Origin of the sequence: Flavihumibacter cheonanensis (assembly GCF_022352215.1) — a bacterium.
Lineage (GTDB): Bacteria > Bacteroidota > Bacteroidia > Chitinophagales > Chitinophagaceae > Flavihumibacter > Flavihumibacter cheonanensis.
The window spans coordinates 1671662-1729332 of the sequence record NZ_JAKRWF010000001.1 but is presented as its reverse complement, the minus strand read 5'-3'; the positions used below and the strand labels follow the sequence as shown (position 1 = coordinate 1729332).

Annotated in this window: 53 protein-coding genes and 1 pseudogene (2 of these 54 running past the window's edge); 27 read left to right on the top strand and 27 right to left on the bottom strand. The window is 43.4% G+C overall.

Annotation, left to right across the window (positions count from 1 at the left end; translation table 11 throughout):
- From MD536_RS07650 to MD536_RS07640, 3 genes are all read left to right on the top strand, one after another.
- Positions 1–564 carry the 3' portion of a hypothetical protein gene (locus MD536_RS07650; protein WP_239597377.1) on the top strand. 1437 nt of this gene lie to the left of the window's left edge, so 564 of the gene's 2001 nt are visible here — the last part of the coding sequence; its start codon lies off the left edge, out of view; it ends in the stop codon at positions 562–564.
- A complete protein-coding gene (locus MD536_RS07645) occupies positions 554–1171 on the top strand; it encodes a hypothetical protein (RefSeq protein ID WP_239597375.1) in 618 nt (205 codons plus the stop codon). The genes MD536_RS07650 and MD536_RS07645 overlap by 11 nt, the downstream gene beginning before the upstream one ends.
- Before the next feature lie 248 nt (positions 1172–1419).
- Complete coding sequence (locus MD536_RS07640; protein ID WP_239597373.1) at positions 1420–2037, top strand: hypothetical protein; 618 nt, start codon at positions 1420–1422, stop codon at positions 2035–2037.
- A 168-nt stretch (positions 2038–2205) separates the two neighbouring features.
- Here MD536_RS07640 and MD536_RS07635 read toward each other — a convergent pair whose 3' ends face one another.
- Complete coding sequence (locus MD536_RS07635) at positions 2206–2535, bottom strand: hypothetical protein (RefSeq protein WP_239597371.1); 330 nt, start codon at positions 2533–2535, stop codon at positions 2206–2208.
- A gap of 358 nt (positions 2536–2893) precedes the next feature.
- Here MD536_RS07635 and MD536_RS07630 point away from each other — a divergent pair, with 358 nt between their 5' ends.
- From MD536_RS07630 to MD536_RS07610, 5 genes are all read left to right on the top strand, one after another.
- Complete coding sequence (locus MD536_RS07630) at positions 2894–3502, top strand: RNA polymerase sigma factor (RefSeq protein ID WP_239597369.1); 609 nt, start codon at positions 2894–2896, stop codon at positions 3500–3502.
- Positions 3503–3767: 265 nt separating this feature from the next.
- The gene (locus tag MD536_RS07625; RefSeq protein ID WP_239597367.1) at positions 3768–4943 is read left to right on the top strand and encodes a FecR family protein; all 1176 of its coding nucleotides are present in this window, start codon (positions 3768–3770) and stop codon (positions 4941–4943) included.
- A 249-nt stretch (positions 4944–5192) separates the two neighbouring features.
- A complete protein-coding gene (locus MD536_RS07620; RefSeq protein WP_239597364.1) occupies positions 5193–8414 on the top strand; it encodes a SusC/RagA family TonB-linked outer membrane protein in 3222 nt (1073 codons plus the stop codon).
- Between the two features lie 12 nt (positions 8415–8426).
- Positions 8427–9824 (top strand): RagB/SusD family nutrient uptake outer membrane protein, encoded by a 1398-nt coding sequence (locus MD536_RS07615; protein WP_262915911.1) that lies wholly within the window; start codon positions 8427–8429, stop codon positions 9822–9824.
- A 53-nt stretch (positions 9825–9877) separates the two neighbouring features.
- The gene (locus tag MD536_RS07610; protein WP_239597360.1) at positions 9878–11158 is read left to right on the top strand and encodes a TlpA family protein disulfide reductase; all 1281 of its coding nucleotides are present in this window, start codon (positions 9878–9880) and stop codon (positions 11156–11158) included.
- 49 nt (positions 11159–11207) lie between these two features.
- Here the strand turns inward: MD536_RS07610 and MD536_RS07605 are convergent, their stop codons facing one another.
- Positions 11208–11507 (bottom strand): hypothetical protein, encoded by a 300-nt coding sequence (locus MD536_RS07605; protein ID WP_239597355.1) that lies wholly within the window; start codon positions 11505–11507, stop codon positions 11208–11210.
- A 195-nt stretch (positions 11508–11702) separates the two neighbouring features.
- Positions 11703–12602 carry a helix-turn-helix domain-containing protein gene (locus MD536_RS07600; RefSeq protein ID WP_239597352.1) on the bottom strand — a complete coding sequence of 300 codons (900 nt, stop codon included), beginning with the start codon at positions 12600–12602 and terminating at the stop codon, positions 11703–11705.
- 239 nt (positions 12603–12841) lie between these two features.
- Between MD536_RS07600 and MD536_RS07595 the strand changes: the two genes are divergently transcribed.
- Positions 12842–13747 carry a helix-turn-helix transcriptional regulator gene (locus MD536_RS07595; protein WP_239597349.1) on the top strand — a complete coding sequence of 302 codons (906 nt, stop codon included), beginning with the start codon at positions 12842–12844 and terminating at the stop codon, positions 13745–13747.
- Here the strand turns inward: MD536_RS07595 and MD536_RS07590 are convergent.
- Complete coding sequence (locus MD536_RS07590) at positions 13683–14561, bottom strand: helix-turn-helix domain-containing protein (protein WP_239597346.1); 879 nt, start codon at positions 14559–14561, stop codon at positions 13683–13685. The genes MD536_RS07595 and MD536_RS07590 overlap by 65 nt on opposite strands.
- A 115-nt stretch (positions 14562–14676) precedes the next feature.
- On the opposite strand from MD536_RS07590, the gene MD536_RS07585 reads away from it, so the two are divergent.
- From MD536_RS07585 to MD536_RS22145, 5 genes and pseudogenes are all read left to right on the top strand, one after another.
- On the top strand, positions 14677–15240 hold the full coding sequence (locus tag MD536_RS07585; protein ID WP_239597343.1) for a hypothetical protein: 564 nt from the start codon (positions 14677–14679) through the stop codon (positions 15238–15240).
- Between the two features lie 26 nt (positions 15241–15266).
- A complete protein-coding gene (locus tag MD536_RS07580; RefSeq protein WP_239597340.1) occupies positions 15267–16145 on the top strand; it encodes an RteC domain-containing protein in 879 nt (292 codons plus the stop codon).
- A 247-nt stretch (positions 16146–16392) separates the two neighbouring features.
- Positions 16393–16938, top strand: coding sequence for an outer membrane beta-barrel protein (locus MD536_RS07575; protein ID WP_239597338.1), 546 nt, complete (start codon positions 16393–16395; stop codon positions 16936–16938).
- A 25-nt stretch (positions 16939–16963) separates the two neighbouring features.
- On the top strand, positions 16964–18661 hold the full coding sequence (locus MD536_RS07570) for a T9SS type A sorting domain-containing protein (protein ID WP_239597336.1): 1698 nt from the start codon (positions 16964–16966) through the stop codon (positions 18659–18661).
- A 319-nt stretch (positions 18662–18980) separates the two neighbouring features.
- Positions 18981–19085: pseudogene (locus MD536_RS22145) on the top strand (hypothetical protein); the annotation flags it as partial.
- Positions 19086–19377: 292 nt separating this feature from the next.
- Here MD536_RS22145 and MD536_RS07560 read toward each other — a convergent pair.
- Positions 19378–19776, bottom strand: a complete 399-nt coding sequence (locus tag MD536_RS07560) for a hypothetical protein (protein ID WP_239597334.1) — start codon at positions 19774–19776, stop codon at positions 19378–19380.
- Between the two features lie 111 nt (positions 19777–19887).
- Here MD536_RS07560 and MD536_RS07555 point away from each other — a divergent pair, with 111 nt between their 5' ends.
- From MD536_RS07555 to MD536_RS07500, 12 genes are all read left to right on the top strand, one after another.
- A complete protein-coding gene (locus MD536_RS07555) occupies positions 19888–20298 on the top strand; it encodes a hypothetical protein (protein WP_239597331.1) in 411 nt (136 codons plus the stop codon).
- Between the two features lie 77 nt (positions 20299–20375).
- The gene (locus tag MD536_RS07550) at positions 20376–20699 is read left to right on the top strand and encodes a DUF4134 domain-containing protein (RefSeq protein WP_438839265.1); all 324 of its coding nucleotides are present in this window, start codon (positions 20376–20378) and stop codon (positions 20697–20699) included.
- 10 nt (positions 20700–20709) lie between these two features.
- Positions 20710–21051, top strand: a complete 342-nt coding sequence (locus tag MD536_RS07545) for a DUF4133 domain-containing protein (RefSeq protein WP_239597328.1) — start codon at positions 20710–20712, stop codon at positions 21049–21051.
- Entirely contained in the window at positions 21036–23507 is a 2472-nt protein-coding gene (locus tag MD536_RS07540; RefSeq protein WP_239597325.1) for a TraG family conjugative transposon ATPase, read from the top strand. Before MD536_RS07545 ends, MD536_RS07540 begins: the two co-directional genes overlap by 16 nt.
- An 18-nt stretch (positions 23508–23525) precedes the next feature.
- Positions 23526–24212, top strand: a complete 687-nt coding sequence (locus tag MD536_RS07535; protein ID WP_239597322.1) for a conjugal transfer protein TraI — start codon at positions 23526–23528, stop codon at positions 24210–24212.
- A gap of 11 nt (positions 24213–24223) precedes the next feature.
- The gene (locus tag MD536_RS07530) at positions 24224–24832 is read left to right on the top strand and encodes a hypothetical protein (protein ID WP_239597320.1); all 609 of its coding nucleotides are present in this window, start codon (positions 24224–24226) and stop codon (positions 24830–24832) included.
- A gap of 1 nt (position 24833) precedes the next feature.
- Positions 24834–25472 carry a TerB family tellurite resistance protein gene (locus MD536_RS07525; RefSeq protein ID WP_239597318.1) on the top strand — a complete coding sequence of 213 codons (639 nt, stop codon included), beginning with the start codon at positions 24834–24836 and terminating at the stop codon, positions 25470–25472.
- 11 nt (positions 25473–25483) lie between these two features.
- Entirely contained in the window at positions 25484–26665 is a 1182-nt protein-coding gene (gene traJ, locus MD536_RS07520; RefSeq protein ID WP_239597315.1) for a conjugative transposon protein TraJ, read from the top strand.
- Between the two features lie 23 nt (positions 26666–26688).
- The gene (gene traK / locus MD536_RS07515; RefSeq protein WP_239597313.1) at positions 26689–27327 is read left to right on the top strand and encodes a conjugative transposon protein TraK; all 639 of its coding nucleotides are present in this window, start codon (positions 26689–26691) and stop codon (positions 27325–27327) included.
- Positions 27328–27783: 456 nt separating this feature from the next.
- On the top strand, positions 27784–29037 hold the full coding sequence (gene traM / locus MD536_RS07510) for a conjugative transposon protein TraM (protein WP_239597311.1): 1254 nt from the start codon (positions 27784–27786) through the stop codon (positions 29035–29037).
- Between the two features lie 18 nt (positions 29038–29055).
- Positions 29056–29862, top strand: coding sequence for a DUF8473 domain-containing protein (locus MD536_RS07505; RefSeq protein ID WP_239597309.1), 807 nt, complete (start codon positions 29056–29058; stop codon positions 29860–29862).
- A 38-nt stretch (positions 29863–29900) separates the two neighbouring features.
- A complete protein-coding gene (locus MD536_RS07500) occupies positions 29901–30698 on the top strand; it encodes a hypothetical protein (RefSeq protein WP_239597306.1) in 798 nt (265 codons plus the stop codon).
- Between the two features lie 38 nt (positions 30699–30736).
- On the opposite strand, the gene MD536_RS07495 is transcribed toward MD536_RS07500, so the two are convergent.
- The 10 genes from MD536_RS07495 to MD536_RS07450 all read right to left on the bottom strand — a co-directional run bounded on the left by MD536_RS07495 (position 30737) and on the right by MD536_RS07450 (position 40661).
- A complete protein-coding gene (locus tag MD536_RS07495) occupies positions 30737–31273 on the bottom strand; it encodes a hypothetical protein (RefSeq protein WP_239597303.1) in 537 nt (178 codons plus the stop codon).
- Between the two features lie 421 nt (positions 31274–31694).
- On the bottom strand, positions 31695–33968 hold the full coding sequence (locus MD536_RS07490; protein WP_239597300.1) for a multicopper oxidase family protein: 2274 nt from the start codon (positions 33966–33968) through the stop codon (positions 31695–31697).
- 12 nt (positions 33969–33980) lie between these two features.
- Positions 33981–34406, bottom strand: coding sequence for a heme-binding domain-containing protein (locus MD536_RS07485; protein WP_239597296.1), 426 nt, complete (start codon positions 34404–34406; stop codon positions 33981–33983).
- A 57-nt stretch (positions 34407–34463) separates the two neighbouring features.
- Positions 34464–34883, bottom strand: coding sequence for a hypothetical protein (locus tag MD536_RS07480; protein ID WP_239597279.1), 420 nt, complete (start codon positions 34881–34883; stop codon positions 34464–34466).
- A 32-nt stretch (positions 34884–34915) separates the two neighbouring features.
- A complete protein-coding gene (locus MD536_RS07475; RefSeq protein WP_239597276.1) occupies positions 34916–35440 on the bottom strand; it encodes a DUF305 domain-containing protein in 525 nt (174 codons plus the stop codon).
- Between the two features lie 11 nt (positions 35441–35451).
- Positions 35452–36108 carry a DUF3347 domain-containing protein gene (locus tag MD536_RS07470; protein WP_239597275.1) on the bottom strand — a complete coding sequence of 219 codons (657 nt, stop codon included), beginning with the start codon at positions 36106–36108 and terminating at the stop codon, positions 35452–35454.
- A gap of 122 nt (positions 36109–36230) precedes the next feature.
- On the bottom strand, positions 36231–37289 hold the full coding sequence (locus tag MD536_RS07465) for a YncE family protein (protein WP_239597271.1): 1059 nt from the start codon (positions 37287–37289) through the stop codon (positions 36231–36233).
- A complete protein-coding gene (locus MD536_RS07460) occupies positions 37286–39418 on the bottom strand; it encodes a heavy metal translocating P-type ATPase (RefSeq protein ID WP_239597268.1) in 2133 nt (710 codons plus the stop codon). The genes MD536_RS07465 and MD536_RS07460 overlap by 4 nt, the downstream gene beginning before the upstream one ends.
- Before the next feature lie 11 nt (positions 39419–39429).
- Positions 39430–39741, bottom strand: coding sequence for a phosphoribosylpyrophosphate synthetase (locus MD536_RS07455; protein ID WP_141815672.1), 312 nt, complete (start codon positions 39739–39741; stop codon positions 39430–39432).
- Between the two features lie 14 nt (positions 39742–39755).
- Positions 39756–40661, bottom strand: a complete 906-nt coding sequence (locus MD536_RS07450; protein ID WP_239597264.1) for a DUF3347 domain-containing protein — start codon at positions 40659–40661, stop codon at positions 39756–39758.
- 195 nt (positions 40662–40856) lie between these two features.
- Here MD536_RS07450 and MD536_RS07445 point away from each other — a divergent pair, with 195 nt between their 5' ends.
- Positions 40857–41114, top strand: coding sequence for a hypothetical protein (locus MD536_RS07445; RefSeq protein WP_161987648.1), 258 nt, complete (start codon positions 40857–40859; stop codon positions 41112–41114).
- A gap of 253 nt (positions 41115–41367) precedes the next feature.
- Here MD536_RS07445 and MD536_RS07440 read toward each other — a convergent pair whose 3' ends face one another.
- The 12 genes from MD536_RS07440 to MD536_RS07385 form a co-directional block, all read right to left on the bottom strand.
- Positions 41368–41589: a heavy-metal-associated domain-containing protein gene (locus MD536_RS07440; protein WP_134092068.1), complete on the bottom strand. Its 222-nt coding sequence runs from the start codon at positions 41587–41589 to the stop codon at positions 41368–41370.
- A gap of 450 nt (positions 41590–42039) precedes the next feature.
- The gene (locus MD536_RS07435; RefSeq protein WP_239597263.1) at positions 42040–42648 is read right to left on the bottom strand and encodes a DUF305 domain-containing protein; all 609 of its coding nucleotides are present in this window, start codon (positions 42646–42648) and stop codon (positions 42040–42042) included.
- Between the two features lie 199 nt (positions 42649–42847).
- The gene (locus MD536_RS07430; RefSeq protein WP_239597259.1) at positions 42848–45268 is read right to left on the bottom strand and encodes a heavy metal translocating P-type ATPase; all 2421 of its coding nucleotides are present in this window, start codon (positions 45266–45268) and stop codon (positions 42848–42850) included.
- A 207-nt stretch (positions 45269–45475) separates the two neighbouring features.
- Complete coding sequence (locus MD536_RS07425; protein ID WP_239597256.1) at positions 45476–47680, bottom strand: SDR family NAD(P)-dependent oxidoreductase; 2205 nt, start codon at positions 47678–47680, stop codon at positions 45476–45478.
- Positions 47681–47950: 270 nt separating this feature from the next.
- Entirely contained in the window at positions 47951–49207 is a 1257-nt protein-coding gene (locus MD536_RS07420) for a type II restriction enzyme NmeDI-related protein (protein ID WP_239597253.1), read from the bottom strand.
- Positions 49208–49444: 237 nt separating this feature from the next.
- Complete coding sequence (locus MD536_RS07415; protein WP_239597250.1) at positions 49445–50008, bottom strand: helix-turn-helix transcriptional regulator; 564 nt, start codon at positions 50006–50008, stop codon at positions 49445–49447.
- A 53-nt stretch (positions 50009–50061) separates the two neighbouring features.
- A complete protein-coding gene (locus MD536_RS07410) occupies positions 50062–50952 on the bottom strand; it encodes a ribose-phosphate pyrophosphokinase (protein ID WP_239597247.1) in 891 nt (296 codons plus the stop codon).
- Positions 50953–51034: 82 nt separating this feature from the next.
- Entirely contained in the window at positions 51035–51790 is a 756-nt protein-coding gene (locus MD536_RS07405; RefSeq protein WP_239597244.1) for an SDR family oxidoreductase, read from the bottom strand.
- 13 nt (positions 51791–51803) lie between these two features.
- The gene (locus MD536_RS07400; protein WP_239597241.1) at positions 51804–53309 is read right to left on the bottom strand and encodes a thymidine phosphorylase family protein; all 1506 of its coding nucleotides are present in this window, start codon (positions 53307–53309) and stop codon (positions 51804–51806) included.
- Entirely contained in the window at positions 53310–54686 is a 1377-nt protein-coding gene (locus MD536_RS07395) for an MBL fold metallo-hydrolase RNA specificity domain-containing protein (RefSeq protein WP_239597239.1), read from the bottom strand.
- A gap of 10 nt (positions 54687–54696) precedes the next feature.
- Positions 54697–55566, bottom strand: a complete 870-nt coding sequence (locus MD536_RS07390; protein ID WP_239597236.1) for a restriction endonuclease — start codon at positions 55564–55566, stop codon at positions 54697–54699.
- Positions 55567–55627: 61 nt separating this feature from the next.
- On the bottom strand, positions 55628–57671 hold the 3' portion of the coding sequence (locus MD536_RS07385) for a cation-translocating P-type ATPase (RefSeq protein ID WP_239597233.1). The gene runs 656 nt beyond the window's last position; the window shows 2044 of its 2700 coding nt (coding positions 657–2700); its start codon lies off the right edge, out of view — the gene reads right to left on this strand; its stop codon occupies positions 55628–55630.

The window sequence follows — 57671 nt, the reverse complement described above, 5'->3', positions numbered from 1 at the left end:
CATGAATTAACACATGCGGCACATTATAAAAAAGCGGGAACTGCCTGGTATAACAATTTTGTGCAAGCTGAAATAAATCAAATTATTGCAAATTTTAATCAGAGTGATGCGCCATATGGGCCGAAGAATACTCCTGATGCTCCGATTATAGCTCTGGGTGAAAGCTGGGCATATCATACTGGTCATTACCTTACAAACCTAAAGTACGGGGCATTGAGTGGTTCATTTTTTGAGCAAGGTGAACCTTATTCAAATGATTCGCCTATTTCTGGATTAAGTAGTAATTTGAATTTGCTGGAAAATTTTAATCCCACAATATTAAGAGATCCATTTAATTGGATCCCACAAGGGTTGTACTATGATTTAATGGATAATAGAAATGATGATCAGGGGGATTATGTTCCATTATTTGATAATGTTGCTGGTTATACCTTTCAACAACTATTCAATTCATTGGACTCCGACGTTAGTAGCATTCAGAACTATAAAATTCGTTTGTTAAATGAGAATGGAAATAATCAGGCTACTGGGGTTAATACAATATTTACATTTTATGGGTACTAAATTCAGAATCTCATATATATTGGTCGTATTATTTGCTGGCTTCATTACCATCAATGCAACTTGTAATAAATCAGGTTTTGATTGTTCAATAGTCACCAATTATTTTGATTTACCGGCTAAAATCTATCCTGATCATGAAATGCTACCAATTTCTGATTCCTTGACCATATTAATTGATGAGTCAATTATATTCAGAGATGTGGTTACCGGACAATCCGTTAAGTTTGATAATGCAGGTAATTTGGGTAGTACTATATCATTTCAACGATATGATTCAACTAATAGCATGTGGGAACAGGCAGCTAATAATTTTCACTTTTCTTTGATCAAAGGGAAGAGTTCCGACCCTATAATTGTAGAATTAAATAGAGATTACTTATTTTATGAGAACAATAAACGTTACCAGTTTCATCTAATTATTAAGCCCCAAAGGACAGGTCTTTATAAATTGATTATGAGTAATTCAATTAATACATTTAGAAAAAGTGATCCTTGTGAAAAGGCAAATTTTAACATATATCTGAAAGAAACAAATCACAATAAACATTTAATTTCATCTACTGGCGAGGATCAACCCGGTGGATATTTCTATTTTGTGGTTAAGTAGTTGATCCAATTTCAGATACTTCGTTAGATTCGGAAGTTATTTTTGACTTTATGATTCCGGTTCACCATAAGCCTTTACTTATCGCATCCCGGTGAGTTATACCAATGATATTGTTTCCGGGTATACTTTTTAGCAACTTTTCAATGAATTGGATTCTGATTTTAGTGGTATGCAAAGTTTCAAACTCCGACTTCTAAAGGAAAATGGTAAAAATCAATCTACCGGTGTGAATACTATCTTTACCTTTTATGGCTACTAATTATCGATTCATTTATTGTACTATCGTAATTTTTATAGGAATTGCAACTATAAATGCTACATGTAATAAATCCGGATTAGATTGTACTCAGGTAAAGTATCGATTTGATTTGCCCGCAAAAGTTACCCCAGATAATGATTATCTTTCAACTGGCGACTCATTAGTGTTAGAGATAAATGAATCTATCAACTTCGTAGATTTAAACACAAGCCAAAACATAAATTTTAATAATGCTGGAAATTTAGGAAGTGCGATAGGTTTTCAGCGGTTTGATTCATTAGCTCAGTTTTGGTTTGATGCTGTTCAATCATTTAATTTTAAATTGATTGAAGGGAAAGCGACATCAAGTGTTAATGAATTGTTGTTTAAAGAATTTCTTTTTCCTGAGAAAAATAGCCGGTATTTGTTTAAGCTTATTCTAATTCCAAAAGAAAAAGGTTTATATAGGTTCGTATTTAGTAATTCTAGTAATACTTATAGAAAAAACGAACCTTGCATAAAAGCAAATTTTAATATCATCCTTAAAGAAACTTCTCACAATCGATACCTTGTTGGGCATGCTGATGAAGATATTCCAGGTGGTGATTTTTATTTCGTTGTAAAATAGGATTGTTTTTTATAGGCAATCCATTTAATCTTTACGAAGGGTATTAGGTGATTTGCAAGACCATAAAACAATTATCCCTTTACAGAGCCAATGCAATGAATATTCACAAAAAAAACAGGAATTGGAATTATATGGTAATTGATTAAGGACTTACGGATGTAAATGATCCTATTTCTGCTTTTTAGCTAGTAGTTTTTTGAATTTAACTAAATCGTCTTCGGTGATTCCATCCAGAAGTTCCCCAAATTCTTTATGTGTCTTACCCAAAGCGGAAATTATTTTGGATATCGTAATGGCTGAGGGATTTGATTTGCCCCAAAAAATATCAATTAAAGTTGCTTTTCTGAGTTCAGCTTCGAGATACAGTTTGTTATAACTGTTTATGACGGATGTACTCTGATCTCCTTCTATCCACTTCTTTCTATGCTCATTCATTAGTTTTCTGAATGCTATAGCATATTTCATTTGGATTTCAAGATCTTCCTTTGATTTTACCATCTCGAAAGGAACACCTTAAAAGAAATTTTATAGGTACGGAGTACCGTACCTATCTGAAAAATTATTATATTTACAAGTGCCTTTTTGTTGAATTAAGGCATTCAACTTAATTTGCGAATCTAGCTCATAAGTGGATTCGCTTGCGAGTCTCTCGTCCGCAGAAACGTAGGAAATTTCAAGGAGCGAGATGATAAGTATGGCGCCCAAACTCTATAGGCAATATAGGGTTGGGCCTACTTATTGTTTTTGCGTCCTTGGCTATCGAAAGATAGTAGGTCTCCTACGACCTCTGCGGGCAAAGCATGGTAGGTTCCAACCCTTTTTGCTTCTTAGGGAATCTCGCATTTCATTAATTCTAATGCGAAATGAGCTACCATACCACTCTCCCGAAGCCCTCGTCTCGGATTTCCGGAACGGAAAGGAGGCGGCATTGGAAGTCGTGTATGAACTTCATTCCCGCGCCATTCTTCTTTTTGCTTTTAAAATAGTACAGGACGAAGCCATCGCCGATGAAATCGTAGCAGAATCTTTTTTGCGTCTATGGAACAAACGCACCCAACTGGAAACCATGCAAGGGTTGATTGGCTACCTGTATACTATAGCTCGTAACCTATGTTTTCAATACCTCAATGAAGAAAAAAAGCGAAAAGAAGTACTTGTTGAATTCGGCTATTTAGAAAATCAGGCAGTGGATCCGATTTGTGAAGAAATGCGTTCGCGGTTACTGCAGGCGATCTATTTGGAAACCCAGCAAATGCCTGAACAAATGAAAAAGGTATTTACGCTGGCGTACCTGGAAGGGATGCTGGCACCCGCCATTGCTCAGGAATTAGCCGTTTCTGTGAATACGGTACAGACCCATAAAAAAGCAGCTTTAAAACGCATGCGAGCAGCACTGGCTAAAAAGGGCTTCACGAAATGGTCGTATCTAATTTGTTTGTTGGTCGGCTGGATAATACCCTACTAAATAGCATGCATGCAGTAAAATTTTTACTCTTCTCCATCATTTTTATTACTCCCTCGTTCCATAGTAGTGCAACCGAATAAACGGATTGCGACGCAAGGATGTTGCCACTAAAATTTATGGCTCGTATCACCTTTGCAGAATTGCTTTTTTTTGTTATATTTCTAAAGATGAATCAACTGAACGTCGAATAAATTTTTTCCTCCCAATTCACCAAGCAGGTACTTAATTCAATTAAAAGAGTATAAAACCGATCCAACTATCGCCCATGACTATGGATGCTACGATATTGCCTTTATTGTATAAATATTACCAACGTGCGGAACTGACGGCGGGTGAACTGGATCGCTTGCAAGCATGGCTAGCCAAATCTCCCGGGAACCAGCAGTTGTTTGATGACTTAAGTAATTCCGCGGCATGGGAAAAAGAAATGGAAAAGTATGCTGATATCAATACAGATCCAGCCCTTTTATTGCTTCGAGAGCGACTGCGAAAGCAGGAGCAACCGGTAGTACGACTGCGTTCCTGGCTACGTGTGGCAGCATTGGTAGGTGGCTTATTGGTGGTACTGAGCGGTTGGTATTGGTGGACCAATCGTACCACGGATGAACCACCACGTATGGCAGAAGCAAATCCAGTACTACCAATCACTCCGGGCCACCCGGACTCCTTGGTAACGGTGGAATCAAGTAATGGGGTACGGGTCGTACTGGTTGCTGGAAGGCAATCTACCCTTACAGAAGAGGGCCAGGTAGTAGCGCGCCAGCAGGCAGATCAGTTGACTTATATAACTACGGCCAAAAGCGAAAGTAATCAGTACAATATCCTGCGCATACCGATTGGAAAACAGTACAAGGTAGTATTGAGTGATGGTAGTCAGGTATGGTTAAATGCGGTATCACAATTGCGTTACCCAGTGTTTTTTTCCGGGGACAAACGCGAAGTGGAATTAAGTGGAGAGGGGTATTTCGAGGTGAAGGCGGATGCACAACATCCGTTTATTGTTCGTACGGAGCGAGGTGCTGTTACCGTAACGGGAACCCGTTTTGTGGTCAGTGCTTATGCTGCTGATCCTGTAATGCTAACTGGTCTGGAGGAAGGCAAGATTATGCTTCAGGCTAAGGAAGAAAATCATGTCATGCAACCTGGTCAGGTGCTTGCGATAGGGGAGAACCAGCGAATTCAGCCCAGTAAGGAAAAGCTGCAACAGGTACTGGCCTGGAAGGAACAAAAGATTTGGTTCCGGGAAGCAAGTTTTGAAACCATCTTTAAAACACTGGTACGCTGGTATGCGATTTCCGTACAATTTGAAGGCAATGTATCGACCCGTTTTACCGGTGTACTGCCTACCAACCTTCCACTCGAAGAGTTATTAAGCATTTTGGAAAAAGGTGGCGGGGTGCATTTTCGGTTGAAGGGAAGGGTGCTAACGATAACAGAATGAAAAACCAACATAGGCTCATCAACATACAGTAATCACTTGTAAAACAAATGTTCTATTCAAGTGTCCGAAATGGCGGACTCTTGAAAAAAGCCGGCTCCTGGTTGCAACAGGATCCGGCTACCGGATTAACATCCACTCACTTTGACGGAAAGCTATTGTTAACCCTTAATCAAATGTATGCAATTAACTGCTATTGGGAAATCTATGTCCGTTGGTAGGCGGACAGCCGAACTGCATCAAACCTTTCTTATGATCAAACTAACCATCCTACTATTGGTGGCAGCTTGTCTGCATGTGTCTGCTCATAGCTTCGGGCAGACAGTTACCTATTCAAAAAAACAGGCTTCCCTGGAAGAAATATTTGAAGCCATTCACCAACAAACAGGCCTTTTTTTCTATTACAAAAGCGAGGATGTAAAGCAAGCAAAACCGGTAGATCTAGCTGTTCGCAACCAACCCGTTCGTGAAGTATTAGACTTATGTTTTGCGAACCAGCCACTTATCTATTTATTACAGGAAGAGGTGATTTACGTGCGGAAACGAGAAGGTGTCATTCCAGTCGTCGATACGCTTCCTACTCTTATTAGGGGTCGTATTGTGGATGCTACTGGTCGTCCAATTGCTGGTGCCACCATTGGTATAAAAGGAGGACCGCGCCTGATGGCGAGTAGTAGCTCCGGAGATTTTAGTTTAGAAGATATATCCATACCGGTACGGCTACAGATTTCTTCGATTGGTTATACAGCAGCAGAAGTGTTGGTTCGATCCTATGACCCATTGCTTATTACGTTATCCATTGCGCAAAGTGACTTAGATGAATCCATTGTTATTGGATATGGAAAAACAACGCGTCGATTTTCCACTGGATCGATCAGTAAGGTGAGTGGTCAGGTTATTGAAAAACAGCCCGTTTCTAATCCGCTAGCAGCGTTGCAGGGCAGAGCACCTGGTCTTTTTATTACCCAGCGAAATGGCCTACCGGGGTCAGCATTTAATATACTCATAAGAGGACGCAATTCTATCCAGCAGGGGAATGAACCGTTAGTTGTCATTGATGGAGTTCCCTTTCCTATTAATCAATTGAATCAACGCAATTTTATCAACGCCAACCATCCCTTGAATACCCTCAATCCGTTAGATATTGAAAGCATTGAGATTCTAAAAGACGCAGATGCCACGGCAATTTATGGTTCTCGGGGAGCCAATGGCGTTATTTTAATAACTACCAAAAAGGGGACTTCAGGAACTACACAAGTGGACGTTCAAATAAATACCAATTGGGGACGTGTAACACGGGTACCTACTTTTTTATCAATGCAGCAATACCTTTCTATGCGAAAGGAAGCATTCGCAAATGACAATGTGGTTCCCACGCTGGCTAATGCGCCTGATTTACTGCTTTGGGATTCTACCGCGTATACCGACTGGAGCAAAGTTTTAGTTGGCAATACAGCATCTACCTGGCAAGGCCAGTTGGGGTTGTCAGGTGGCAGTCAATGGACACGATTTTCCTTTAGTACGAATTACTATAAAGAAACGACCGTTTTTCCAACGGAGTTAGGTACTTCCCGCTATTCGGGTCGGTTTCAGGTAGATCATCAAAGTAAAGACAACCGTCTGCATTTTTCACTTACCTCTTCCTACAGTGCGGAGGATAGCCGATTGGTCAACACCGATCTGACGAATTCCTTGAGTTTGCCTCCTAATTTACCTGATTTATTCGATGAGAACGGTAACCTTGTATGGGAAAAAGGGGGCATTGGATTTCCAAATCCGTTCCGTTTTTTAAAGGAGCAGTTCAGGGGACGGATGGATAGATTCACTACCAACAGTGTATTGTCTTATAGAGTATTCAAAGGCTTTGAGTTGAAACTCTCTTCCGGATTTAATACGCTTCAATTATCGGAAAATAGTCGTTATCCGAAAGCAGCGCAGAACCCGCAATTTGCAAACGCCCGCTCTAACTTTGCCAATAACCGAACGCAAACCTGGATTATTGAACCTCAGGCGGAATATCGAACAACTTGGGGTAATCATCGCATTGGAATCCTAGTCGGCGGCAGTTATCAAGACAGTAGAAATCAATTACAGACCATTGATGCTTCTGGTTATCCGAATGATAATGTATTAGAAGGTACTGCCGGAGCCACCAATATTGTAACACAGGTTGGAGGTAGCACTTACCGGTATGGTGGACATTTTGCCCGGATCAATTATGATTATCGGAAGTCTCTTTTATTGACGCTGTCAGGTAGGAGGGATGGTTCATCCCGATTCGGTCCTGCGAATCGAATGGCTAATTTTGGTGCCATAGGAGGGGGCTGGTTGTTTCACCAGCTTAAAGGCATGGAAAAGGTAGTGCCGTTCTTATCCTTCGGAAAGATTCGATCCAGCTGGGGAACTACCGGTAATGACCAAATTGGTAATTACCAATACCTGGACACCTGGGTGCCAACTACCTTTCCTTATGGTGGGGTAGCTGGTTTTCGTCCCACTCGATTGTTTAACCCTGATTATCGGTGGGAGCAGATCCGCAAATTGGATGTTGGGCTTGAACTACGCTTTTGGCAGGATCGGCTGCAGTTTAACACTACTTGGTTTCATAGCAAAAGCAGCAACCAGATCGTCTTTTATAATTTGCCTTCGCAAACTGGATTTACTAATGTGTTGATGAATTTCCCAGGTGTAGTGGTGAATAAGGGATGGGAGTTTGATTTTACGTACAATAATAAATCTACAAATAAGTGGAAATGGACATCCCAGTTCAACCTTACAATCCCTCTAAATGAACTTGTTGAATTTCCCGGATTGGAGACTAGTAGTTATGCACAAACCTATCAGATTGGCCAACCGCTGAATTTATTTTGGGGCTACCCTTTTGAAGGATTGAATCCACAAACCGGCTTGTATTCCTTCACTTCAGCAAGTGGGGCATCCACCAGTTCGCCCAATCGGGTGACAGATTTTCGAGTGCTTGGGACTACTAATCCAACATTATATGGAGGCTGGTCGAATAGTGTAGTCAAAGGCGGCTGGCAATTTGATCTTTTTTTACAGTTTGTTCAACAGCAAGGGCGCGATGTATTTTTTAGTACCGGATCTCCTGCTGGTACACGTTCTAATGTACCAAAAGAAATGTTGAATCGCTGGCAGAAGGCGGGTGATAATGCTTCCTATCAAGGATTCTCGCAACAGTCATTTGGTCCAGCCTACACTGCTGCATTTGCGGCCTCAACCTCGTCAGCAGCCTTTGTAGATGCTTCATTTATTCGATTAAAAAATGTTCAGCTTTCCTATCAATTGCCAAAAGGAATTGTACAGCAGCTTCGAATGAGTATGTTTAAACTATTTATTCAGGCCCAAAACGTACTAACGATAACTTCCTATGCGGGTGGTGATCCAGAAACACAATCCAGGAATACTTTGCCTCCATTACGTGTAATCAGCATAGGTATTCAATCATCGTTTTAAATCCGTAAATCAATGCAAGTTAAAACCTATACAAATAGCTTCTATTGGTCTTTTTTGATCCTAGTAGCATGCAATTTTTGCAGTTGCCGTCGTTTTTTAGAAGTTCCCCCTGCGCCTGAACAACAAACTGCTCAAGGATTGTTTTCCAATAACCAATCTGCGGAAACAGCTGTTGCTGGTATTTACAGTGAAATGGTTACCCGCCCGAATCAATTGACGGCGGGGTATGTTTCCTTGTATGGCGCATTGGCTGCGGACGAGTATTATTATTTCACACCGGGTTTGATGGATGAATTTTCAACCAACGAGCTCTCTGAATTAAATCATGGAAGTTTACAAGTGTTGTTTTGGCAACCAGCGTATCGATTTATTCATGCTGCGAATATGTGCATGGAACAATTGGAAAAGAGTGAACATGTATCCTCGGTAACAAAAAGAAAACTACTTGGGGAAGTGAAAGTGCTCCGAGCATTTCAGTATTATTTACTCAGTAGTTTTTTCGGAGCTATTCCACTTAGCCTTACAAGTTCATATGCTAAAAATGCAACAGAAGGACGCGTCCCGTATGGACTTGTACTGGAACAAATAAAAAAAGATCTAGAAGAAGCAATTGCGTTGTTGGATGGGGTGGAAGTTTCTGGAGGAAAAGGGCGGGTCAATAAAGGTGTCGCTATTGCCTTGTTGGTAAAATTGGCTGCCTTGGAAAAGGATTGGGAAACTGTTCAACGGCTTGTTACTGAATTGGAAGCAAGTGGGGGCTACCAATTGATGCCCAAATTAGATGATGTTTTTCTAAAAAACAGTCCAGAAGCTATCTGGCAATTGTACACCGTTCAGCAACAATTAAACACGTATGAAGGAAATATTATACTTCCACTAAATGAGCAAACAACTCCAACTTATTTACTAACAAACTGGTTGGTGGCAAGTTTCGAAGAAGGAGATTTACGCAAGCAGCACTGGATCAAACAGCGGCAGTTTGCAGGGGCTACCTTGTATTATCCGTATAAATTTAAGGTCAGAGGGGGAACCGGAACCTATCCGGAACTTGAATGCAATACTCCATTACGATATGCTGACATGTTGTTGTTAAGGGCTGAAGCAGCCATTCACCTAGGTGATCTATCCGGTGGCTTAGCAGATTTAAATGCTGTTCGGGTGCGAGCCGGATTAGCAGCTATTGAATCTGGTGAAGCAGAAGAATTATTGGAGGCTGTATTTAATGAACGACGTTGGGAATTGTTTGGTGAGTGGGGCAATCGCTGGTTTGACTTGAAACGGACTGGACGGGTAGATGGTGTTATGTCGAACTTAAAACCTGCTACCTGGCAATCAACTGACCAGCTTTGGCCGATACCCATCGCTGAATTGAAACTTAATCCCAACCTAACTCAAAACGAAGGTTATTAATGATACAGTTAATAAGCAGAAGGGGCATGCTATATATTATAGGAATGCTTCTTATGAGTAATTTGTTTGCACAAACGGATTCCTTACAAATTGGTGATGTGTTACCCAAAATCAAGATTATTGGATTTCGAACAATGGAATCCCACAGTACTACTGAAGTGTTTTCATTTGAAGGGCGACCCACTATTTTGGATTTTTGGAGTGTTTGGTGTGCATCCTGTATTAAAGCGTTACCAGGATTAGACAGCTTGCAACAGGTATTTGGTGACAGCATACAAATTATTTCAGTTACCCGAAATACCAAAGAAGAGGTACAAAAGACCTTACAACGTTTTGGTTTTTGGCCACGACACCTAAGAATAATATATCAGGATTCAACATTCAATCAACTGTTTCCTCATGTTTCAGAACCATTTCATGTATGGCTGGATAAAAATTCTGTAGTGCGTCATATTACAGGTGGGTATAATGCCACTTTTGAGCACATGCTCAGTTTTCTTCGCGGGGAATCACTTCATTTATCCGAAACTCGGAATAATGATACGCTGGGTATTGGCAGTCCAGTTGGCTTTCCCGTTCAAGCCGCCTTGTATCCGTATGTACAATCCTATTCCTTGTTTTTTAAAGGGATGGATGAACAAACAAGTAAAAATGGATTTTTTTTGAAACCACTTTCGGATGATTCCAGTAAGTTACTGCTTCAATTTTTTAACCAACCGCTCTATAAAATTTATGCGATTGCCTACTCAAACGAGTTATTTGGGTTTGATCTTCGGTTCCTACAATTATTACCCATTGCGCAGATACAGCTAACTACGAGGGATAGCAGTCGGTTTTTTTTACCAAAGGATGGAAATTTGAGGGATGCCTGGAAGAAGCGGTTTCTTGTTTCTTACGAAGCTGTCCAAAGAGGATTGAGCACAAAAAAAATACTACAACGATTGCGATCCGATTTGGAACAGGAATTCCCTTACAAAGCAACCATTGAAAAGAGAAAGATGAAGGCATTGGTTCTACGAACAAAGCCCGGTAAGGTAATGGATAATTTTTATGCATGCTTGCCACCGAAAGTAATTGTAACTGATAACTCCTATATAGTTCGGAATACTACCTTACAGGCTTCTTTAGTTCAGGATTTGAGAAGAGGGCAATTATATGGTAAGTATCCTATTGTAGATGAAACAGGCGTTGATGAACGAGTTAGTTTTCAACTTTCATGTACACCTGATGCATCCATAGAAATTTTGCAATATTGTTTGCCTTCTATAGGATTAGAGCTCTCGATTGAAGAACGTTTCGTTAATGTGCTTGTTATTCAGGATTTTTCTCTGTAGTGTTTAGTTTTTAAAAAAGCAGCCGCCTTCAGGCGGCTGCTTTTTTGTATCAGGGTGCTGATTTAAAACGTGATTGCTGAATGGTGGAGAGATCTGGTAAATTGGGTGAACCTGTTTGAGGAACGGCCAAAATTTCACACAGATACGTCTCATCAGTTGGGCATTCCGGAGAATTGTCTCCATCGACTGAATACTGGCTTGCGATGTTTTCCTGTCCAGGGCTGCCGTTAAAATCAAACCAAACAGCCATTAATTCCGGAGTTGCTTTTGGTTCTTCTTTCGCTGTAACAGCCAACGTAACAATTAGTGCAAAGAACAAAGCGGAAAATCCAATTACATACTTTTTCATACGTTTCTTTTTTTATAGTTAAGGTGCTTACTCTTTTAGCAGGTTTTCAGCATTCCCCTGGTATTGCAATACGATCTTTAATTTTTTAACTGTCTCATTTGATAAGGTTATTGTATAAAGTTCAACTGATTGATTGGGATCAGAAAACATCAACGCTTCTTTCTTTTATAGCATTTGTAGAAAAATTTATAGATTTCATAAGCCAAATTGTTGTTGATACTTTTTGGGAGGAAGCCCAAATAATTTGGTGAACAGGGTTGTGAAATGGTATACATTGGCATATCCCACGCGAACTGCAATTTCTTTTATGGAAACTTCTTTCTTAAGCAGTAAGCTAGCGGCTGTTTGCAAACGGTATTGATTGATTAGGTCAATTATAGAACAACCGTAAAGGCCTTTAATGCATTTTCTGAAATAGGGTTTATTGGTAATGCCTGCTTCGGAAAGTAATTCATCGATCAATAAATGTTGGTGGGATATGCTCAGTAAAGCTGCCTTTTGTTGATACACAGTAGCGGCGATGTCCAGGGAAATAAAACGGGCTTGCTCCGCAAACTGATGTAAGGAAGAAAGTATGTCGATTAAAGTCCGAAGTGCAATGGCAGATGGAAGGTGTTGTAAGAAAGGGTGGGGAATCTGTTGAGGAACCTGTACGGCCAGTTGATGCCATTTGGAAGCAGGCCATATTTTGGGCTGTGGTAACAAAAATCGAGGATGTAAAAAATTGCTGACTTGTTGCTGGATCCGGGTGATTTGAATAATTTCTTTGAAGCTGTCCTCTGAAAATCGTAGAATCATCCACCCGTAGGTTTGTCCCTTTCGCAAGCGAATGGTAAAGGACATATACGGACTGTACAACAATTGAAAGCCGGTTTCATGCAGGGTGATTTCTCCATTGCCGGTAATGTGAATATCAGCACTGTTCTGAATCAAAGAAAAACAAAGAAAGGGATAGTCATCTGCCATGATCATGAGTTGATCCGCATTTTCGGTGGTTACCCAACCCCATTCAATGGAACCATCGGTATCTTCTAAAAGTTGCCCCAATAACTTCCAGTCCGGAGTAGTTACCGCAAACAGGCCGGTTCGTTCCATTGCCACTTGGGGTTCAAGGACACAAGGGCCCCATCGGTCAGAGATGTAGGAGCTAGGCACCTGTTAGTTTTTTTGGAAATTAAAGTAGTAGTTGAAAGCATATTGTAAAACTCCAGATTAAAAACTTTGATTCCTGTCAATTTCCTATTCCTGGCTATTTGTATTTCCCTTTATTAAATGGTATCTTACTAGTTAGGTTATCAGAGATTCTGGCAACCGTGCATCAAATAAACCTTTCCATGAGTATAAATCCCTTTATCCATAGACCGGGTGCAAAAGCTATGCATTGGCAGCTGGATCGGTTTCCTGGATTTCAGGTGTACCGATTTATGAACGAACCTGCAACCAGTCCCGGTTGGGCTATCCTTGCCAAGGAGCCACTCCTTTATTGGACGATTTGTTTACAAGGTGCCCTGCGTTTACGAACTTCGACCTCTCACCAATTGCTTCCTGCGCACATGGCGCTCATCAGTTGTTTACGTGAGGGGAAGGAACGTTGGCAGATTGGTAGCCAACAACCGGCCAGTGGCTGGGTATTCCAATTATCACTGCGTGAAATCAAGGACTGGTTGACAAAAAAAGTTGCTAGTAATTGGTGGCCTTATTTTGTTGATCCCTTTTCGGATTCCGTCTTTAAGGAACATTCTTTTCTATTGACTCTTCAACAGGAGCGCTTTTTTCAGCAACTATCCATTCGTGCTGGTCCCCACTTTCTAGTGGAAGATCAACTCGCATTGGAACAACAGGCGTTTCAGTTATTGGAGCAATTGGTATTAACCCAGGCAACTGGATCGGTAACCGACTTAGCGGATGAAGAGGAACGGGTATTGGCTTTGGTGCCCTATATTCTACAGGAACTGGATAAGCCGATCACGTTGTCGATCCTGTTGCATTTCACGGGCATGAATGTGTTACGGTTGCAAACGCTCTGCAAACAATTATATGGCCAGTCCTTACATTCCTTTGTCCAACTGATGCGTATTGAAAAGGCAAAAGAATTGTTGCTTCATAGCAATGAATCCATTCTGGCAGTAGGTATTCAAGTAGGATTTTCCTCACCAAGTTATTTTTCCCGTGTGTTTAAGCAACGGGTAGGTGTGGAGCCGCGTGTCTTTCGGAAAAGGGGAATACGTGCAACTGCTTGACTTGTTTTCGGAATACATGCGGAGTGATTCCGAAATGCGCTTTAAAGGCTGTAATAAAATTTTCATCCGACTGGTACTGCAATTGCTTGGCAATATATTCAATGGTGAATTGGTTTTGATGCAGCAATTGAACAGCATAGGTCATTTTAAGGCGCAACAACCATTGCTGTGGAGTGCAATTAAAAATGGATTTGATGAGGAGGTTGAATTTATAGGATTTGATGTGAAGAGCGGAACACAGTTGCTGAATGGATCGAATGGCAGCACCAAAGGATAAGAGTTGCTGCTCCACCTGAATGATTTTCTGCGTTTCTTGAAAAGGCAGCCGTGTTGTTGCTGGTGGAGCAGAACAAGTGGTTGCAGTTATCAGCGTGCGGATGAAATAGGGTAATCGAGTCGACGCATGTGTAAGATTGGAAGTTTCACTGAGCAATAATAACAAGGGGTAACTGATTGGGGGTGTTATTTCGGAGGCAGTGGCAAGTGGGAAGTTGGGTGTGGGCTGCCATACGTCGAGGGGGATCTGTAAAAGGAGTGCACTTGCTTGAGGAAGAAGGGTTAGGACGGAGCCGGTAGGCTGCGCTCCGGATTCAAAGAGACCATGATTGGCAGCAGGAAGCGGTTGTCCATTCCAGTAAACTGTGGCCTGGAGACAGAAAATCCATTGGAGCGTGTTTGGTAGCAGATCATGGGGGACGACGCGAGACGCTTTTGTTGCTTCATAGAAATGCAACTGACAGGTTGCTGTTCCAAGCATACAGGGTTGAGCATTTCCAGTAGTTGAAACCCGTGATAAAACGGTGCTTTTTTTCAAAGTATAAAAGTTTAGCGTATAGAAAGTACAATTTATAGTTTATGGAATCAAGGATATTCGAATATATAAAGAATGGATTTACCTGGGCGGTAGACGGAATATGATGGGAGAACCGATGATAGCGTCCCTATATCCGTTTGAACAACCCCCAACCTGGTTGGAATGGATAGATGATAATGGATTATCATGGCAATTTCGGGCCTGCTGGATTGTTCGCGACCTGCAGCAGGTATATGCTGTTTTGAATGATCCAACCCATTTGACCAATCAGATTTGGGAGATACAAACGGAACGTTTGATCCATCGTATTCAACGGCGTTTAAAGACGCAAGGTGAACAGTCGGTGGTGGTAGAAAGGCAAGGGAAAGTGCTCAGTTATTGGGAACTGGTACCGGTGAGTAGAACCAATTTATTGATCCATTGCCCGCTATTGGTGGAGGGTTGGGTATTGTATTATTTGGTACCCAGGGAGACTTGCCATACCGATAGTTGGTTAGCTGCTCTTAGAATGGTAATGGAATTTGTTCGGTCCGGTAGTCGTTGTGCGTTGCAGTTATTGGTGGAGTTACCAGGTACCCACGAACGCATGCAGCGATTCATGGAATCCATCGGCTTTGAACTGATTGCTACCTATACCAATCCGCTTGGTTGGGTGGTATTGTATCGTTGGTCGTCCTGATTTTAGTACCTTAAATCTTCCTATGTATGAACGCCAGACAATGGAGAGTTTTGGAGGGAGCACCGGTAGACATTCAGGAACGGTATGCTCAATTACTGCAGGAGCTTGAAACGCTCAGCGTACAGCCGGGTAATAATGCATTAGCGGTTGCGAGTGCTGCCTGGAAAGCAAGTAGAGTGGCATTAAACTGGTTAAAAACCTATTTGGAACAACATCCCATAGTAGCTGTTGAAGCAGAAATTATCTTTTTCAAAAAAATCAAGCCGGTCTTTCAACAGGAGTATTTGTATTGGATGAGTGTATTTGAGGGCTGGCTACATTTTCCAATGGGGACGGAAAAAGCCGTTAAGAAATATGTACAACAACAGTTGGACTCCCTGGCACATTTTCAACAAGTACACACTGCTTTTTTTCAGTACCTGCGCCTGGAACGTACGGATCTTGATCGACAGTATTTTACCCGGCAAAGTAGCGGCGATGAGGAGTTGTTGGACCCCTTGCTACTGGATCGGGATCGAACCTGGTCTACCGGTTATGATGTGTTAGTTGCCAGGTATTGGGCCAATGAAAGGCTGGTAGCTTATTGGCAACAGGTATTGGTAACGTCAACTGAACAACCTGCTCCAACAGGTCCGGAACAAAAATACCTCCCCCTTCGGTGGACAGCATCTAAGGCGGCACTGGTAGAGTTGATTTATGCATTACAAAGTTCGGGTGTATATAATAATGGTCAGGTGGAATTGAAACAACTGGTCAATTTTTTCAGCCATTATTTTCAGGTTGACTTGGGAAATTTCTACCATGTCTTTAATGAAATCCGATTAAGAAAAAAGAATCGGACCCAATTGCTGGATCTACTGAAGCAAAAAGTAGTTGCCAAAATGGATGAGCTAGATTTGAATTAGATGAATTTCGATGAAATTTATTTCTAAAATAAGTATTACTATTTATATTAAAATACAAAGTGTTTTTTTATTCACAGTACTTCTTTTATTATTACTATCTATTATGTTGATTTAAATAGGTGTAACAAGTAGATTACCACTTTGAGGTATTAATTCAAAAAATTTACTTCTTACATTCAATACTAGTCAATTGAAGTAATTAATATTTACTATGTAATTACTCTTTAAAAACTAACCAAAAAATTCTATGAGATTTATTTATTTTACCGTATTAGCCTTTCTTTGTGCAAGTAGTTGCTTTAGCCAAATAACTAAAAACAATTGGTTGATGGGTGGTCAGTTATCATTCGATCATTCAAAGACAAAAACGGATCAAAGTGAGATTAGTTCAACAGTATTTCAAGGTAAGCCAAACGTAGGTTATTTTTTTGTTGATAAGTTAGCAGGTGGTATTGCATTCGATCTAATCCACAGCATTTCTACATTAAGTTCAAAAACACGGGTTACAACTTTTGGGGTTGGACCATTTATCCGTTATTATTTTTTAAATACTGATAATAGAATAAATGTTGTTTCTGATGCTCGTATTGGATTTAATGTGACATCAAATAACCAAAATTCTTTAAAAAACAGATATACTTCTTACAGTTTTTCCGCTGGGCCGTCCGTATTCTTAAATTCCAGTGTGGCAATGGAATTGCTAATAGGATATACAGGATACCAAGCGTCAACCAGTAGCAATAATGGTATACGAGCTTCAATTGGATTTCAAATTCACCTAGAACGGGAATGATAAGTATAAACCTAAACCTTTCAATATGAAAAGATATCTTTTATTGCTTCTTTTAGGAGCCAGTCAACTTATGCATGCCCAAACATTGGAATATTCAAATTTGGGATACTCCTCCAGTATTTGTAATATATTCAATTCTCCTCCTTTAAAAGTAGTTAACGGCTTTAAGCATTACCCAGTATCTGGTGGCGTTACCTATTCTTCTGGATTAATATTAAAAACTAAAGGAGGATCTGATAATTCTAGTACATATGGAACAGCTTTTGCAATTGAATTTGATATAAAACAGAATTACAGATACAAAATTACAGTCACTTGTACCAAGTCCTCAATTGACAATAATTCTACTCCTGACTTAAAGATGCATACTGCTTTAGAATTGCCTGATCCAAGTGAAACATCTCCTGCATCTTGTGGTTCTGTTCCAGGTCCAAAATGGAATTTCCCTTCCGAGATAGGTAGTGCTGTAATCAATTCTACAGCTTCTAAATCTTATTTAGTAGTTAATAATTTTATCTCATCTTTAAATGACAACTATTTTATTGTTACAGCATCTGCTGGATCTACCTCTGAAGTTTCAGAAGTAAAGATTACCAAAATCGTTATTGAGGAGTTTCCTCCTGTATCTTTTACAATACCTGCAACCATTATGGTTGGATGTGGACAATCGGCCATACAAAACATAAGTATCTCGAATGTGTACGGGACTTCAGGTGTTACAAATTATACGTGGAAACTAGGTCCGAATAATGGTTGGCTGTATGGCGGTGTTGACGCTCCTCAAATAATTTCAACAGGCACTTCACCCAATATTGAACTTACTCAAAAGTGTGGCGCAAAATTAAATCCAATAATTGTTGATGTGACTGTTGGTTCAACAGTTTATTCTACTAATCAGTTAGTAACTACTGTCAGCCTTCCATCAATGAGTATATCAGATCCTGGGTCATTTTGTTCTGGATCTAAACAAGTACAAGTAGTTGGATTGCCTTGCAACACAACAGTTGAGTGGTCATCCCAGCCTACAGGAGTTGTACAGATCTCATCTTCTAATAATATTGCTACCCTTACTAAAGTAGGGAGTGGTACAGTAACAATATCTGCATCCTTCACAGCTTGTGGTACATCTGTTACGAAATATAGAACAATTACGGTTGGTGTTCCAAATGTACCAGAATTTATCAATGTGTATGGTAATGGAGCAGATGATCCTATGTGTTTAAATCCTGGTGGGTACCGTGCTGAAGCGGTAATGACTGGAGGAACAAGCGATCAATATGAATGGTTTCTTTGGAGTGGTATTACCTCAAGTGCAAGTGGAGGAAATAATCCGTTTATTTTAGGGGCTACTGGATTTGATATTCCGATTACTATTTCATCCAGTTTTAGCTCTGGTTATATTCGTGTAAGAACAATAAATGCTTGCGGTTATAGTTCAGCTGTTTTTTTAGAGGTTAGCACTCTTTGTGGGCAATTAAAATCAAATTTTGCAATCTATCCAAACCCTTCCTTTAGTGATTTTAAAATTGAAAGAAAAAATCAGGATGAATTTATCCAACAAGTTGAATTGGTTGATCAAAGTGGAAATATTATAAAAAAGTATTCAGTTCCTGAAAAATCACAAACATTCACAATCTCATTAAGAGACTTCAGACCAGGTTCATATTATGTACGAATTTTTAATGGTGTAAGTTGGGAGGTCAAGCCTATCTCATTAAGATAATATATATACTATAAAAGTCACCTTAATGGTGACTTTTATAGTATAGTATGACATTCAAAATTGTGAAGTTTATTTAGCAATAAATGAAATATATCAAAATGGTGAATTATTATTATAAAAACTAAGGTTTTAGAATAAAGATGAATTACTAAGTGACAAACGGTTGTTCATATTTACAAAATTTGGAAGAGGGAAAAATTACCCCCGCTGAAGGTTCGAAAAGAAACGTATTTTATAAATCACTATCTAATACGATTATGATCTAAAGGGTTAGTAAAATAGCTCATTTCGATTTCATGATTGATCTGGTGATTTCTACCATGTCTTTAATAGAATCCGATTAAGAAAGAAAAATAGGACCCAATTGTTGGATCTCCTAAAGGAAAAAGTAGTCGCCAAAATGGATGAGCTGGATTTTTGGTAAATAAAAATAGCTTATAATTATGTTATCGACATATATAGAAAACATATCGAAAAAAAGTATAAATATGTACACGATAGCTACGTGATCGGCAAAAATGTCTAATACATGTAAACATTATTTAAAAATATGTACATATGTAATAAACCTGTCGATGATATAAACATGAACTGGAATCATCCAAACCTTTCATATAATACGTGGCCGGATTTGCAAACAAAAATAAGTTAAAATACACCGCCATATTTAGTCTGCAAAATGGATGAACTGGATATTCGGTGGACAGGCCTCGCTGCTAATTTTTATGCGCCTGTAAGGCATAATAGGTAAGCCTGAGTTTATTGGCATTGGGCTTTAGTTGTTGAAGTACGTGTATGTGCTCAGGATTTACAAGCAACCAATTGACGAGTTGTTCTAATTCATATTTTGATATGGCATTTAGTTCTCGTTTTACCAACCAGCCACTTACAACCCATAATTCCATTAATTCATCGTATTTATCTAAATAGGACTCAGGCGTAAAATCAATATTGCGCTCATATTCTGTGAGTACTTCAAAAAGTTCCATATTCTCATCCTTTTCTAAAATCCAATTATCTAATTCATCGGCTTCGATTTCAGTTAGAGCATTATTGAGATAGCCAATAATTAAGCCTGCGATGCGAACTGGCATTTGGAGTGGTGTATTGTCCATAAGAGAAGGTTTTCATTAAGTTACTATTTTATTTTATTTCTCCCAAGTTGGGAGGAACTATTGAAAAATCGCTTTTCATCCTCCCCATATTTGTGTGGTAACGCGATGGTCATGTTAGGTGCTATTTCCTGGGGACAATTTCTATATTTTTTACTCGGCTGTTTGGCTGGTTATTATGCAGTCCTCTGCTGGAAATATTACCGGACCTCATTACTGAATTGGTGGAAAGCCAAACGGGCTCGTTCCACTCCAGAACAAGATTCCACGCGTATTGAACTGGAGGATCAGTTTGCGGCTGCCAATCAATGTGCCAATCGGATCCGCGGATTATTAGATGGGCCTGAAACAAATCAAACAGAAGCTGAAATACTTGTATCCATACAACAACTATTACGGGATTATGGCTGGTTAAAAGGCACGCCATTTCAGGTAGCCATTAACAACCTGCTTATGTATGGATTCGAGCAACGATTCGACCGGCCATTGGAAGAGAATGAACTGGAGTTGTGTTGGATAGGGTGAGGGGTAGAAAGTCCTGGGGCCCTTGGCTCCGTAGGTTGAGGGTTCCCAGGCATTTTTAATGGTGAAATTCATGATGTATGCAACAAAGAAATAAAAAGCGGCGATTCGCTGTACGACTGAGTAGTTGGTTGTTAGGGTGTATGGTTAGTGTTGCCGGGCAGGCACAGGATGGTATTGCTGGTATCGAGGAGGCTAATACGAAAGTACGGGGCTACTTCGATGCCGGCACCAACCTGATGTACGCGGTCGGTGCTATCCTGGGATTGATTGGTGCCGTTAAAGTGTACCAGAAATGGAATGCCGGAGATCCCGACACCGGAAAAGTGGCAGCCGCCTGGTTTGGGTCCTGTGTTTTTTTGGTAGTCGTTGCTACGGTGATTAAATCCTTCTTTGGCATTTAAGAAGTACCACATGGCAAGCAGTGTCTATACCATCAACAAGGGCATCAACAAGCCGATTGAATTTAAGGGATTCAAGGCCCAATACATTTGGTACCTGGGTGGTGGATTGCTGCTATTATTAATTCTCTTTGCGATTTTATACATCACCGGACTCTCGCCCTTTCTATGTATTGGTATTGTCGGTGCACTGGGAGTAGTGCTTGTTAATAAGATTCGTAGGTGGAGTAACGATTATGGGGAGCATGGGTTGATGAAAAAACTGGCCAGTAAAAAGGTGCCTGCTGTTGTTCGTGTTCGCACGCGACTATTGTTTATTAGTCCTGAAAACTACCTTCCATGGAAGCAACATTAGCCACCTATTTTCCCATTTTGGGAGTGGAAAAGGATTGCATCTTATCCCGACAAGGGGCCGTGAGTGTAGTCTATGAAACAACCCTGCCGGAGGTTTTCACACTTTCCAATGAGGAGTATGAATCATTTCATCAAACCTGGATCAAGGCCATCAAGCTGCTTCCGAAGCAAACGGTGTTTCACAAACAGGATTGGTTTGTAGCAGCTCGTTTTCAACCCGCTTTTGGAAAAGAGGACCGCAGTTTTTTTGGACAGAGCAGTGATCGATTCTTTTATGAACGACCTTATTTGGATCATCGTTGTTATATCATATTGACCCGGCGGTTGAATGAACGACGATCGTCTACTTCCTTGTTCTCGTTGTTGTGCCGACCGCACCTGGTTCCACCGGAATTGCTGCATCCTACCAAACTACAAGATTTTCTAGATGGTTGTGGTCAATTTCAACGGGTAATGGAAGACAGTGGGTATGTGCGTCTGCGTCGGGTGTTGGAAAAAGAATTGATCAGTACCCACCAACGTGCTGGTTTGTTGGAGCAGTACTGTTTTTTGCAAGAGGAGGCTGCTTCGCATCCCATCATGGCCGATATCCAATTCCGGGAACAACTGCAAATCGGATCCAAGTATTGCCAGCTCTATACCTTGGGAGATGTGGTGGATCTGCCGGGGGTATGTGGTAGTCGCATCAATTACGATCGGTATTCCACGGACCGGACCAAGTTCAGTGTGGGTTTTGCTTCTGTATTGGGCCAACTCTTGCCCTGCAATCATATCTACAACCAGTTTTTGTTTTTGGAGGATCCGCAGAAAATGATGCAGCAGTTGGAAAGTAAGCGGTTGCGCTTGCAATCGCTGGCAGCTTATTCTAGAGAGAATGCACTAGCCCGGGAAGCCACTAATGAATTTTTAAATGAAGCCATTAGTCAGCAACGACAACCTGTGAAAGCACATTTCAATTTGCTGGTTTGGACAGAGGAGAAAGAGGAGTTGAAGCAATTGAAAAACCTGGTATCAAGTGCCCTTGCCCAGATGGATGCGACACCGAAGCAAGAGCTGGACGGAGCGCCGCAAATCCACTGGGCGGGCCTACCGGGGAATGCCGCTGATTTTCCCATGAATGAGACCTTTGATACGTTCGTGGAACAGGCTACTTGTTTTTTAAACCTGGAAACTGCTTATCAAAGCTCGCTTAGCTCCATAGGCATTAGGTTGGGCGATCGCTTAACTGGAAGACCCATACAAGTGGATATTTCAGATGAGCCGATGAAGCGGGGATTAATTACCAATCGAAACAAATTCATTCTGGGGCCTAGCGGAAGTGGTAAATCCTTTTTCACCAATCACATGGTGCGCTCCTATTATGAACAGGGTACACATGTCGTGCTGGTAGATGTGGGTCATAGCTATAAGGGTTTGTGCGATCTGGTGAAAGGGTATTATTTCACATACTCGGAAAAAGCACCCATCCGGTTTAATCCGTTTTACATTGGGCAGGGAGATGAACTGGACACCGAGAAAAAGGAAAGTATCAAAACCCTGCTACTGGCACTATGGAAAAAAGACAACGAGACCTTTGGCAGAAGTGAGTACGTGGCCTTGTCGAATGCCTTGCAACTGTACTTTGAGTATGTGGGTAACAACAAGGAAGTATTTCCCTGCTTCAATAGTTTCTATGAGTTCCTGCAGGCACAGTTTGTTCCCTTGTTAAAAGAGCAGGCTGTGAAGGAAAAGGATTTTGATGTTTCTAATTTTTTGTATGTATTGCGGCCCTATTACAAGGGGGGAGAATTTGATTATTTGTTGAATGCCACCGAGCAACTGGATTTATTGCAGCAACCCTTTATTGTATTTGAACTGGATAATATCAAAGACCATCCGATTTTGTTTCCGGTCGTTACGTTGATCATTATGGAGGTGTTCATTGCAAAAATGCGCAAACTTAAAGGTATTCGGAAGATGATTTTAATTGAAGAAGCCTGGAAAGCGATCGCAAAGGAAGGGATGGCCGAATACATCAAGTACCTGTTTAAAACGGTGCGCAAGTTTTTTGGTGAAGCGATTGTGGTTACTCAGGAAGTAGAGGATATTATTTCTTCTCCAGTGGTGAAGCAAGCCATCATCAACAACAGTGATTGCAAGATCTTGCTGGACCAGAGTAAGTACCAAAACAAATTTGATCAAATCCAGGAACTATTAGGACTAACCGAAAAAGAAAAGGCGCAGGTGCTAAGTGTAAACAAAGCCAATGATCCGAGTAAAAAGTACAAAGAAGTATTCATCAGTTTGGGAGGCGTTTTATCCAAAGTGTATCGAACGGAAGTTTCATTGGAGGAATACCTGGTGTATACGACGGAAGAAACAGAAAAAATGCAGGTGCAGGCCTATGCGGCAAAATACGGTGGCATACAAGAGGGGATCAAGATCCTGGCGAGTGAGTGGCGGGAAAAAATAAAGTAAACACTAAAACGGGTGTGTATGAAAAAGAAGGGTAGGCTGTTGGTGGTTGTTCTCTTAACCAGTTTAAGTACGATCGTACCCAGCCAATCTGCCCAGGCTGCTTGGTGGGAAGTAGTCCGGCAGGTGGTGATTAAGGTCATACTGGCGATTGATGCCCAAGTACAGCGCCTTCAAAATAAAACGATTGGTTTGCAGAATGCACAGAAAGCACTCGAGAATACATTGTCCAAATTAAAGCTGGAAGAAATTGGTGATTGGGGCGAGAAGCAACGGAAGTTGTATGCCTCGTATTACGAAGAGCTCTGGAAGGTAAAAAATGCACTAGCGACTTACAAAAAGGTAAAGGAATTAATCGAAACCCAACGGGCCTTAGTGAAAAGTTACCAGCGAGCGTATCAATTGTTCCGGCAGGATGAGCATTTTACACCCCAGGAAATCGAATACATGGGATTGGTGTATAGTGGTATGCTTGCCAAAAGTTTGGAAACTGTCGATCAGCTTTTGCAAGTGGTACAATCCTTTACAGTTCAAATGAGTGACGGAGAGCGTTGGAAGATTATTGATCAAGCGGCTGCAGATATGACAGTATTACTAAGTGACCTGCGTCGTTTCAATCAGGAAAATGTGCTCTTATCGGTGCAACGTTCCAAAGACAAGGTTACCCTGCAACGCGTACGAATGTTATACGGTATTTCAAGTAATTAAATCGGACTACTATGGTACGAGTATGGATTCTCCTGCTAAGCTTCTGCTTACTGGGTCAGGTGGTGCATGCCCAAGCAAAACTGCAACCGTTGATCAAACGGATTGCGCTGCTACAGGTTTACCTGAGCTACGTGAAAAAAGGATACCGGGTGGTGCAGGGGGGACTTCGGTTCATTGGCGATGTGAAAAACGGAGAGTTTTCGTTGCACACGGATTATCTGGGTTCCTGGGGAGCGGTTAATCCGGCTATTCGAAAGGGGCAACTAACTCTGGCTTGTATTCAACTGCAGCAACAGTTGATTCGACGCTGCTTTGCACTCAGTCGCCAGGCCCAAGCTTCGACCATGTTGGCGGATCGGGAAGCGGTCCAGCAAACGATCGGTGTGGTACTGCAAGAAGTAGAGTTGGGTGTACGTGCGTTAGGGCACTGGATTGAAGCGGCGCAATTGAAAGCAACCGATGAAGACCGTCTCACTGCCATTCACTTGTTGTACCAGCAACTGATGGAACTAAGTCAGTTTCTGGACACCTATCAAACCGATTGGCAACTGCTGCAAATGCAGCGTCAACGAGCACAGCAATCCATTCAATCCACCAGGGCAATCCATTCAATCCAGTAATATGAAGCGACTACTTTTTTTCTTCTTCAGTGCAAGTATGTGGCTGATGCCACTGCCTACTCAGGCACAAGTGCAAGAAGCTATGCAACTAGCCTTGAACATTCAGAAGCTCAATCAGCTCCGAAAAATCCTACAGAACATGTACGATGGGTATCAGATTCTGATGAAGGGCTACAACCGGGTCAAGGGGATAGCAGAGGGGAATTTTCAATTGCATGATTTGTTCCTGGATGGATTGCTACAGGTGAGTCCGACCGTTCGAAACTACCACAAAATAGGAGCTATCATTGCTAGTCAGAAACGGCTACTCCAATCAGCCAAGCAGTTAGTGGATGAGGCCCGTGGCAGTGATCGATTCAGTCTGGAAGAATTGGACTATTTCAGTAAGGTGATGGAGCGTCTGGGGAAATCAAGTTGGGATAATTTGGATGCGTTACTAATGGTGGTAACAGCTCGGCAGCTGCGCATGACGGATGCGGAACGATTGGAAGCCATTGATCGGATTTATGTTACCGTACAGGATCAATTGCAGTTTCTACAAGCCTTTACCAAAGAAGCACAAGTAGTGGCAAAACAACGGGAAAGGTTGCAGGAGTCGAACCGGCGGGTTCAACAGTGGCATGGTATACGACCGGAATAAAAATTGAAGCTATGAAAGCAGCGCATGTAATCAGCTTGGTTGGGATGTTCCTGGGTGTGGGTGTACAATTTACCAGTCAGGCGCAGGGGGTGGCAGGAGAAATTCGGGGCTTACACGGCGTGCTGGATCAACTCTACCGTGAGATGTTGCCACTCTGTAGTCAGTTAATAGGAGTGGGGCAGGGGATTGCAGGGTTTGCGGCCTTGTATTACATCGCAGCACGGGTTTGGCGGCATTTGGCAAATGCAGAGCCGATTGATTTTTATCCCTTGTTTCGGCCTTTTGTGTTGGGCATGGCGATTTTGTTGTTTCCACATGTGGTGGGGCTGATCAACGGGGTACTGCAGCCCACCGTGAGTGGTACCAGCGCTTTGGTAGATAACAGTAATCAGGCAATTGAAGTATTGTTGGCCAAAAAAGAAGCTGCCATTCGCAATTCCGATGTCTGGCAAATGTATGTGGGTGCTAGTGGTGCGGGTGATCGGGACCGGTGGTACCGCTATACCCATCCGGAAGATCCAACGGGAACAGGAGAGGGTATGTTTGAATCGGTCGGCAATGACATCAAATTTGCCATGGCAAAAGCATCCTATAATTTTCGGAACTCCATCAAGGAATGGATGAGTGAGGTGCTGGCATTGATCTATGAAGCAGCAGCACTCTGCATCAATACCCTACGGACGTTTTTTCTTATTGTTCTGGCGATTCTGGGTCCGTTGGTATTTGGGCTGGCGGTTTTTGATGGGTTGCAACATACGCTTACGGTTTGGATTGCCCGGTACATCAATATATTTCTGTGGTTACCGGTTGCCAATATTTTTGGCGGGATCCTGGGTAAGATTCAGGAGCAAATGATTGCGCTGGATATTGAGCAAATCGGAGCGGCGGGAGATACGTTTTTCAGTGCCACCGATAGTGCCTATTTGATTTTTTTGGTAATTGGCATCGTTGGCTATTTTTCGGTACCGAGTGTAGCCAACTACATTGTGCATGCAGGTGGAGGCAATGCCATTTTGTACAAAGTTTCCAGTTTGTTTAGTGCCTCTAGTCGGGGAATGGTACAATCCACGCTTGGTACAGGTACTTCGATGGTGCGGGATGTCTATGGCGAGGTAAAAAATGCCACATCTGGAAGTATGGCTGGTGCAGGTCAATCTGGTGGCTATTTTGCAGACAAGGTGGCAGGCAAGTAACAAGCAAGTTTGAGTTAAATCGTGTGAAAGAGGAGGAGGGTAAAATGTTTAAGCAATTGCAACAATTGGATACGGCATTTCGGTATGTACGTGGTTTTACATTGCTGATTATAGCATCCTGTATGGGATTGTCTGCCTGGGTGGTCTGGTCGGCTCAACAAACCAGTCGTCAATTACAGGATAAGATTTATATCCTCAGCAATGAAAAAGCATTGGAGGCTGTGGCAGAGACAAGACAATCCAATCTGCCGGTAGAAGCGCGGGATCATGTACGTAGTTTTCATGAAGCTTTTTTTCGCTTGGATCCGGATGAAAAGGTGATCCAACAAACGATTGCCAAAGCCTTGTACCTGGCCGATGAATCAGCCAAACAACAATACGATAACTTAAAAGAACAGGGTTTTTATCGGCAACTGATAGCAGGCAATATCAGTCAGCACATTGCTATTGATAGTGTCTTGGTTCAAACCGAGATCCCCCCTTATTATTTCCGGTGTTATGCTTCGCAACAAATCATCCGAACCAGCAGTGTCCTCTACCGAAAATTGATAACGGACGGTTACTTACGATTGGTTCGAAGATCGGATCACAATCCACATGGTTTTTTAATTGAACGCTGGCGAATTCTGGAGAATCCGGATATCCGTCGCAGCGCTCGTTAAACTTTTTTGTATGAAAAAAAACTGGTTAAAACATGTAGGAAACACTAAACAGCCTTGGTGGGAAGAGCAGCTAGAACGTTGGGTTTTTCAGTTCCTTCAATGGCAATGGTGGGTTTCCTATAAACTCCAACAACGGATGCATCGATTATCCCTGGCCGACCAGCGAAGGGTATGGCTCTTCTACGTGGTAGGGTTTAGTTGTTGTATAAGCGTTGTATTGGTCAAACCTTTTCTAAAGGAGGAGGCATCTCATGGGTTAGCGCACTGGATACCCATGATCACTCGTACAGGAAGTGTGCCCATAGCAATTAAGCAACATCAATGGATCTTGTTTCCGCCTCTCTATTCCCGTTTTTCAGCTGCATTTGACGGTGTTGTCATATCACCATCCTCCTTTCCCGTCCATTCATTGAATAGAACGAAATCCTATTATCAATCAGTAAAGCAAGATAGTATATGCAAACCATGACCATACGTGCCAGGCGCACACAAAAAGCATTGTTTTTTTTGCCGTTAATAATCACTCCCTTTTTATGTCTCGCCTTTTGGGCGGCAGGTGGAGGACAAGGAACTGTAACCAATTCCGGCCCTACTGTCAAAGGCCTCAATTTTCAACTGCCGGATCCTTTCTTTACAGAGAATAAAGAGTTGGATAAGTGGGCATATTACGCACAGGAGGATGCGTTGGATAAGAAGGAAGCCGCAGCCAAGCGGAAAGAGCGGTATTGGGATCGTGAATCGGCTGCTGATCAAGAAACCCTTGAAGCGGACCCTTCAGCTAAAAATGAGCAAGCATTTTCCAACAGCAAACGAAGTGCTGCTCGTCAGCTTTCGAAAAAAGCGTCAACGGATCAACAATCAGAAAGACTATTAAAAAAAATAGCAGAGCTGGAACAAAGTTTGGCAGCTCCAACCGAAAACTTCGAATCCAAGGAGGTACTTACTCCTACTGTGCTGCCCCATTCGCAAGAAATGACGGAGTTGAATGGGATGATGCAAGCTATTCAAGAAGCAGGCGCTTCACCGGATACTGAGATGGACCGGTTGGATAGTATGCTGGATAAGATTTTGAGAATTCAGCAAGGGAATTGGGACGAGGATGAGAGCCGTCCAATGGCAAAGGAAACTAGTGAACGAACTGAAAAACCGCTCGGTGTAACTGAGGTGCTCCCTGCTAACGCTGCTCAAGTGGAGGAACAAGCGAGTCCGTCATCCTATTTCTTTTCAGCTACTGAAATCCTGATATCCTCCAACAACCAAAGTCCTCAAGCGATGGTATACGGAGAGCAGGTATTGGTGCCTGGGGCAGCTGTTCATTTGTTGTTATTGGATACTATTCGGCAAGGTACTACGCATATACCAGCTTTTACCAGTTTCTATGGTACAACCAGTTTACAGGGAGATCGCTTGCAAATTGTTGGTAAAACGATGCTTGGTTCCGGGCATTGGCAATCTATCTCCTGGCAGGTGGTGGATATGGATGGATTAGCCGGGATTGCAGTTCCTGCTTCGCTTACAAGGGAATCGTTACGGCAAAGTGCGGGACAGGCCGTGCAAGGAATTGATTTGCTAGGAGGTATTAATCCTTCCCTATCCATGCAGGCGGCAACGGCAGGTATCCAGGCTGCAAAAACCATGTTGGCAAAGCGTACCCGGCAAGTGAAGGTAAACCTGCCATCCGGCTATCGGGTTTGGCTTCAAATTAAATAATCCTTTCAATATATAACCATGATTCGAATAAGTGTATTGCTGATTGTTAGTTTTCTCATTGGGTATTGTGTGTCAGCACAGGAAACTACAACTCCCCTGCTTCAGATTAGCCATAGGGCAACGACTACGGTGGTATTTCCGGCAGCTATTAAAGAACTGGATATCGGCAGTCGTGAGGTGGTATGCAAACGGGTAGCCGATAAGCCCAACTGTATTTGGATCAAGGCAGTTTCGGAACATCTGCAGCCAACCAACATTACCATTTTCACTAGTAAGGATCGATTGTATGTGTTGAAGGTTGCCTATAGTGAAGCACCTGCGACCTGGGTATTGAAGGTAGATACTTCTCATGCGATGTTAATAGAAGGGATGTCAGTAAAGGGAAAGCAGCCCGAACAGGTTGAGGAGGTTTCCCAGAAAGATGAACGCCCCAAACAACGACAACGAGCAGTCCTAAAAAAAGCAAAACAAGGACTTCGCGCGACACTTAGGGATTGGGCGTACCAGGAGGGGAGCTATGCAATGGATTGGGAGCTTAGCAATCGGGCGGCTGTACCTTTTGAATTGGGACGGGTTCAATACTGGATAGTAACCGACAATAAATCCAAAAGAAGTGCCACCCAATCGGTAGCTGTTCCTGTACATGCCGTTCATCCAGAAACTACTGCTATTCAACAGGAGGGAAAACAACATGTCCTGGTAACAGTGCCCACCTTCTGGCTTACCAAAAACCAATACGCGAAAATAGTATGGATGGATAAGAAAGGAGAGCGGTACTTACAGGTGAGCATCAAACCCCGTCACCAACGGAAAATTAGCAAGTAGAAGAAAAATCAATTTGATCATTCAAAAAAATCTGTGTCATGAACGAGAAAAATTTAGAGTATCTCGCCAATCAGTTAAAGTATACCGGTTTTGGTGAATCGTTGCAAGAAAAGCTGAAAGAAAATATCAGTAAACAAGTTCCGGAATTTGTGTTGTATCACCAGGCGGAGTTCGGAAAGGACAGTGTAGCGGCAACCTTGCATTTTCGAAAATCCCCGGAAACCGATATGTACTTTTTCAATCGGTACAATGTGCTTTTAAAGTCCGAACAACATCCCGATCCCATTAAGCAGACATTTTATATGGCGAACAAAGAAGACAATATCACCTTCAAGGAGGGATACAATTTGCTTAGTGGTCGTGCCGTCCAGAAAACGCTTACGAATAAAGCAGGCGAAAAAGCGGAAGGCTGGGTACAACTGGATTTTAAGGAATTGGACAAACAAGGCAATTACAAACTGCGCTCCTTTTATCCTTCCTATGGGTACGATTTAGGGAACGTCCTATCGCAAGTACAACTTAAAGAATTGGAACGGCCGGAATCCAAAGAGGCGCTAATGGAAAGTTTGCAGCGAGGAAATCGGCAGGCGGTAACAATGGAAGTAGATGGATCGTTCAAGCGTTTCTTTATTGAGGCGGCACCGCAATACAAACAACTCAATTGGTATGATGAGCGACAAACAAGAATAAAAACACCAAGTTTTAATCAATCGTCTTCCCAGGAAATAACTACAAGGAATGAAATTAAAAAAAAGGAGGAAAGTAATCAAAAACAGTCATCTAAAGAAGAAGTCAAACCTAAATCAACTAGGAAGGGAAAGGGATTAGGGGTATAAATTGGCTAATTTTCTTGAATCCTCCATACATGCAGCAATTACGTATGGATATTAAATATCTGCACAACCTTGGAGCCAGTAAAATGCATTGTTGCTAAGGGTATCGGGTGTCTACAATCGCGCAATTGTAGGGCACCTGCGCTTGTGGCAGATGCGCAAACAAAAGGTAAAGTGGCTGTTGGGTGCATGGTGAAGCCATTACGGCGCTGGTATTCAGCTAAATAATTGTAAAACTGCGTACGTCCATAAGGGTTAGGATCGTTCTGTCTGTACCACTGCCACTGCAATTCCAGTGTCATCCCCTTGCGGCGGAGCGATTTGCTAATAGCGGGCAAAAGAGCCTGAAGACGAGTTAGCCGGTCTTCATCCGGAACAGTAGCTTCTTTAGGAGGGAAAAACAGCTGCTGAAGGGCAAGGTCATCATAGCCTTCAATTTCTTCCAACGTAAGACGCAACGTCTGGAACTTACGAACGTACAGCTTGATTACATTCCGGGATACTCCGGTAATCTGATGGGTCTTTTTACTTCCAATGCCCTGACAATAACATCGGATAATTTGCTTGATTTTACTCATACTGATTGGTTTATTAGCCATTCATTTTTCGGTTAGTAATCACCGAAAACTAGGCTAATCATAACCAACCTTAAGCCATCAATATCAGGGGGGCAGTTTGCACTGAAAACAGGGGGTCAGTTTGCACTGAACAAAAGGGGTCAGATTCCAGCGAAAACCGGGGGTCAGTTTGACCGGATTTTACACATCAGTGCACGTATTCGTTTCTCTCTATGTTTATCCTGTTTAATAATGTAGTTAACACTTGCGTTGGTGTCAAATTACACCCACAAGAATTTCAATAACTAAATTCTTGTGGGTGTAATTTGCTTTTTTCATAAATATTGGTTATACAGTTTTATATTATATTACAAGGATCTAATCTCTTCGGTGAGAAGATTACGCATCAGACCAGTAAATATCGTCGTTATGTTTATCCATCTTAATAGGTCAATGATAATCCGACACCCCATCCCATATCACTATCGTAGTGAGTGCGGATGCCGATGTTTTTGTTGATGATGTAACTAAGTTCCCCCATGTATTCAAAGTCCGTATTCACCATAAAGCCACCCCGTAATCTTTTGGATATAGGAATATCCTCTCTCATCATTTGCAACCGGACGATTCCATCGTGATATACCTCTGCCTGGAAGTTAACCAGCATCGGCAGCGTATAGATAAATCCTAAGCTAAACTGTCTGCGGGTGTCTTTCTCATTTCTTTGCCCAAACAAATTCTTTTCGTGCTCATCAATACCGAGTCTGCGGTAACGCCAGTCAAAACCTATGAATGGCATAAACCATTGCATTCTGCCCAAATACCTGCCTAAATGTGTTTCTACCTCGTAGCCGTGCATATCATTGTAACCTAAACGCCATTCCGAACTCAGGTTCCACCTCGTGTTTTGCAGCATTGCCGTTCCGTCATTTCCATTGGTGGCAAAGTCATTTTGCGCCATGAAATGTGGCATGTTGCTTTCCCGCTGTAAGGTTCTATAGGCTTTAGCCTTATCGGGTAAGTTGGGATTTTGGTAATCGCCTACAGCAAACACCCTGTTCATGCCCGACATCATGTGATACAAAATATGACAGTGAAAAAACCAGTCGCCCTCCGTATTTGCTGCGAACTCAAGGGTGTCTGTTTCCATCGGCATAATATCAATGATATTTTTAAGCGGTGAATGCTCTCCTTTACCGTTTAGCACCCTGAAATCAAATCCGTGCAGGTGCATGGGATGGCGCATCATGGAGTTGTTGTAAATCGTAATGCGCAGTATTTCACCTTTCTTGACAGGAATTTTATCCGTTTCAGAAAGTACCCTGTTGTCCATGCTCCAAACATAGCGGTTCATATTCCCGGTAAGGGTGAATTTTATGTTTTTTACAGGTGCATCTTTAGGTAGTGATGTGTTGTAGGGAGATTTGAGCATGGAATAATTTAAAGTAACAATATCTCCCAAAGCATTCGCATTATAACGGTTGGGGTCATTATCCATATTCATTCCGCCATGCTTACTATGGTCAGCCTTTTTTCCTGCTTCTCCTGTAATTTCGGGGTACATGACCACATTCATATCCATTTGGTTCAGGCTCATCTTCATACCCATATCGTCCAGGTCGCCGTTCATCTTCATCATATCGTTCATCATCTTCATCCCTTCAAAGTATTTCAGTCTCGGCAGCGGTGAAATAAGCTGCTTTACCCCATTACCGATAAAATAGCTTGCCGATTGTGTCCTGTCTTCGGTTGTCGCTAAAAATTCGTACGCCAAACCATCATCAGGAATAGTGACCACTATATCGTATGTTTCGGATACGGCAATAATTAACCTGTCCACCTCAACTGGCTCCACGTCGTTACCATCGTTTGCCACTACGGTAATTTTACCACCGGCGTAACGCAGCCAGAAATAAGAAGATGCACCGCCATTGGAGATACGAAGACGGACTTTATCCCCAGCCTTCAATGTTTTTCCATCCACCGACTTTAACTCCGGCGAATTGTTGCCATTCATAAGGATCTTATCATAATACACATCACTTACGTCCATTGCCAGCATCCGTTTCCACTCATTCTTTACTTTCACGCCTAATTTTCCTTCTCTGATAGCTTCAACGTATGACTGCGTTGCATTCTTTTTAATGGCAGCCCAATCATTGGCGTTGTGCAACATCCGGTTAATGTTGTTAGGGTTATAATTTGTCCATTCGCTCAGGACAATGGGTAAGGTGGGCAAATCGTCGATTCCTTTTCTAAAGGTCTTATCGTCTGCACGCTTGTTCATTATAAAACTGCCGTACATTCCGATTTGTTCCTGCAATCCTGAGTGCGAATGATACCAGTGTGTACCGTGCTGGATAATTGGGAAACGGTAGGTATAGGTAGTACCGGGCTTAATCGGCTGTTGCGTAAGATAGGGTACACCATCTTCTTTATTGGGCAGGAATACGCCATGCCAGTGTAATGATGTACTTTCCTTTAACAGGTTGTGTACTACAATTTCTGCAGTGTCTCCCTCGGTAAATGTAAGCGTGGGCATGGGTATTTGCCCGTTTACCGCAATCGCTCTCTTTTGCTTTCCTGCATAGTTTACCAGGGTATCTTTTACATACAGCTCGTAATGCACTACCTTCTGTGCAAACAGGGTTTGCGTGCAAAGCAGTATCAGTACTGTTTGCAGTATTTTTATGGGTATGTCTTTATATCTATTCATTATTTGAAAATTTTATTTAATGCTGTCTTCCATTGTGCCAAACCAATTAACCAAAACCTGCTTATCCTGCTGTGATAATACTGCGTTGCGATGAATCAACGTATATGACGACAACGGCATTTCCCCGTCCTTGACCTGACCCGCCATTGCCCTGAACTTATTTCGCTGCTTGCGGGCTGAATACTCGCCAAAGGTGCTAAAGTTGAGTTCCTCTTTGCCTTTTTTGATATGCCGTGCCATATACCATGCCCCGGGCTGGATACGGCTATACCACGGATAGCGGGTATTGTTGCTATGACAGTCATAGCAGGATTGGGTAAGGATGGCCTTTACGTTTTGGGGTACGTTGTAAACCCTTTCAATATGAGAGGAGGTTACTTCATCCGACTGGTTTCTTAACGGCTGAAAAAACTGTATGCCGATTAAGATAACAGCCAACCCCAATATGATTTTCTTTTTTAAGGACATAATATTGTGGCTTCATTTAAAATGTGACTACTGTTTTTTAGAATAATTGTCGTAATTATCCTTACTCTCAAAGTAGGATACTTCGCCGTTGTTCCCCGTAACGGCAATCACCGCTACAGCTTTATCCACTTGCTTGTGGGAATACGGGTCCGTTGCCACCCGAACGCTGGCATCTTTTGGAATGCGCTCTTTGCACATTTCACAGCATCCGTAGTATGTTTTACCTTGAAATTTTACGTCAAACTGCTTTTTGCCCATATAGGCATCGTTGACCATGCAGACTTCATCTGAGGGGACCAATTCGCCTTTTTGGATATTATGTTCGTGGCCTGTTGCAACTGCCTCCGGGTGATGGTGTGTTGCTTCCGCCTTATCAGACCCTGCCTGCCCGCAAGCGGTGCATAGCAGGGTTAACAGGGAAAGCAAGCCGATTAATACTTTGCTCATGTTGAAATTATTTTTTGAATTTTATCATCATCCTATTTATCATTCTCAAACTCTTTTAGTTTGCGCTTCATCAGTTCAATTTCTTCTGCCTGAGTTTTAAGTATGTTTTTTTGCAACTGTATCAGTTCCGGGTCGGTCAGGTGTGCCTTTTCAGACATCAATATGGCTGCTGCGTGATGGGGTATCATACCCTTAGCAAACTGCTTGTCCCCGACATTGAGTTGTTCCCTGATACCAAACCATGAAAAAATGCCAACGGCGACTGAAATTATTGCTATCAACCAGTTCATCTTTCTGTTGGGGTACATCATTTTCATGATCAATAATTCTATAAGCAACATTGCCGAGGTCATCAGCAAGGTCATATACAAATTGTTGATATTGAGTAGAAGGTTCTGCCACCCGTCTATCATGGCGTACATGATAAAATACATAACTCCGAACATTGCGACAGCCATCACCGCAAAGTGTTTGTACATGCCAGAAGCATGTTTTGAATTGTGCACACCATGCGCTGAAGCATGGTGTGCATTGTGACTGTTTTCCATATTTTCCATATAACTGATTTTTATTTGCTGTTAATTGTTTGCTGCACCTTACCGCAGGTCAGCATTTTCGAGCCATAATAAGGGTTTTTGATTTCCTTGTTTTCACTGAACCAAACCGCTCCCTTATTGTCGTTGAACATCGGGCAATGATCCTGATACAATGTTTGTGATGTACCAAACAAATCAATCAGGTCTTTCAAGTCTTCGCTAAGCGAGGATAAATGTTCGCGTTGGTGGTGGATGTTACCAACATTTTCCCCGATATGCTCCGCATGTTCTTTTGCATCATCCGCTATGTCCATGTATTGTTTATGCTTATCGGCAGGAATGGCTTTCATGTCTACCTGGTTCAAAGCAGCTAAGAGTTTTTTACCTGCTCCGGCAGCAGCTTTGTCATCGTCTGAAACGAGAGCATTCTTTAATGACAGGTAGCCGGTAATGATGGGCGCAATGGAAAATCCTTTGGCTGCGGCATTTACTGATTCGCCTGGCTGTTTACCGTTTGATGTATCGATAGCGGCAGGGGCGGTTAAGGTATCATTTGATTGGGAAGTCGCCTGCCCGCCAGAAACGGCGGTGGTATCCGTTCCAGACTGGTTTTTGTTTGAAGACTCAGTACAGGATACTGCTACAAATGCTATAATAACTGCGAAGATTGATAATGCGAAATTTTTCATTTTATTAATTTTTAAATTGAATAAGTATTTTAAGTTAGGGTTACCACCGTACCATGCAGTACCGGCAACCGGTAAGAGTTATTGTTAGCGGTATAGATGATAGCATCTATGCCACCTTTCTTTTAAATTTTTATCACGAGGCCATTGGGCTTTTTACCAACGTTAAGCGTCTTTGTTACGGCATGTGATGATACGTTGATTACTGAAACCGTATTACTTTCCTGGTTGGTGACATAAGCGGTATTCCCGTCCTGTGTGAATACAATGGCGTGCGCCCCTGCACCGGTATTAAATACACCCGCGTGCATCCACATACTCATGGCATTGTCCCAAGTCCAGTAATGAACTTTCCCATTCATAGGGTCAGTTACCCATAGTTCATTTTTTGACGCGTTATGAGCGGCAAATCCGGGCATAAAACCTAAACTAACAGTTTCGCTTACCGTATTGGTCGCTACATCAATCACTGAAATGGTCTGTGAAGCCTCATTGTCCACATACATTTTGCCGTTACCTGCAGGCCAGGCTCCGACAGGATCATCGCCTACGGTCAGGGTAGCTACCACCGTTTTTGCAGAAGGACTGATCACTGAAACTGTACCACTGCCACCGTTGCACACGTAGGCTTTTGTGCCATCCATGCTAAAGGTTACTTCCGCCGGATCTTCACCTACAGAGATTGTATTTTTGACAGCATAGGTGGTGGCATCGTAAACCAACACCTTTCCATCCATCGCCATTTGCGTTGTCCATATTTCTGTACCGTCCGGTGAATAAACGGCATTGTGGTTCATTGCCGGTGTTTCAATATCCTTTAAAATGGTTCCTTTCTTTGCATCCAGAATCAGGATACGCCCTTTCATACCTGCCATGCCGCCAGTATGGCCGGCACTCAAATCCATACCTGGTACGCCGATGGTTAAATGATCTTGATGGTTATAAATGTGATGCGGCCACATAATCATATTACCACCGGAGTTCATGATGTCAAAGGTTTCGCTCACGGTATTATCGCTTAGCTTGATAATTGAAACGGTGGCGCTTTCACCATTGACCACGTATGCTGCGGGGTAATCAATATTTTTGTCCATTGGCATATCTCCCTTGTCATCTTTGTTACAAGAGGACAAAGTGGTAAAGGAAACGGCAGCGATTGCTACTAAAAATGCTATGTTTTTCATTTTAGATTTAAATTTTTGATTTTTAAGAAACTTGCGTTAATGGCCACTACAATGGTGCTTACGCTCATCAGCACAGCACCCATAGCGGGACTTAAAATAAATTTTGGATAGAGGACACCTGCTGCAAGTGGAATTGCCACAACGTTGTAACCCACCGCCCATATCAGGTTCTGCACCATTTTTTTGTAGGTGAGTTTACCGAAGTCAATCAGCTTAACTACATCCCTGGGATCACTGTCCACCAATATGATGTCCGCTGTTTCGGCAGCCACATCCGTACCGGAACCGACGGCAATACCCACGTCTGCCTGCGCCAGTGCAGGCGCATCATTGACACCATCACCTGTCATGGCAACCACTTCACCTTTATCCTGGAACTCTTTTACCTTTTCCTGCTTGTTATGGGGCAGCACATTTGCCAGATAACCGTCCATTCCTAATTTTCCGGCCACCGCAGCAGCAATCCTGTCATTGTCCCCGGTGAGCAAAAAGGACTTAATACCCATTTTTTTGAGTTCATCAATTGCCTGTCCGGAACCCTCCCGGATGCTGTCTGCCAAAGTGATGATGCCGATTACCTGATTTTCGATGAGAACGAAGTTGACCGTTTCGGCTTCCTGGTTGATTTCTGCTGGAATTTCCGGTAAGGAAAGGCGGTTTTCTTTGAAATAATTTGGCCCCGCAGCTACTACATTTTTCCCTTTGACAACACCTTTAACACCGATGCCCTGCATATAGCTGAAGTTTTCAGACTTCCATAAGGCAAGGCCCTTTTCTTTTAATATAGCCATGATGCCTTTTGCGATATGGTGCTCCGAATTTTGCTGTACTGCGGCAGCATACTGGATCACTTCATCTGCCTTATACTCGTCCGTTAACGGGATCACCTTTTCCACTGCATGGGAACCTTTGGTGAGCGTTCCGGTTTTATCAAAAATGATGGTAGATAGCTTCCGGGTTGTTTCAAATGCCGTCCGGTTGCGAATGAGCAGACCATTAGTCGCCGAAAGTGTGGTGGAAATGGCGACTACCAACGGGATAGCCACACCCAATGCGTGCGGGCAGGCGGTTACCATGACCGTAACCATCCTTTCAAGGGCAAAGGCAGTATCACCACTGCTGGCAAACCAATAAACGAATGTGCCTATGCCAACGGCAATGGCAATAAAGGTGAGCCATTTGGCTACCTTGTCAGCAAGGTTCTGCGTATTGGACTTAGTGGCCTGTGCCTCCTGTACCAGGTTAATCACCCGGTTCAGGTAGCTGTCTTTTCCTACTGCTGTTACCTTTACCTTCAACGCACCGTCGCCATTGATAGATCCTGCGATCACCTTACTGTTCGTTTCCTTTTTTACGGGAACACTTTCCCCGGTAAGCATACTTTCGTTGATGTAAGAAACGCCCTCCAGTACCAAGCCGTCGGCCGGAATTTTTTCCCCCGGTTTTATGATGACCGTTTCATTGCTTTGCAGCTCTTCGAGCTTTATTTTTACGGCTTCTCCGTTTCGTTCAACGGTGACATCGTTTGGCAGTAAGGCCACCAGTGATTGTAATGCCCGGGAAGCAGCCATCTGGGAACGCATTTCCAGCCAATGCCCCAAAAGCATGATGTCGATAAGGGTTGCCAGTTCCCAAAAGAAATCCATGCCCTGCAGGCCAAACACAACGGCCACCGAATAGATGTAGGCTACGGATATGGCGATGGCAACAAGTGTCATCATCCCTATGGCTTTTGCTTTCATCTCGCCCATCATTCCCTTCAGGAAGGGTAAGCCTCCATAGAGATAAATTGTGGTTCCGAGTGCCAGCAATACATATTTATCGCCGGTGAAAGCAAGGCTGAAACCCAACCATTGCTGTATCATATGTGATAACAGCAGGATAGGAACTGTAATGACCAGGCTTACCCAAAAGCGCTTCAGGAAATCCCCGGTATGGTGCCCTGCATGCTTATTAAAGCCCTCTTTTTCATGATCATGAGAAGAATGCTCAGCATGCCCATGTCCTGATGTATGCTTATGAGAAGCTGTTGTACTGCCAACTGGCACCAATGTCATACCGCAGAGCGGGCATTTGCCCGGTTCGTCTTTTAGCACCTGCGGATGCATCGGACAAGTGTATTTATTCATAACAAGGGGGGTTAAAATTTATGTGCATTTAATTTTTTTGCCATCTCATGGGTCATCACACCGGCATAAGTACCATAGGCATCAACAAGTACCCCTTTGTTCTTACCGTCATTGGACGATATCGCGTACACAACTGCATTGTTATCAGGACTGCTGTCGAGGCTTTCAAACCTATGTGTTTCCGTTACCGTAAAATCCTCCGGTTTTAGCTTCAGGCTCCTTGATGCACAGTACAGGCAGTCCGGTAAAAGACTAAAGTCCATACTGTACCCACGTTGTCTCAGTTCTTTGAGCGCCTGCACCATGTCATCGTACTGTACCATAGCGTTCAGATCTGTTATTTGATGGTTTCTACCGTGCTGCCGCAGCTAAGCATTTGTGAGCCATAGAATGGATTTTTTATTCCATTCTCCTTACTCAGCCAATTGGCTCCCTTGCCTCCATTATACATAGGGCAATGCTGGTAGTAAACGGGAACGTCCTGCTTGGAAACTTTCGCCAGTTCGTAGATATTACCTGAAAGTGCTGCCAAGCCATTTCTTTGTTTGGCTACATCTTTTGATGCTGAAATACTCGCTGCATTGGCCGCTAAGTCTTTCATTACTTTCATCCAGGCAGTATGTTCCTGTGCCGACAGCTTATTCATATCTACCGCTTTGATGGCTGCTGCCAATTCTGTGGCTTTGGCGGACGCGGTGGCAGCGTCGGTCTTTACCAGGGCATCTTTCACTGAAAAGTAGCTGTCAAATATCGGTTTTAGTGGTGACTGATCCTGGGGGTCCGTCATTTTAGCTGAGGCATCCATTTTACTGTGATCATGATTGCCGTGCTCTGTTTTCATGCCGGTCATATCCATACCCGCCATATCCTTACCCGCCTCTTTATTTTTGGCAACCGTCTTCAAGGGTCTATCGTACTGGCAGCAGCCAGCCAGTTTTGCATATACGTCATCGGGTGCGCGGAACTTCTCATTGTCATACCCGGCTAAAGCAATACGCTTCAGTATTTCATCCTGGTTTGTTCTGTCGCTGTCGTAAGTGAGTGTAGCCACTTTGGTATCTTTATTCCAATCCACGCTGGCTACCTTCTTTACATTACCTGCTTTTTCGATGGTGGTTTTACACATTTCACAATTACCGTAGATCTTTACGGTTTCCGTTTTCGCATTCTTGATCTGTGCAAAACCGTTAATTGATGATAGTAATACAGCGATTACCATCACCATTTTCGATAATGATTTCATAATAATTACTTTTTTAGAAACGAGGTATTAGCACCCCTTTCCTGGTTAAAGTTTTGAATAAATGATAAAAATAGGGGAAGTTCAAAAGCAGAAAGTTGCTTTTGAAAGGGCACACCTATGGCTATCAGGCCATAGGTTTAGCTTATTTTAGGCGGTAGCCAAATGGAGTAATAGCCCGAAGAATAATAGGCTTCTTTGAAACCGAATTTTTGCTTTTTAACTGCTGCAAAAGGATATTTTGCTTTTAAGTCGATGGGAGTTGGTATGGTTAAAGAGGTTACGGAAGCGCCGCACCTGCAAGAGTTATGTTTACAATTGCCCCCGCAGCCTTTGCCATGCTTGCATTTGTTACAGGATTTATCTTTACAACCTGCCTGGTGTTCTGCTTTGGCGGACTTTTTCTTGGAACAGGCAGCCTTCTCAGCCGTTGTTGCATTTTTGGGACAGGCATAACTTATATTGGGCATCAGAAAGAAACCCAAACACAACAGTGTTAAAATGCCTATATGTATCCTCAAATTTTTCAACGCCACAAAGTTACAAAGAAGATTCGTTTTTTTTACCGTTTTACATCTTTTTGTTATACAAACCAAAAAAATTACTTACCCTGCTGATTGTCTTTCTTTAATACGGAAAAAATGCCCTTACCTGAAAACCTAATATTTTGACAATCAGTGGTAGAATGGGCATTTTCCCCTTTTTATGCTTAGGCATTCAACGGCTCTATTTTGAAGCCTGCCTTTTGTACCGTCGATATCACTTCCTGCTCTGTAATGCCCTCTGACTTCACAGTAAGTACTTTGTCCTTATTGGCTGTGTCCACTTCCCAATGGCAGATGCCCTCTGCATTATCCAGGTGAGGCTTTACTGATGCAATACATCCGCCACAATTGATGTTTGTCTTGAATTGAAATTCTTTATTTTCCATTGCTTAAAAATTTTATAGTTATCTGATACTGCAAATTTCTATAAAATGCTGCATGGCAGTATTACGTAATTTCGGGTTTAATTTATAAGATTTACGGATTACTTTTCCCCTCTTAACCGCAAGCTATAGCGTTCTATTGCTACGCCTGGATTCATTAGAGGTTTTTTTACGTGGTTAACGGATATATTCCGTTACCGGAAAGCTGATTACATGGTAAAGAAATGCCTAAAGCAGGGTTTGCTTAATAGAGACTACCGTTTGCCTGAAAACCTTATGGCTTACGGGATCTTGGCAAGCTTAGAAGAAATGAAGGTATCTGCTAACATCCGTGGCGATGTTAATGCCTTTGTCTTTTGAGTACTTACATGCTGTCTCAATCCGGTGTTGTTATTATGCACCTTGATAAAGGTTTCCTTTTTAGTGACAGTGTTTTTATCAATAATGTAGCTATCAACGTTTGTTTGATTTTATCCAATTGCTTAACTCTTGAATTTCTTTTGTCTGGTCCTCAATCATCATCTGTGCCATTGATTTTAATTGCGCGTTATTGCCAAACATAATGTAGGCTTCTGCGTCTTCAATGGCACTGTTGTGATGTAGAATCAACAGCGTAGCATAGTCATTGTCAAGATCACCGGTTATAAGCTGAACGTCTGCCATCTGATCCATTTTCTTCATATGGGCCATGTGCTCGGCTGAATGGGCCGGTACAGCGTTGTTTACTGACTGTGTGGTTAAGAAATCTTTCAATTCCTGTATTTCCAGGGTTTGAGCACTAATTACCTTTTGGGAAAACCGTTTTAAAGAATCATTCTGTCCTTCCTGGCTTTGAACGGTACTCATGTTTATTGCTCCTTCATGGTGCATAATCATCATTTTTGCGAAGTCGATCTCGGGATCGTCGGTCATAGGCATAGCTTCCATCCGGCTCATCATGGCGTGTAAACTATCCATCATGCGGTTTTCGTCATGGCTTTGCAGGCGCAGTTCATCACTATTTTTGTTGCAGGCAGCAAGAATGAATATTATCAATGCGGCAATGGGCATAATTTTTTTCATATCATAGATTTTAGTAAAGAGGGTAAAAACTGTGCCATTAGCCAGCTTAACGCTCTCTTTAGTTTAATTACGTCTCCTGCGTTGATAATGGGCAAACAAGTCCCTGCCTTTTTAAAAGTTGGACCCAAATATCCCCAATGCCAGTAGATTTATATGCACATTGTATGTTTTTATGGACGGTATAATACGCGTTTTATCCTTACCTATTTTTCCATTTCAGTAGCAGGCTATTGCTGACTACACTTACGCTGCTGAGTGCCATTGCCGCCCCTGCAATCATGGGGTTAAGCAGGAAGCCATTCACAGGATAAAGGATACCTGCGGCTATCGGAATGCCAATTACATTGTAAATAAACGCCCAAAACAGGTTTTGTTTGATAGTGGCTACTGTCTGTTTTGACAAACGTATTGCCTGTGGTATCTTGGTAAGGTCTGAGGAGATGATGGTCATCTTGGCAACATCCATTGCTATATCGCTGCCTTTGCCCATTGCGATACTTACATCGGCTGTTGCCAAAGCGGTGCTGTCATTAATGCCATCGCCTACCATCGCCACTGTTTTACCCTGCTGTTGCAGTTCTTTTACAAAATCGGCTTTGTGCTGTGGCAATACCTCGGCCTTGTAATGCCTGATGCCTGTCTGCTCTGCAATGGATTTTGCGGTAGCTTCATTATCCCCGGTCAGCATATACAGGTCAATGCCCATATCCTGCATTTCTTTGATGGCCTGTACTGATGTGTCTTTAATCTTATCGGCTATGGCAATGACAGCAAGAGCTTGTTTGCTGTTTGCAAACCAGATAACGGTTTTGGACTGTTTGCCCCATTCTTCGGCTTTGTCTTGTAATTCGCCAGCAATGACAATCTTGTTTTCTGCCAACAGCTTTTTATTACCTACAAAATAGGTTTCGCCGTTGTGATTGGCTTTTGCCCCTTTACCCGTAATACTGTCGAACAGGGATAAAGAGGTAGCCCGTACCCCTTCAAAGTGTTTTGCCACTGCTTCTGCCAATGGATGCTCCGATTGCTTTTCAATGCTCAACAGCACATTTTGGGAAGCATCGTCATTATTCAGCCATTGGATGCCGGTCACCTGTGGTTTTCCTTCGGTAATAGTTCCCGTTTTATCCAGTACGATGGCATTTATTTTCTTGGCCAGTTCGAGGCTTTCCGCATCTTTAATGAGGATACCCTTTTCTGCTCCTTTGCCAACACCTACCATGATAGCCGTAGGCGTGGCCAGTCCCAATGCACAGGGGCAGGCAATGACGAGTACGGTGACGGCTGCCAGTAATCCCTGTACGATCCCGTTATCGCCACCCAGCACCAGCCATAGCAAAAAGGTCAGGATGGCAATACCCATGACAACCGGAACAAAAATACCTGCAATTTTATCTACCAATTTTTGAACAGGCGCTTTGCTTCCCTGTGCATCCTGCACCATTTTGATGATGTGGGCAAGCATCGTCTCTTTACCTACTTTCACTGCTTTAAACTGGAAGCTGCCTTTTTGGTTGATCGTTCCTGCAAACACTTTTTCGTTTTCATTTTTAAGTACCGGGACCGGCTCGCCGCTTAACATGCTTTCATCCACATACGAACTGCCGGATGTTACCATACCGTCTACAGCGATTTTTTCACCGGGCTTTACCCGTATCACATCACCCGCGTTTACCTCTTCAATGGCGGTCTGCTTTTCTGACCCGTCGGCCTGGATTACCATTACGGTTTTAGGTTGTAAACCCATCAGTTTTTTAATGGCCGATGATGTATTTCCTTTGGCCTTTTCTTCCAGCAATTTCCCTAACAGGATAAATGCTATGATTACGGCCGCGGCTTCAAAATATACGTGCGCATGCAATCCTCTCTGATGCCAAAAGTCAGCAAACAGCATATTGAATACGCTGAAGATATAGGCGATCCCCGTACTTAACGCCACGAGCGTGTCCATATTGGCGGAACGGTGTCTGGCCTGCTTCCAGGCATTGATAAAGAAATCCCTGCCCAGCCATGCCACAACAGGCGTAGCGAATGCCCACATGATCTGGTTGGCATAAGGTATATCCATGAAGAACATCCCGATCACTACAACGGGTAAAGACAGGATGATTGCCCATACGGTTTTAGTCTTCAGCTTGCTGAAGTTTTGGGCGTGGATCGCTTCCAATGTTTCCTGCTGCCTGGTTTCATCTTCAATCAATAAATCGTAACCTACGGATTGTACCGCTTTTTGCAACTTTGAAGCGCTGGTCATATTCGGGAGATATTCTACGGTAAGATTCCCGGTTGCAAAGTTGACAGATGCACTGACCACGCCGGGTTGGTATTTTACGATACTTTCAGCGCTTCCGGCACAGGATGCACAGGTCATGCCCAGGACAGGAAAAGCGCCTTTAGCAGTGGTAATGTTATACCCGAGATCCTTTACTGCCTTCACCGCTTCGGGTATTGCCTCATGGTCATTTACCGTTATGGCGGCCCTGCGGTTGTTCAGCTCTACTTTATGGGTGGTGATCCCCTTGACTTGTGCCAGCCCCTTGTCAACGATGGATGCGCAATGGTCACTCTCTACGTTTTCCAAAGGCAGATAGATGATTTCTTTATTATTATCTGTCGCCATATTTTGCTGCTTTATTGAATAATGCAAATTTGACCATAATGCCAGTGGCTACTATTACGAAATTTTGGAATTGATTTATAAAATTTCAGGGAACAGGGTTAACCTGTGCCAGGGATACTGTTCGCTGCTATTCCGTTTCATGTTGCCAAAGCAAAAACAGGCTGATCCGCACGGGAAACAGCCTGTTTGTTTTACCTTCTTCACTGGTTACCAGTTAAAGTTCAGTGGCACGTTTATTTTGAAACCAAAATTCCTGCCCATAGCAAATACACCCTGCCTGCCGGTAACATTGTTGACCGCCAGATATTTGAAACGGCTCAAATGGTTCTGATAGGCGATGTCGCCAAGATTGTTCCCGGTTACACTCAGGGTAAAAAGGGTTCTGCCTTTGCTCACAAAATCAGCAGTTACATTGACCCCAACCAGCCAATAGCTGGGTGTGGCCGTTTCTGTGTTGTATCCGGTAAAGGCATTGTTCTGTGCAAAATTGTAATCGCTTTCAATGCCTACGTGGAGATTACGGACCACATTGCCCTTGTGCAAAAAGTCTCCCCCAAGCGATGTGATCAGGCGTGCGGCAGGCACGAAGGGGATATTATCCGAACCGTCCAGCGCCTGCGCAAATTTACCCCGTGTATAAGAGAAGGTATTTTTAAAATGCAGCCAATCCAGGGGATGCGGGTGGATGTCCAGGCTTAATTCCGCCCCGTACAGGCTTGCTGTCTGCTGGGCGAACCGATACAGGTTCAACTCGTCGCCGCTTTCAGGATCGGTTATCGTAGAGTCGCCACCGGTGCTGTTGGGTACACGCTCGTAAAAAATAAAATTGTTGATGCGGTTGTAGAAAACACTGGCATCGAGTGCTACGTGTTCTGTGGTCAACTCCATGCCTGCATCTCCTTGCAGGCTCACTTCTGATTTGAGGCTATTGTCGCCGATCTCATACCGGTTGGTGCCTTCATGTGCCCCATTGCTTGCCAGTTCCGCGAAATTGGGAGCGCGAAATCCACGGGCGATGTTGGCTTTTAAAGCGAGGTTTTTAGATACCTCATAGCTGAGACCGGCACTGCCCGAAATATTGGAAAAATTTCGTGTGAAGGATGAGAACTTCTCCGTACCACCCACTTCCATGCTTTTACCGTCATCATGTCTGGTATCATAACGAATGCCACCGCTTACAGTTAATTTGTTTTTGGTGTATTGGGTGAAAACAAATCCGCCAATGTCAAACAGGTTATAATCGGGTATTAATACTTCGGCTGCCTTGTTCTGGTTGGTCTGGTACATGCCGTTTACGCCGATTGTTGTCTTGAAATTCTTTGTTTGAGGCAAATGCCAGCTTAACGCATAATTGACCGTTTGCAAATTAAACCATAGGCCGGGGGTGGACGGGGCATCTATATCTCCAAACTCCTGCCGTTGGTTATGCTGATAACCCAGTACCAGGTCAACACTATGGCTGCCCATCCTGAATTTATTAGTCGAAGCGATCTTGAAGTGACGGATACGCTGGTAGGGAATTTCCATACTTATCCTTTTGAAGTCATTATCGTCTGCAATGCCTTCATTGCCACCCGGCAGCACTTTTACAAACTGGCCGGTGGCGCTGTCACGGTCGCCTTCCGTCATGCCGATATGCTGGTCGAAATTACTTACCGTCAAACGGCTGTATCCCCAATTGCCACTGTATCCTGCCATGCCGCCAAAGTTCTTGTTATAGAATTTTGAATTGAAGACATAGCCATCATACTTGTTCCTGTAGTCTTGTGCACCTTTATAAGTACCAAAGGCATTCCAGCTAAAGCCATTTTTTGTTCCGCCTATGGTGCCGTAAAAGCCACGTAACGCATCCAGCGATCTGTCCATAAAGTCTGTTATAATGCCACCTGGCGCTATGGTTTTGATACCGATATTAAAAGCAGCCAGCTCAAAGGACATACTTTCACTCCATCCCTCCAGTGCCCATTTCGTGGCATGATACAGGGAGCTTAGCGGAAATGTATAAATGCCGCCGATGGATGTGGTCGTAATGAAAAGCCCTGCCTTTCTCTGGCGGAAATAGGGTATAAATGCCTGCGTTACACGTATCGCTCCCAAAAGATTTGTATCGATCTGCCGAACGATCTTGTCATCGCTGAGTGCTTCCAAAGCACCGCTGAGGGCATAGCCTGCATTGTTAAAAACCACGTCCACATCACCCAAAGCAAGGGCCTTATCCACTGTTGAGCTGATCTGAGCCACATCTGTTATGTCGAGTGGTAATACGGATACGTTGTCAAGTTTCGTCAGCTCAGTTTCTTTTTCCGGGTTGCGCATGGTTGCGATAACCTTCCAGCCTTTTGACTGAAACAACCTGGCATTGGCTTTTCCTAATCCTGCGGATGCTCCTGTGATGAAAATTGTCTTTTGCATAATGTACTGTTTAAGTTTTACTCTGCAAAATTGCCATCAAATCAGGACTTGCATGTATCCAAACTGCTTTTAGTTGTATCCAAATCGTTTGACATGTAAATTTTTGATTTAACCGGCCCGGCAGGATGGTTAAAGCGCTTTACCAATAAACCACAGTGACACAAGGGTACAGGGATTATTCAGGAACTGACTTTAAGCGTACCATACCCGATCCGGTGGTTTGCGTTTATCTTCCCTGATTTGTTTACAATGATTGGGTGTAGAGCAGGCTTACCTGGTTGCCACGTTTCTTGCAATTTTTTCCATGATCAGGTGGCTGTCGCCAAATTTGCAGAGGGCGTCGCAATGTTGGCGCAAATCGGAAAAAAGAATATACTTGATCATTACCTTGTTCTGTTTTATGGCCGGCCGTGACAATTGCCCCACCACGTCCTTTTCTCTTTTATCAGGTACGATCAGATAAAAGACTTCGTCATCATCGGCGATCGTGTAACTCAAATCTGTAAGCCGTAAGATACCCGAATAGATGCTGGTACTTTTTTCCACCTCAAAGGCCGCAATGACATTATTGGTTGCTTTTTGAAACCATAATACATCAATCAGTTTTACGGTATTCAATGTTTCCCGGTCTAAATCAATCTCCGGAAATGCGTGCAAACAAATAAACGAAAAATTGTTGCCGCAATGTGATTTGGAGCGGTCATTGGAAGCCGCAATGACATCATACCCCAAAGCGTGACCAATTTTTAGTAAGTGATACTGCATTTCTGTATGCAGATCCTCTTCCTCTTTTTCATGTTCTACTTCTTCTCGCCTTTTTTCAATCAGCTTTTCCAATTTCTTTCTCTCTGGTTCTGATAAATATTCATCTGTACCCAATATGATTTTTTGGGTGCCTATTTCAAAAAGCAATCCTGCAATCGCTCCCAAATCCAGCGAAAGTTCCGAGCGGTATTGCTTATTGGTATCGATCAACACTTCCCGCAGCGCCAGATACTCGCTCCAACTTCCTAATTTCTTCCTGTCTTTGAACAGATAATTGAATCCATTCAGGATAGCTGTATTAAAGGGTGGTACAATGGTGGGATGCAGAAAATAAAGAATGTTCGACACGGCAGGCCCCAGTCCTTTTATCTTGTAGCTGTCCAGCCGGATAATTTCTTTAATGATTTGCGCCTCTGCTTTTGCATTCAGGCAATTTTCAAGGAACTGGCCAAAGTGCTGCTTATTTGTTTCATTTTCGTAAATGTCGGGGATTCTCAGCTTGGGTTTCCAATAGAAGGGGTGCGCAGCTCCCTCAAACACCTGCTTTTGTTCGGTGATACAGGTGAGCACAAATTCGAGAGAAGATCCTTTAAAATCATTTCCGAATTTCTTGTTTTTAATATCATCCACTATCTGCTGTACGCCTCTGCGGATGGAGCGGAATGCTTTCAAACGTTCTTCGTTATTAGTAAACCAGGTATTATAAACTGATTCCCTGTCAGCTTTATACTGTTGGATGATTGAATGAAGATGGCTATTCATCTTTGATGGCTTTAATGAGTTTTACGGTACCGAACAGGGCATTAAAATAGCGTGTTTCTTCCACATTTTTACATCCAGCTTTTTAGATATAGCCAGGTAACAGATCCTGCAAAACAATCCTTTGATTGGCGGTGGAGATAGGAGAAAAACAAGGGAAGAAACACCAGTCCATCTTTTGCTTTTGTCATTTGCGGAAGGCCGCTACTTCGTAACACCAATTTGGTTTAGCCTATAAAATTAGACTTTATCCAACGGTTTCCGCTTTTCTTCCCTGATTTGTCTGAAATGGCTTGGCGTAAGACCGGTAACTTTTTTGAATTGGTTACTCAGATAGGCAACACTGGAGTAATGCATACGCAAAGCAATTTCACTTAATGAAAGCTCGTCGTACACCAGTAATTCTTTAACCTTCTCAATTTTTTGAGCGATAAAGTATTTTTCAATAGTGATACCTTCCACTTCCGAAAACAGATTGGACAGGTAATTGTAATCATGATGCAACGCTTTGCTTAATAAATCGGATAAATTGGTTTTTTCATCATGGTCGCTATGATGTACCATGTTTATGATCACCGTTTTTATTTTTTCAATGATGCGTCCCTTCTTACTGTCTATAGGTTCAAACCCCAGGTCAAGCAAAGCTTGATCAAGCTGCTCCTTTTGATCGGCCGTAAGTTCCTTTTCAAGGGTCACTTCTCCCAACGTGATTTTTTGGGCATTTATGCCAATTTTCTTTAACTCACCGGCTACGACCAGTACACAGCGGTCGCAAACCATGTTCTTGATAAATAAGGTAACCATACTAAAGGGTTCATTTACAGACATTGAATTTGTTACGATTATCCTTGCCAAAGTTACGAAAGGAAAATCTTGTTTACGGAAGCAGCCATTAGTGCTGTTACATCCAGTGCATTGGAGGCATGCGCAATAGTATTACAGGTAATAATGCTGTCTACTCCGGCATTTTGGAGTTCCTGGTAAGCGTTACCGGCAAAAACGGCATGTACACCAATACAGACCGGCGGCTTCATTCCTGCTTTTTTCAGGTGATTCACCGTTTCTATCATGGTACGTGCAGTGGAAATGATATCATCCACCAATACCGGGGTGTGATCCTTGTATTTTTCAACCTGCGGAACGGTTACATTTACTTCCGTATCCCCCTTTCTTACTTTTTCCAGCACTATGTAAGGAGCATTGGCATCTTTAGCGACCTGCGAAACCCATTGCTCGCTTTCACTATCAGGCCCTATCAACAGGGGATTGCCGATATGATCGCGGATATAATCCGAAATAAGAGTTGATGCGTGCAGTACCATGCAGGGAACCGAATAAATTTCGGCCATTGAAGATCTCCGGTGTAAATGCGGATCAATTGTAAAAAGTCTTTCTGCAAAACCAGAAATCAGTTTGGCAAAATATGCTGAGGTTATTCCCTCCCCTGGATGGAAGACCTTATCCTGCCGCATGTAGGCAAGATACGGGGCTACAATACAGGTGCATTTTGCGCCCAGCGATTTTAGCGTATGAGAAAGAAAATATAATGGCAGCAATTTGCCATCAGGGTGATCAAGCGTACAGACCAAGATCACCTCCCTGCCACTTACGTCGGTCAATACGCGGACGTATGTTTCGCCGTCAGGGAAATTGCGTATGGTGGTTTCCCCGGTATCAGCTTCTAAAGCTGTAGCAAGTTGCTGTGCAAACGTTTCGTTTCCCGGTAGGGCAAATACTATGGGTTTCATTGACTCAATAGTTTTAAAAAAATAAAGATCATTTTCTATAACAGTATGCTGTGCTGGTCAACAGTTCAGGTTAACCGCTGTGTTACTGAGCGCCCCAACCGCCATCAACGGTCATAGCGTTGCCGGTCACAAAGGAAGCGGCATCAGCACACAGCCAGATAGCGGCCTCGGCCACTTCTTCCGGCTGTCCCATTCTGCCTATCGGTTCCATGCTTTCAAACTGCTTCACGGTTTCCTGATCCGCTCCGGTAAAACGGTCGATCATCGGGGTTTGAATAACTCCCGGACAAACTGCATTTACCCGGATACCTGATTTGGCATATTCCAGCGCAGCAGTCCTGGTCAGACCGAGTACGCCGTGTTTACTTGCCACGTAAGCGGGAGATCCGGGGAATCCGCCCAGCCCAGCGATGGAAGCATTGTTCACGATAGCGCCTTTTCCCTGCTTCAGCATTTCCTGTATCTCATATTTCATGCAAAGCCAGACACCTTTCAGGTTGATCCCGATGGTTTTTTCCCAGTTCTCTTCCGTGCATTCATGGGTGATGGCAGTAACCCCTTCAATACCGGCATTGTTGAAAGCGTAATCCAGGCGGCCAAAGGCTTTAATTGTTGTAGCCACCATTTCCCTGACCTCTTCGGTGCTGGATACGTCGCATTTTACAAACAGGGCTTCACCTCCTAAAGCCTGAATAAGATGGAGTGTTTCAGTATCTTCCACCCAGTCGGCAATAACTACTTTGGCTCCCCGTTTGGCAAAACCTATGGCGGCTGACCTGCCAATGCCAAAGCTTCCCCCGGTCACTATGGCTACTTTATCTTTAAATGTTGTTTCCATTGTTTTGATTTTTTTATTCGATAGTAATGATGTTATCCGTTTTCAAATAAGTAAGGGCGTACTCCAGTTCTCCTTTTGTATGGGCGTACAGGGTAAACAGCGTGTCGCCCACGCTCACCTTTTTGCCGAGGGGCGCATTGAACAGGATGCCGGCTGAGGCCGACTGCGGCGCTCCTGCCAGCTTCGCTACCCGCGCCAGTTTACGATTGTCTATTGCGGTAACAACGCCCTCCTTGTCCGCGCAGACTTCAAAATGGTAGGGTGCAAATGCAGGTTCCCTGAAACCGCCCTGACTTTGACAAATGGCCTGGAATTTTGCCCAGGCGCTTCCGGTTTCAAGAATGCTTCTGGCCATATTGTTACCGGTTCCGGGTGCATATTTGCCTGATAATTCCAGGAGCGCACCTGCAAGCGTAATAGCCCTTTCCTTCAAATCCGTTGGAGCCGTTTTCTCGTTGCGCAAAACAGCCAGCACATCCATTGCCTCCAATGCAGGACCAATACCTCTTCCTACCGGCTGTTGTCCATCGGTGATAATGACCTGTAATTGCAGGCCAATGGCCTGTGCCACCGATTCAAAATCATGTTGCAGTTGGAGGGCGATTTCATGCGTGCGTACTTTGGCTGTTTTACCTACCGGGAGATCTATGACTACATGCGTGGCACCGGCTGCCGATTTTTTTGACAGTACGGAGGCAATCATCTGCCCCTGGCTGTCTACGTCCAGCGATTTCTCCACTGAAATCAATATGTCATCTGCGGGGCTTAGTTTTACAGCACCGCCCCACACAATACAGCCATTTTCTTTTTCAACGACTTTTTTGATCTCATCCATATCCAGATCAACCGGTGCTATCACTTCCATCGTGTCGGCAGTTCCTGCGGGGGAAGTAATGGCCCTTGATGAGGTTTTTGGAATCGTCAGCCCGGCTGCGGCAACAATGCTGACAACAATAGGTGTGGTACGGTTACCGGGCAGTCCGCCCACGCAGTGCTTGTCCAGTACCACGGATTTTTCCCAGGAGATGCTTTGTCCTGCATTGATCATGGCCTTTGTAAGCCCGATGATCTCAGGTACTGAAAGGTTATCGTCAGAACAGGCTGAAATAAATGCAGCCAGTTCAATGTTAGAATATTTCCCTGCAACGATATCCTTCATGATCTCATTGAACTGTTGCTCCGTCAGTTGATCGTGATACATTTTCGCCCGTACATAGCTCAGGGAATTGATGTTCTCCAGGTGGGAGAACGTGAGGCAGTCCCCATCAACAACGTCCAGCCTTTTCATGGCTTCCATTGACAATGCCGCTTCATCCACGGCAAGCAGATCTGAGTGAACCACGTTGAGGGTTGCTACAATGGTTTTTTCATGGTGGTGTATCACTATGCGGGTGAGTGCTGTAAAGCCCTCTGATTGGCATATGTGGCAATCAGCACGCATGTAGACAATGTTCTCCCGGTACGTATCAATACCGATAGATTTAACCCTTAACGTGTTGTAGGAATGATGATGTTCCATTTATTCATTGATTGTTATGGTGTCATTTAATGCGGGTATTTCGCACGCCCATCCGTAAACCTCTTTCACTTTGTCACTCAGCGCCTTTGCAGATGTCGGCTCTCCATGTACGATAAATATCTTTTGAGGCTGTTGCTTCAGCTCTTGCAGCCACTCAATGAGTTCCTGCTGATCAGCATGGCCGGATAAGCCTTCGATGTTTTCTATGGCTGCGCGGACCGCGAAATATTTGCCATACAACTTAATTTCGTTTGCACCCTCCAGTAAAGCGCGGCCCCGTGTTCCCTCTGCCTGGTAGCCCACCAGCAGTACTGTGGCATTCGTATCGCCCAGGTACTTTGCAAAGTAGCTCAATACCCGTCCGCCGGTTGCCATACCACTTCCTGCGATCACAATTTTCGGCTGCTTGCTGTTTATCAGTGCATTTGTTTCTTCCAGCGTTGTTATACGCCGGATCGTATCGCACATTTGCGAACATTCATCGACAGACAGCTTATGCCAGGTGCCATTTTTGTGAAATACCTCCAGTACATTTTTGCCCATCGGGCTATCCATGTAAATCGGTATATCGGGCAATCTTCCTTTTTGTTTTAACTGCCAGAACAGGTACATCAGCAACTGTGTGCGCTCAACAGCAAAACTTGGTATGACGATGGTGCCTTTTTTTAATGCAGCCCGAATGATAATGCGTTCTAAAATATCCATTGCCGGTTCCTTCGGGTGGAGCCGGTCACCATAGGTCGATTCGATAAACAGGATATCCGCCTTCTCAGGTTTTTCCGGTGGAAAAAGCAGCGGATCTTGTTTGCGGCCGATATCGCCTGAAAACACAATCGTTTTCTCCCCGATCCGCAGCTCGATAAAGGTTGCTCCCAGGATATGTCCATTATACCTGAACCTGTAACTAATCTGCTCGCCAAACGGCACCCACTGGTTCAATGGCGCGGTCTGAAAAAGCGGCAGTGTATGGTCCACATCCTGCAGCCCGTAAAGCGGAACAGCGGGGCTATGCTTAGTGTATTTATGCTTATTAGCCCGCAAGGCGTCCTCTTCCTGGATTTTTGCGCTGTCCTTTAAAATAATTTCCGCGATCTGGAGTGTAGGGGCCGTAGCGATGATCTTACCTGAAAAGCCTTCCTTTACGAGACGCTGGAGGAAACCGGTATGATCTAAATGCCCATGCGTCAGTAAAACGATATCAATGTCTTTAGCAGGAAAAGAGAGCGGTTGCCAGTTAAGCAGCCGGAGTTCCTTTAGTCCCTGGAACATGCCGCAATCCACCAGGATGTTTTTGCCATAAGCGGAAACAAGGTGCCTGGAGCCGGTTACTGTTTGCGCAGCACCTAAAAATTGTATTTTTAAACCTGATTTTTCCATATCTGTTGTATTAGTATCTATATGATTTTTCAAGCGCTTGACACAGTGCAGCGCATTCTTCCAATACCTTTTGCAACCTGGGTGGTCTTACGCCGATGCTTTCCAAAATACCCTCACCATGATGCAGGGCCTTACATAAAACAATCTTCCTGTTGAGCAGCGCTTGCTTTTCCTTTCCGGTGAGCGTGGTAAGACTTGTTACGGGATGGAGTCCAGACAGGTTGATCCAGTCTTTTATGCCGTTATTTTTAGGATAATCCCAACTGACCAGGTTCATGTTCACACACCTGCCATACTGTGCGGCATCGTCTGAGAAACGGGTGTTGGTAACCACCCAGCCCTGATGGATCTTCTTGTCATGCCCGTCGATCTGTTTCCATTGGCGCTCCACATCCAGGAACCGGGATTGTATGTACAGGGGAATCTTGACATCGCATATATAACCCTGTTGATTATGAAACTTGCACTCGATCATAAAGTGCTGGTCATCCTTTTCAGCTATAACATCTATTTCGTGCTTCACACAATGCCCCTGTATGGTTACGCCAACTTCAGTTTTATACCCTTTGTATGTCAGTAATTCTGCTACGAACTGCTCAAAGGGGAAACCCGAAGGGCCTAATTCCATCAGGGCACGCTTCAGTTTATACCTTGCAGCCATTGGACGCGACCTGTCTTTCAATAACCGGAAAGCTTTCCTGTAGATTTCCTTAGTAGATATATTATCTACCAGCCTGTTCACTATTTCATTGGCAATATCCTCAGCCTGCTGGCTGCTGGCTCCTGAGCGGAGCAGCGACTGTTTCAATTTGTTCTTATTGAAGGGCACCCTGATACCGGATGCCTTTGTAACATTTATATTTCTGTTGTTATCCCGCATGTGCTATTGAGTTTTTGCTGTTGTCTTTAAGGTTGCTTACAACTTGTTATCCGTTCACAGCTCATATAATCCAGCGGCTTCTTTTTAAAGCCTGGTTGATAATGAGTGAAAGAAAGGAGAACACAATGACGATTGACCAATCCTGCCATCCGTAAATTGAAACTTCAAGGACTTTTCTCAACGGAACAAGGAAGTAAGAGAGCAACGCTATAACTATACATCCCAGCACTGCATACCATACATACCTGTTGCGGAACACTTCTGATTTATAAAATGCAACGCCCTTTTCAAATGACATATTAAAGACGTGGAGTATCTGCGAAAAAATAAGGGTATAGAAAAGCATATTGTTACACAGCTCACCGTTCCATCCTTCCTGCTTGTGCAGCCACTCGTGACTGGTAAGTACCGCGCCGATGGTGGTAATGGAGATTACCGTAGAATAGGCAAAAATGGCTGTCCATCTTTTTTTATCAATGATCAGTGTACCGGCCGAATAAGGTTTTCGCTGCATGATATGCGCAGGCGCTTCGGTGACACCGAGGGCAAGCGCTGGCAATACATCTGTTACAAGATTGATGAAAAGTATCTGGAGCGGAAAAAGCTGAAAATGCAAATTCAGAATGGATGCAGTGGCAATGATCAGCAGTTCACTGAGATTACAGGACAGCAGGTAGATCACAAATTTCCTGATATTATCGAAAATTACCCGCCCCTGTTTGATGGCCAGGACGATGGATGAGAAGGCATCATCTTTCAGGACCATATCTGCTACTTCCTGCGCCACCTGCGTACCCCTTTGTCCCATAGCGATACCGATATCTGCCTTCTTCAGGGCTGGAGCGTCATTAACGCCGTCGCCGGTCATCCCTACTACCATTTTATTTGCCTGGAACAGGGTCACCAGGTCCAGCTTGTGTTCCGGAGATACACGCGCAAATACAGGGGATTGCAGCCACTTTTGCTTGTCCTCCGACGTCAGTTGATCGTAGGGCTTCATGCTGTTTCCGTGAACTACCTCATCGCTTTCTTCTGCCAGCCCCAATTGCATGGCAATGTTCTTAGCGGTGGCCGGGTGGTCTCCGGTGATCATCACCACTTTTATGCCTGCTGATCTGCATTCCTGAATGGCCGCACGTACCTCTGGGCGGGGCGGATCTAAAAAGCCGACCACGCCTACCAATGTAAGATGATGCAAGAAATCTTCTTCTTCCGCATCAGCGCTTCTAAAAGCAAAAGCCAGCATTCTTAACCCGGATTGGGCGTGCTTTTCGGCATTGGATAGCCATGTTGTTTTTCTTTCTTCAGTCAGTGGAATAACATCACTTCCTTCCAGTACGGATGAACAGCAGGATAATAGTTCTTCCACTGCTCCTTTTGCGGCTACATAATAGTCACTGTCTTTGTGGTGAAGGGTAGCCATGACCTTCGTATCGGAAGAAAAAGGCACTTCATTTATTTTTGAAAAAGTTCGTTGGTATTCATCCGGTTTAACGGGTGAACAATAGACCATTTTGAGTAGTCCCACTTCCAGCGGGTCACCCGATTCTTTGGCCGAGGTAGCATCATACTGATACGTTGCGGTGTTACACAGGGCGGCAATCTGGTGCAAATGCGCATAAGCCGGATAATGGGGCAACTGATCATTATCCTTAAAGCGTATCACACAGCCTGCAACGTCCACTTCTATGCGGGAGCTGCCCTCCTTAAATTCAATGAAGGCCGCTTCAATTTTGTTCTGTGTAAGTGTCCCGGTTTTATCGGTGCAGATCACGTTGGTACCACCCAGGGTTTCCACCGATGACAGCTTCTTTACGATGACCTGGTGCCTGGCCATCCGTAACATGCCGAATGCCAGCGCTAACGTGGAAACGATGGGCAGCCCTTCAGGAATTGCGGCAACGGCAAGGGCAATGGAGGTTTCCAGCATCTGTACAAAATCCTTCCCGTTTAATATCCCGGCAGTAAATATGGCAACCAAAAGCCCCACGGTGATCCATAGCAGGTTCTTACTGAGCTTCTGTATTTTCTTTTCAAGCGGTGTAGCCGATTGCTGCGCCTGTTGCACCATGCGGGCAACGGTTCCCAATTCGGTGGCCATGCCG

Coding starts and splice junctions, on each gene's coding strand:
- MD536_RS07645 (WP_239597375.1), top strand. CDS start 554: ATGGGTACTAAATTCAGAATCTCATATATATTGGTCGTATTATTTGCT.
- MD536_RS07640 (WP_239597373.1), top strand. CDS start 1,420: ATGGCTACTAATTATCGATTCATTTATTGTACTATCGTAATTTTTATA.
- MD536_RS07635 (WP_239597371.1), bottom strand. CDS start 2,535: ATGGTAAAATCAAAGGAAGATCTTGAAATCCAAATGAAATATGCTATA.
- MD536_RS07630 (WP_239597369.1), top strand. CDS start 2,894: ATGCGAAATGAGCTACCATACCACTCTCCCGAAGCCCTCGTCTCGGAT.
- MD536_RS07625 (WP_239597367.1), top strand. CDS start 3,768: ATGACTATGGATGCTACGATATTGCCTTTATTGTATAAATATTACCAA.
- MD536_RS07620 (WP_239597364.1), top strand. CDS start 5,193: ATGATCAAACTAACCATCCTACTATTGGTGGCAGCTTGTCTGCATGTG.
- MD536_RS07615 (WP_262915911.1), top strand. CDS start 8,427: ATGCAAGTTAAAACCTATACAAATAGCTTCTATTGGTCTTTTTTGATC.
- MD536_RS07610 (WP_239597360.1), top strand. CDS start 9,878: ATGAGTAATTTGTTTGCACAAACGGATTCCTTACAAATTGGTGATGTG.
- MD536_RS07605 (WP_239597355.1), bottom strand. CDS start 11,507: ATGAAAAAGTATGTAATTGGATTTTCCGCTTTGTTCTTTGCACTAATT.
- MD536_RS07600 (WP_239597352.1), bottom strand. CDS start 12,602: ATGGAACGAACCGGCCTGTTTGCGGTAACTACTCCGGACTGGAAGTTA.
- MD536_RS07595 (WP_239597349.1), top strand. CDS start 12,842: ATGAGTATAAATCCCTTTATCCATAGACCGGGTGCAAAAGCTATGCAT.
- MD536_RS07585 (WP_239597343.1), top strand. CDS start 14,677: ATGATAGCGTCCCTATATCCGTTTGAACAACCCCCAACCTGGTTGGAA.
- MD536_RS07580 (WP_239597340.1), top strand. CDS start 15,267: ATGAACGCCAGACAATGGAGAGTTTTGGAGGGAGCACCGGTAGACATT.
- MD536_RS07575 (WP_239597338.1), top strand. CDS start 16,393: ATGAGATTTATTTATTTTACCGTATTAGCCTTTCTTTGTGCAAGTAGT.
- MD536_RS07570 (WP_239597336.1), top strand. CDS start 16,964: ATGAAAAGATATCTTTTATTGCTTCTTTTAGGAGCCAGTCAACTTATG.
- MD536_RS07560 (WP_239597334.1), bottom strand. CDS start 19,776: ATGGACAATACACCACTCCAAATGCCAGTTCGCATCGCAGGCTTAATT.
- MD536_RS07555 (WP_239597331.1), top strand. CDS start 19,888: ATGTTAGGTGCTATTTCCTGGGGACAATTTCTATATTTTTTACTCGGC.
- MD536_RS07550 (WP_438839265.1), top strand. CDS start 20,376: ATGCAACAAAGAAATAAAAAGCGGCGATTCGCTGTACGACTGAGTAGT.
- MD536_RS07545 (WP_239597328.1), top strand. CDS start 20,710: ATGGCAAGCAGTGTCTATACCATCAACAAGGGCATCAACAAGCCGATT.
- MD536_RS07540 (WP_239597325.1), top strand. CDS start 21,036: ATGGAAGCAACATTAGCCACCTATTTTCCCATTTTGGGAGTGGAAAAG.
- MD536_RS07535 (WP_239597322.1), top strand. CDS start 23,526: ATGAAAAAGAAGGGTAGGCTGTTGGTGGTTGTTCTCTTAACCAGTTTA.
- MD536_RS07530 (WP_239597320.1), top strand. CDS start 24,224: ATGGTACGAGTATGGATTCTCCTGCTAAGCTTCTGCTTACTGGGTCAG.
- MD536_RS07525 (WP_239597318.1), top strand. CDS start 24,834: ATGAAGCGACTACTTTTTTTCTTCTTCAGTGCAAGTATGTGGCTGATG.
- traJ (WP_239597315.1), top strand. CDS start 25,484: ATGAAAGCAGCGCATGTAATCAGCTTGGTTGGGATGTTCCTGGGTGTG.
- traM (WP_239597311.1), top strand. CDS start 27,784: ATGCAAACCATGACCATACGTGCCAGGCGCACACAAAAAGCATTGTTT.
- MD536_RS07505 (WP_239597309.1), top strand. CDS start 29,056: ATGATTCGAATAAGTGTATTGCTGATTGTTAGTTTTCTCATTGGGTAT.
- MD536_RS07500 (WP_239597306.1), top strand. CDS start 29,901: ATGAACGAGAAAAATTTAGAGTATCTCGCCAATCAGTTAAAGTATACC.
- MD536_RS07495 (WP_239597303.1), bottom strand. CDS start 31,273: ATGAGTAAAATCAAGCAAATTATCCGATGTTATTGTCAGGGCATTGGA.
- MD536_RS07490 (WP_239597300.1), bottom strand. CDS start 33,968: ATGAATAGATATAAAGACATACCCATAAAAATACTGCAAACAGTACTG.
- MD536_RS07480 (WP_239597279.1), bottom strand. CDS start 34,883: ATGAGCAAAGTATTAATCGGCTTGCTTTCCCTGTTAACCCTGCTATGC.
- MD536_RS07475 (WP_239597276.1), bottom strand. CDS start 35,440: ATGGAAAATATGGAAAACAGTCACAATGCACACCATGCTTCAGCGCAT.
- MD536_RS07470 (WP_239597275.1), bottom strand. CDS start 36,108: ATGAAAAATTTCGCATTATCAATCTTCGCAGTTATTATAGCATTTGTA.
- MD536_RS07465 (WP_239597271.1), bottom strand. CDS start 37,289: ATGAAAAACATAGCATTTTTAGTAGCAATCGCTGCCGTTTCCTTTACC.
- MD536_RS07460 (WP_239597268.1), bottom strand. CDS start 39,418: ATGAATAAATACACTTGTCCGATGCATCCGCAGGTGCTAAAAGACGAA.
- MD536_RS07455 (WP_141815672.1), bottom strand. CDS start 39,741: ATGGTACAGTACGATGACATGGTGCAGGCGCTCAAAGAACTGAGACAA.
- MD536_RS07450 (WP_239597264.1), bottom strand. CDS start 40,661: ATGAAATCATTATCGAAAATGGTGATGGTAATCGCTGTATTACTATCA.
- MD536_RS07440 (WP_134092068.1), bottom strand. CDS start 41,589: ATGGAAAATAAAGAATTTCAATTCAAGACAAACATCAATTGTGGCGGA.
- MD536_RS07435 (WP_239597263.1), bottom strand. CDS start 42,648: ATGAAAAAAATTATGCCCATTGCCGCATTGATAATATTCATTCTTGCT.
- MD536_RS07430 (WP_239597259.1), bottom strand. CDS start 45,268: ATGGCGACAGATAATAATAAAGAAATCATCTATCTGCCTTTGGAAAAC.
- MD536_RS07425 (WP_239597256.1), bottom strand. CDS start 47,680: ATGCAAAAGACAATTTTCATCACAGGAGCATCCGCAGGATTAGGAAAA.
- MD536_RS07420 (WP_239597253.1), bottom strand. CDS start 49,207: ATGAATAGCCATCTTCATTCAATCATCCAACAGTATAAAGCTGACAGG.
- MD536_RS07415 (WP_239597250.1), bottom strand. CDS start 50,008: ATGGTTACCTTATTTATCAAGAACATGGTTTGCGACCGCTGTGTACTG.
- MD536_RS07410 (WP_239597247.1), bottom strand. CDS start 50,952: ATGAAACCCATAGTATTTGCCCTACCGGGAAACGAAACGTTTGCACAG.
- MD536_RS07405 (WP_239597244.1), bottom strand. CDS start 51,790: ATGGAAACAACATTTAAAGATAAAGTAGCCATAGTGACCGGGGGAAGC.
- MD536_RS07400 (WP_239597241.1), bottom strand. CDS start 53,309: ATGGAACATCATCATTCCTACAACACGTTAAGGGTTAAATCTATCGGT.
- MD536_RS07395 (WP_239597239.1), bottom strand. CDS start 54,686: ATGGAAAAATCAGGTTTAAAAATACAATTTTTAGGTGCTGCGCAAACA.
- MD536_RS07390 (WP_239597236.1), bottom strand. CDS start 55,566: ATGCGGGATAACAACAGAAATATAAATGTTACAAAGGCATCCGGTATC.